This is a genomic window from Pseudomonas sp. FW305-7, from assembly GCF_058786735.1.
The window spans coordinates 230,685-287,649 of sequence record NZ_JBYSZA010000001.1 but is presented as its reverse complement, the minus strand read 5'-3'; the positions used below and the strand labels follow the sequence as shown (position 1 = coordinate 287,649).

At 59.6% G+C, this 56,965-nt stretch carries 47 protein-coding genes and 3 pseudogenes (2 of these 50 only partly in view); 17 read left to right on the top strand and 33 right to left on the bottom strand.

The features are described from left to right. From AC3WMT_RS01290 to AC3WMT_RS01245, 10 genes and pseudogenes are all read right to left on the bottom strand, one after another. On the bottom strand, positions 1-261 hold the 5' end (the start) of the coding sequence (locus AC3WMT_RS01290) for a malto-oligosyltrehalose synthase (RefSeq protein ID WP_103302132.1). 2,508 nt of this gene lie to the left of the window's left edge; the window shows 261 of its 2,769 coding nt (coding positions 1-261); its start codon is at positions 259-261; its stop codon lies beyond the left edge, outside the window. Continuing rightward, positions 258-2,336 (bottom strand): 4-alpha-glucanotransferase, encoded by a 2,079-nt coding sequence (gene malQ / locus AC3WMT_RS01285; RefSeq protein WP_103302131.1) that lies wholly within the window; start codon positions 2,334-2,336, stop codon positions 258-260. Before malQ ends, AC3WMT_RS01290 begins: the two co-directional genes overlap by 4 nt. Further along, on the bottom strand, positions 2,333-4,135 hold the full coding sequence (treZ, locus tag AC3WMT_RS01280; protein WP_103302130.1) for a malto-oligosyltrehalose trehalohydrolase: 1,803 nt from the start codon (positions 4,133-4,135) through the stop codon (positions 2,333-2,335). The genes malQ and treZ overlap by 4 nt, the downstream gene beginning before the upstream one ends. 17 nt (positions 4,136-4,152) lie before the next feature. Continuing rightward, complete coding sequence (gene glgA / locus AC3WMT_RS01275) at positions 4,153-5,739, bottom strand: glycogen synthase GlgA (RefSeq protein ID WP_103302129.1); 1,587 nt, start codon at positions 5,737-5,739, stop codon at positions 4,153-4,155. Between the two features lie 620 nt (positions 5,740-6,359). Next, on the bottom strand, positions 6,360-7,313 hold the full coding sequence (locus AC3WMT_RS01270; protein WP_103302128.1) for a D-2-hydroxyacid dehydrogenase family protein: 954 nt from the start codon (positions 7,311-7,313) through the stop codon (positions 6,360-6,362). A 13-nt stretch (positions 7,314-7,326) separates the two neighbouring features. Continuing rightward, positions 7,327-8,364, bottom strand: coding sequence for an alpha/beta fold hydrolase (locus AC3WMT_RS01265; protein ID WP_103302127.1), 1,038 nt, complete (start codon positions 8,362-8,364; stop codon positions 7,327-7,329). An 87-nt stretch (positions 8,365-8,451) separates the two neighbouring features. Then, complete coding sequence (locus AC3WMT_RS01260; protein ID WP_103302126.1) at positions 8,452-8,886, bottom strand: YqaA family protein; 435 nt, start codon at positions 8,884-8,886, stop codon at positions 8,452-8,454. Continuing rightward, positions 8,886-9,332, bottom strand: coding sequence for a DUF411 domain-containing protein (locus AC3WMT_RS01255; protein WP_103302125.1), 447 nt, complete (start codon positions 9,330-9,332; stop codon positions 8,886-8,888). Before AC3WMT_RS01255 ends, AC3WMT_RS01260 begins: the two co-directional genes overlap by 1 nt. Positions 9,333-9,643: 311 nt before the next feature. Beyond that, positions 9,644-10,171: pseudogene (locus AC3WMT_RS01250) on the bottom strand (methyl-accepting chemotaxis protein); the annotation flags it as partial. Between the two features lie 333 nt (positions 10,172-10,504). Next, positions 10,505-11,635: pseudogene (locus tag AC3WMT_RS01245) on the bottom strand (HAMP domain-containing protein); the annotation flags it as partial. 381 nt (positions 11,636-12,016) lie between these two features. Between AC3WMT_RS01245 and AC3WMT_RS01240 the strand changes: the two are divergent. Further along, positions 12,017-12,544: a hypothetical protein gene (locus AC3WMT_RS01240; RefSeq protein WP_103302123.1), complete on the top strand. Its 528-nt coding sequence runs from the start codon at positions 12,017-12,019 to the stop codon at positions 12,542-12,544. 58 nt (positions 12,545-12,602) lie between these two features. Here AC3WMT_RS01240 and AC3WMT_RS01235 read toward each other — a convergent pair whose 3' ends face one another. The 6 genes from AC3WMT_RS01235 to AC3WMT_RS01210 all read right to left on the bottom strand — a co-directional run bounded on the left by AC3WMT_RS01235 (position 12,603) and on the right by AC3WMT_RS01210 (position 20,057). Further along, a complete protein-coding gene (locus AC3WMT_RS01235; protein WP_103302122.1) occupies positions 12,603-13,547 on the bottom strand; it encodes a GNAT family N-acetyltransferase in 945 nt (314 codons plus the stop codon). Beyond that, positions 13,525-14,835 (bottom strand): phenylacetate--CoA ligase family protein, encoded by a 1,311-nt coding sequence (locus AC3WMT_RS01230; protein ID WP_103302121.1) that lies wholly within the window; start codon positions 14,833-14,835, stop codon positions 13,525-13,527. The genes AC3WMT_RS01235 and AC3WMT_RS01230 overlap by 23 nt, the downstream gene beginning before the upstream one ends. Positions 14,836-14,877: 42 nt before the next feature. After that, positions 14,878-17,280 (bottom strand): acyl-CoA reductase, encoded by a 2,403-nt coding sequence (locus AC3WMT_RS01225; protein WP_103302120.1) that lies wholly within the window; start codon positions 17,278-17,280, stop codon positions 14,878-14,880. Position 17,281: 1 nt separating this feature from the next. Next, a complete protein-coding gene (locus AC3WMT_RS01220) occupies positions 17,282-18,412 on the bottom strand; it encodes a LuxE/PaaK family acyltransferase (RefSeq protein ID WP_103302119.1) in 1,131 nt (376 codons plus the stop codon). A 10-nt stretch (positions 18,413-18,422) separates the two neighbouring features. Further along, positions 18,423-19,670, bottom strand: coding sequence for an MdfA family multidrug efflux MFS transporter (locus AC3WMT_RS01215; RefSeq protein ID WP_103302118.1), 1,248 nt, complete (start codon positions 19,668-19,670; stop codon positions 18,423-18,425). Between the two features lie 246 nt (positions 19,671-19,916). After that, entirely contained in the window at positions 19,917-20,057 is a 141-nt protein-coding gene (locus tag AC3WMT_RS01210; protein ID WP_177431341.1) for a hypothetical protein, read from the bottom strand. A 157-nt stretch (positions 20,058-20,214) separates the two neighbouring features. Here AC3WMT_RS01210 and AC3WMT_RS01205 point away from each other — a divergent pair, with 157 nt between their 5' ends. Beyond that, complete coding sequence (locus AC3WMT_RS01205; protein WP_103302117.1) at positions 20,215-20,403, top strand: hypothetical protein; 189 nt, start codon at positions 20,215-20,217, stop codon at positions 20,401-20,403. 18 nt (positions 20,404-20,421) lie between these two features. Here the strand turns inward: AC3WMT_RS01205 and AC3WMT_RS01200 are convergent, their stop codons facing one another. Continuing rightward, positions 20,422-20,799 carry a fe2+ zn2+ uptake regulation protein gene (locus AC3WMT_RS01200; protein WP_103302116.1) on the bottom strand — a complete coding sequence of 126 codons (378 nt, stop codon included), beginning with the start codon at positions 20,797-20,799 and terminating at the stop codon, positions 20,422-20,424. Positions 20,800-21,103: 304 nt separating this feature from the next. Here AC3WMT_RS01200 and pvdQ point away from each other — a divergent pair, with 304 nt between their 5' ends. Then, positions 21,104-23,449, top strand: coding sequence for a bifunctional acylase PvdQ (pvdQ, locus tag AC3WMT_RS01195; RefSeq protein ID WP_103302115.1), 2,346 nt, complete (start codon positions 21,104-21,106; stop codon positions 23,447-23,449). A 56-nt stretch (positions 23,450-23,505) separates the two neighbouring features. Here the strand turns inward: pvdQ and AC3WMT_RS01190 are convergent, their stop codons facing one another. After that, positions 23,506-24,507 (bottom strand): FecR family protein, encoded by a 1,002-nt coding sequence (locus AC3WMT_RS01190; RefSeq protein WP_103302114.1) that lies wholly within the window; start codon positions 24,505-24,507, stop codon positions 23,506-23,508. A 152-nt stretch (positions 24,508-24,659) separates the two neighbouring features. Between AC3WMT_RS01190 and AC3WMT_RS01185 the strand changes: the two genes are divergently transcribed. Continuing rightward, entirely contained in the window at positions 24,660-24,929 is a 270-nt protein-coding gene (locus AC3WMT_RS01185) for a PepSY domain-containing protein (protein ID WP_103302113.1), read from the top strand. 58 nt (positions 24,930-24,987) lie between these two features. Here the strand turns inward: AC3WMT_RS01185 and AC3WMT_RS01180 are convergent, their stop codons facing one another. Then, positions 24,988-29,862 (bottom strand): dermonecrotic toxin domain-containing protein, encoded by a 4,875-nt coding sequence (locus AC3WMT_RS01180; protein WP_103302456.1) that lies wholly within the window; start codon positions 29,860-29,862, stop codon positions 24,988-24,990. 246 nt (positions 29,863-30,108) lie between these two features. Between AC3WMT_RS01180 and AC3WMT_RS01175 the strand changes: the two genes are divergently transcribed. Continuing rightward, the gene (locus AC3WMT_RS01175; RefSeq protein WP_103302112.1) at positions 30,109-31,149 is read left to right on the top strand and encodes an Ldh family oxidoreductase; all 1,041 of its coding nucleotides are present in this window, start codon (positions 30,109-30,111) and stop codon (positions 31,147-31,149) included. Between the two features lie 168 nt (positions 31,150-31,317). On the opposite strand, the gene AC3WMT_RS01170 is transcribed toward AC3WMT_RS01175, so the two are convergent. Further along, positions 31,318-31,635, bottom strand: a complete 318-nt coding sequence (locus tag AC3WMT_RS01170) for an ElaB/YgaM/YqjD family protein (protein ID WP_016982860.1) — start codon at positions 31,633-31,635, stop codon at positions 31,318-31,320. Between the two features lie 154 nt (positions 31,636-31,789). On the opposite strand from AC3WMT_RS01170, the gene AC3WMT_RS01165 reads away from it, so the two are divergent. Further along, complete coding sequence (locus tag AC3WMT_RS01165) at positions 31,790-32,044, top strand: hypothetical protein (RefSeq protein ID WP_038363082.1); 255 nt, start codon at positions 31,790-31,792, stop codon at positions 32,042-32,044. Positions 32,045-32,051: 7 nt separating this feature from the next. On the opposite strand, the gene AC3WMT_RS01160 is transcribed toward AC3WMT_RS01165, so the two are convergent. Beyond that, positions 32,052-32,966 carry a LysR family transcriptional regulator gene (locus AC3WMT_RS01160; protein ID WP_103302111.1) on the bottom strand — a complete coding sequence of 305 codons (915 nt, stop codon included), beginning with the start codon at positions 32,964-32,966 and terminating at the stop codon, positions 32,052-32,054. Positions 32,967-33,050: 84 nt separating this feature from the next. On the opposite strand from AC3WMT_RS01160, the gene AC3WMT_RS01155 reads away from it, so the two are divergent. Then, positions 33,051-33,974, top strand: a complete 924-nt coding sequence (locus AC3WMT_RS01155) for a carbon-nitrogen hydrolase family protein (RefSeq protein ID WP_103302110.1) — start codon at positions 33,051-33,053, stop codon at positions 33,972-33,974. A gap of 138 nt (positions 33,975-34,112) precedes the next feature. Here the strand turns inward: AC3WMT_RS01155 and AC3WMT_RS01150 are convergent, their stop codons facing one another. From AC3WMT_RS01150 to AC3WMT_RS01140, 3 genes are all read right to left on the bottom strand, one after another. Then, on the bottom strand, positions 34,113-34,658 hold the full coding sequence (locus tag AC3WMT_RS01150) for a GNAT family N-acetyltransferase (protein ID WP_103302109.1): 546 nt from the start codon (positions 34,656-34,658) through the stop codon (positions 34,113-34,115). Between the two features lie 53 nt (positions 34,659-34,711). Then, positions 34,712-35,185, bottom strand: coding sequence for an LEA/WHy family protein (locus AC3WMT_RS01145; RefSeq protein ID WP_103302108.1), 474 nt, complete (start codon positions 35,183-35,185; stop codon positions 34,712-34,714). A gap of 64 nt (positions 35,186-35,249) precedes the next feature. Beyond that, positions 35,250-36,716 (bottom strand): nucleobase:cation symporter-2 family protein, encoded by a 1,467-nt coding sequence (locus AC3WMT_RS01140; protein ID WP_103302107.1) that lies wholly within the window; start codon positions 36,714-36,716, stop codon positions 35,250-35,252. Between the two features lie 51 nt (positions 36,717-36,767). Between AC3WMT_RS01140 and AC3WMT_RS01135 the strand changes: the two genes are divergently transcribed. Continuing rightward, entirely contained in the window at positions 36,768-36,899 is a 132-nt protein-coding gene (locus AC3WMT_RS01135; RefSeq protein WP_492577592.1) for a hypothetical protein, read from the top strand. Positions 36,900-37,020: 121 nt separating this feature from the next. Here the strand turns inward: AC3WMT_RS01135 and AC3WMT_RS01130 are convergent, their stop codons facing one another. After that, on the bottom strand, positions 37,021-37,914 hold the full coding sequence (locus AC3WMT_RS01130; protein ID WP_103302106.1) for a LysR family transcriptional regulator: 894 nt from the start codon (positions 37,912-37,914) through the stop codon (positions 37,021-37,023). 99 nt (positions 37,915-38,013) lie between these two features. Between AC3WMT_RS01130 and AC3WMT_RS01125 the strand changes: the two are divergent. The 5 genes and pseudogenes from AC3WMT_RS01125 to AC3WMT_RS01105 all read left to right on the top strand — a co-directional run bounded on the left by AC3WMT_RS01125 (position 38,014) and on the right by AC3WMT_RS01105 (position 42,620). Further along, a pseudogene (locus tag AC3WMT_RS01125) lies at positions 38,014-39,108 on the top strand (polyamine ABC transporter substrate-binding protein). Between the two features lie 28 nt (positions 39,109-39,136). Next, on the top strand, positions 39,137-40,108 hold the full coding sequence (gene speB / locus AC3WMT_RS01120; RefSeq protein ID WP_103302105.1) for an agmatinase: 972 nt from the start codon (positions 39,137-39,139) through the stop codon (positions 40,106-40,108). Between the two features lie 68 nt (positions 40,109-40,176). After that, positions 40,177-41,295 (top strand): cell division protein ZapE, encoded by a 1,119-nt coding sequence (zapE, locus tag AC3WMT_RS01115; protein WP_103302104.1) that lies wholly within the window; start codon positions 40,177-40,179, stop codon positions 41,293-41,295. 17 nt (positions 41,296-41,312) lie between these two features. Further along, a complete protein-coding gene (locus AC3WMT_RS01110; RefSeq protein WP_103302455.1) occupies positions 41,313-41,894 on the top strand; it encodes a DinB family protein in 582 nt (193 codons plus the stop codon). A gap of 234 nt (positions 41,895-42,128) precedes the next feature. Then, positions 42,129-42,620, top strand: coding sequence for a GNAT family N-acetyltransferase (locus tag AC3WMT_RS01105; RefSeq protein WP_103302103.1), 492 nt, complete (start codon positions 42,129-42,131; stop codon positions 42,618-42,620). A gap of 91 nt (positions 42,621-42,711) precedes the next feature. On the opposite strand, the gene AC3WMT_RS01100 is transcribed toward AC3WMT_RS01105, so the two are convergent. From AC3WMT_RS01100 to AC3WMT_RS01085, 4 genes are all read right to left on the bottom strand, one after another. Beyond that, positions 42,712-42,921, bottom strand: a complete 210-nt coding sequence (locus tag AC3WMT_RS01100) for a hypothetical protein (protein WP_103302102.1) — start codon at positions 42,919-42,921, stop codon at positions 42,712-42,714. Between the two features lie 186 nt (positions 42,922-43,107). After that, positions 43,108-45,336 (bottom strand): TonB-dependent siderophore receptor, encoded by a 2,229-nt coding sequence (locus tag AC3WMT_RS01095; protein WP_103302101.1) that lies wholly within the window; start codon positions 45,334-45,336, stop codon positions 43,108-43,110. 146 nt (positions 45,337-45,482) lie between these two features. Continuing rightward, positions 45,483-47,231, bottom strand: coding sequence for a phosphoethanolamine transferase CptA (locus AC3WMT_RS01090; RefSeq protein WP_103302100.1), 1,749 nt, complete (start codon positions 47,229-47,231; stop codon positions 45,483-45,485). A gap of 213 nt (positions 47,232-47,444) precedes the next feature. Beyond that, positions 47,445-47,627 carry a DUF6026 family protein gene (locus AC3WMT_RS01085; RefSeq protein WP_103302099.1) on the bottom strand — a complete coding sequence of 61 codons (183 nt, stop codon included), beginning with the start codon at positions 47,625-47,627 and terminating at the stop codon, positions 47,445-47,447. A gap of 274 nt (positions 47,628-47,901) precedes the next feature. Here AC3WMT_RS01085 and gnd point away from each other — a divergent pair, with 274 nt between their 5' ends. From gnd to AC3WMT_RS01070, 3 genes are read left to right on the top strand one after another with little or no spacing between them, the layout of a single operon-like run. Beyond that, on the top strand, positions 47,902-48,882 hold the full coding sequence (gnd, locus tag AC3WMT_RS01080) for a phosphogluconate dehydrogenase (NAD(+)-dependent, decarboxylating) (protein ID WP_103302098.1): 981 nt from the start codon (positions 47,902-47,904) through the stop codon (positions 48,880-48,882). Continuing rightward, the gene (gene zwf, locus AC3WMT_RS01075) at positions 48,879-50,402 is read left to right on the top strand and encodes a glucose-6-phosphate dehydrogenase (RefSeq protein ID WP_103302097.1); all 1,524 of its coding nucleotides are present in this window, start codon (positions 48,879-48,881) and stop codon (positions 50,400-50,402) included. The genes gnd and zwf overlap by 4 nt, the downstream gene beginning before the upstream one ends. Then, positions 50,399-51,208: an HAD family hydrolase gene (locus AC3WMT_RS01070; RefSeq protein WP_103302096.1), complete on the top strand. Its 810-nt coding sequence runs from the start codon at positions 50,399-50,401 to the stop codon at positions 51,206-51,208. Before zwf ends, AC3WMT_RS01070 begins: the two co-directional genes overlap by 4 nt. 121 nt (positions 51,209-51,329) lie before the next feature. Here the strand turns inward: AC3WMT_RS01070 and nhaB are convergent, their stop codons facing one another. The 3 genes from nhaB to AC3WMT_RS01055 all read right to left on the bottom strand — a co-directional run bounded on the left by nhaB (position 51,330) and on the right by AC3WMT_RS01055 (position 54,778). Further along, a complete protein-coding gene (gene nhaB, locus AC3WMT_RS01065; RefSeq protein ID WP_103302095.1) occupies positions 51,330-52,832 on the bottom strand; it encodes a sodium/proton antiporter NhaB in 1,503 nt (500 codons plus the stop codon). Positions 52,833-52,938: 106 nt separating this feature from the next. Further along, entirely contained in the window at positions 52,939-54,228 is a 1,290-nt protein-coding gene (locus AC3WMT_RS01060; protein WP_103302094.1) for a hypothetical protein, read from the bottom strand. Between the two features lie 283 nt (positions 54,229-54,511). Next, positions 54,512-54,778 (bottom strand): DUF1652 domain-containing protein, encoded by a 267-nt coding sequence (locus tag AC3WMT_RS01055; RefSeq protein WP_103302093.1) that lies wholly within the window; start codon positions 54,776-54,778, stop codon positions 54,512-54,514. Positions 54,779-55,134: 356 nt separating this feature from the next. On the opposite strand from AC3WMT_RS01055, the gene AC3WMT_RS01050 reads away from it, so the two are divergent. Continuing rightward, on the top strand, positions 55,135-56,460 hold the full coding sequence (locus AC3WMT_RS01050) for a sigma-54 dependent transcriptional regulator (protein WP_103302092.1): 1,326 nt from the start codon (positions 55,135-55,137) through the stop codon (positions 56,458-56,460). A gap of 94 nt (positions 56,461-56,554) precedes the next feature. On the opposite strand, the gene fapF is transcribed toward AC3WMT_RS01050, so the two are convergent. Beyond that, on the bottom strand, positions 56,555-56,965 hold the 3' portion of the coding sequence (fapF, locus tag AC3WMT_RS01045) for a fibril amyloid transporter FapF (protein ID WP_103302091.1). The gene runs 897 nt beyond the window's last position; the window shows 411 of its 1,308 coding nt (coding positions 898-1,308); its start codon lies beyond the right edge, outside the window — the gene reads right to left on this strand; the stop codon is at positions 56,555-56,557.

Below are 56,965 nucleotides of genomic sequence, written 5' to 3'. Positions count from 1 at the left end.
CATGTCGTGGTCGCGCAGGGTGTTGACCAGCCGCCGCAGCGCCGGTTCGCCGCCCAGTTCCGGGTTGACTTGCGTTGGGTCGACCACGTCGTAGCCGTGCATCGAGCCGGCGCGTGCGGCGAGCAACGGCGAGGCATAAATGTGGCTGATGCCGAGCCGGGCGAAATACGGCACCAGCGGCACCGCGTGTTCGAGAGTGAAGCCTTTATGAAATTGCAGGCGCAGGGTGGCGCGCAATGGTTGGATAAGCGATTGATTCATTGGTCACGCTCGGCAGCCTGCAGGCGCGCGCACGCCAGAAGTTCCAGACGTCGCGCGGCATCCGCGCCGTCGAGCAACGCCTCACTGGTGCCCGGCAAACGCCGCGACCAGTTCGGGTGCGTGTCGATGGTCCCCGGCAGATTGGCCTGCTCGTCAATGCCCAGCGCATCTTCAAGCGGCAGCAGCACCAGCGGCGCTCGGGTATGGCCAAGGAAACGCACGCTGGCGTCGACCACTTGATCGGCCTCGTGGGATTCTTCGCGGAAGTTCTGCGGGTCCTGACTCAGCGCACCGCGCAGACCTTCGCGCTCACGCTGGCGGTGGCGTCGCCATTCGATTTCACCGTTGGCATCGACAAAACCCAGGCGTGCATTCCAGTCGATGTCGCGGCCATGCCACCAGCCGTTGAGCGTCGGCAGATCGTGGGTGCTGGTAGTGGCTAGCGCATTGTCGGGCCAGTCGAGAATTGGTTTGAAATGGGTGTTGTCCTGCTCGAACAACAGTACGCGCATGCCGAGCATTGAACGGGCGATGAGCTTTTCCTGGAGACCGTCGGGCACGGTGCCGAGGTCTTCACCGAGCACGATGGCTTGATGACGATGGGATTCGAGGGTCAACAAACGCAGCAGATCATCCACCGGGTAATACAGATACGCACCGTCGGCGGGCGCCGCGCCGTTGGGAATCACCCACAACCGTTGCAGGCCCATCACATGGTCGATGCGCAGGCCACCGGCGTGGGCGAAGTTGGCGCGGAGCATTTCGATGAATGCGCGAAAGCCATTGCGGATCAGGCCTTCCGGGGAAAACGCGGAAATACCCCAGCCCTGACCCGAGCGATTGAGGATGTCCGGCGGTGCGCCAACGGTCAGCGAGGCGAGCAGTTCGTCCTGAAAGCTCCAGGCCTGACTGCCGGCGCCATCGGCACCGACCGCGAGGTCGGCGATCAGGCCGATGCCCATGCCGGCGCTGCGTGCGGTGGTTTGCGCGCGTTCCAGACAACGGTGGATCAGCCACTGGCAAAAGGCGAAGTAACCGATGCGCTCGGCGTACTCCTCGGCAAACGCTCCAAGGGCGGCGCCGCGTGGGTCATGCCAATGCTCGGGCCATTCGCGCCAGTCGAGGCTTTCGCCGCGGGCGGCGCGCATCTCTTGAATGGCCTCGAAGCGGCAATGGTTCTCCAGTGCTTCACCACCGGCGTGACGGAAACTGGCGAAGTCGGGGTGGAGCGGGTGATCGCCGGCGACAAAACCCTCGTACAAGGCTTGCAGAAGTTTCTGCTTGGCTTCGGCGGCGGCTGGCCAGTCGATGAGTTTCAGGCTTTCCAGTTGGGCAAATTGCTCCGCCAGACCGCTGGCCTCGATGGCATCGCGCAAGGCGCGCTCGCCAAGAATCGCGCCCGGCGCGGCATACAGCGGGTTGAGGAACAGACGGCTGGACGGCGAATACGGGCTGTAACGTCCGGTGTCGGCGCTGAACATCGCATGCAACGGGCTGATCGCGAGGGCGTCGGCGCCGCGCTCACCGGCCACGCGAGCCAGTTCTTCCAAGGCCTGGGTGTCGCCAAAACCGCCATCGCCGGGGCGACGCAGACCATACAACTGCACGCTCAGGCCCCAGGCGCGGGGGATCGGATTGTCAACCGCGTCGCCGACGCTGAAGCAGCGCTCCGGTGCTACGGCGAGCGTGAAGTATTGATCGTCAATGTGAACCTGCTGATAGCCGACCGGGATCAGGCCGGGCAGTATCGCCTCGGCGTCGAGTTTCAGGTTCATTCGCGAACCGTCCTCAAGGTGGATCTCACAAGGCGTCTCAGGTTTGAAATAGCGCGCCAGATCGACGCCGATACCGACGTCACTGGTCAGCAGCGGCGGCAAATGGCGATCTTGTTGGACTTGTTGCAGTTCAAGCAGGCTGGCGTCGATTTCCTGGGCAGTGCTGGCGGGGTGGCCCAAGCCGATCAGGACATTGCGCAATACCGCCGGGGCGACTTTTTGCGGGCGGCCGTTGGCGTCGATCCAGTCGACCGCGAGGCCGGCCCGGCTGGCCAGAATTTCCAGTTGCGCATCGCTCATAGGCGCTCTCCATTCAGAGGTTGCAGAGGGGTTGCGGCCGTGAGGCTGACGAGCGCGCAATACGGGGGCAACAGGCCCTCATCCGACATTTCGATCGCAGGTGGCTTTTGAAACAGCCATACCGCGCCGGTCCGTGGAGGGTTGACCACTGCCGTATCGCTGAGGTTCAGGTCGATTCGCAGCTCACTACCATCGCCCAGTCGCCAGCGTGCGCTGACGGCGGCGTGGCCGAGCATGTGCGCGCCCAGCGCCTGCGTGCCGGAAAGATTGGGGATGATGTAGCGATGGCGCAATTGCAGCAGTTCCCGGTACAGCGCAAGGGTTTCCTGTTGCTGCGGCGTGCCGTTGCCGAGCAGTTCGGGGCGCGACGTCTGGAAGGTTCGTTCGTCGTTGGGATCGGGGATTTGCTCGCGTTTGTGTGGATCGGTGAAGGCGCTGAACCCGGCGAATTCATTGCGCCGGCCTTCGCGCACCAACTCGGCCAGTTCGCCGTGATGGCTGGTAAAAAACAGGAACGGCTGTTCGGCGGCAAACTCGTCGCCCATGAACATCAGCGGAATCATCGGCGACAGTAGCAACAACACCGTCGCCGCTTGCAAGGCGCGCGGATCGGCCAGTTGATGCAGACGTTCACCGAAAGCGCGGTTGCCGATCTGGTCGTGGTTCTGCAGAAACAGGACGAACGCGGTCGACGGCAGATGTTCGCTTGGCTCGCCCCGTGGTTCACCGTGACGGGTGATATGGCCTTGAAACACGAAGCCCTGGCTCAGGCAGCGGACCAGCTGTTCGGTGGGTTGCAGCGCATAGTCGGCGTAATAGGCGTCGGTTTCCCCGGTCAGTAATACGTGCAGGGCGTTATGGCCGTCGTCGTTCCACTGCGCGTCGTAGTCTTCTTCCAGCAAGCTCGACTGGTTGAGCTCATTCTCGACGGTCAGCCAGACATGGCGGCCGGGATCATCCTGTTGGCGAATGCGCTGCGCCAGTTTTCGTAGAAAACGCGGGTCCTCAATGGCGTGTACGGCGTCCAGACGCAAGCCGTCGAAGCGATACTCCAGCAACCACATCAATGCGTTTTCGATGAAAAACTCGCGAACTTCACGACGCCGAAAATCGATCCCGGCGCCCCATGGCGTGTGCTTGTCCTCGCGGAAGAAGCCTTTGGCGTAGCGGCTCAGGTAGTTGCCGTCGGGGCCGAAGTGGTTGTAGACCACGTCAAGAATCACCGCCAGACCGTGGCCGTGGGCGGTGTCGATCAAGTGTTTGAGCTGTTCCGGCGTGCCGTAGGACGCTTGCGGTGCGTAGTGCAGGACGCCGTCGTAGCCCCAGTTGCGGTCACCGGGGAATTGTGCGATCGGCATCAGTTCGATGGCGGTAATACCCAACTCTGCGAGCCGCGCCAGATGCTGTTCAACTGCCGCAAAGCCGCCCAGCGCGCCGACATGCAACTCATAGATGACCGCTTCGTTCCAAGGCCGCCCGTGCCAGGCACTGTGTTGCCATTGATAAGCGTCAGGGTCGACCACCACGCTGTAGCGGTCGATGTCGCCATCCTGGGCGCGGGAGGCGGGGTCAGGCACCTCCATTTCACCATCGATGTTGTAGCGGTAACGCGTGCCCGCCGGACAGCGGGCCTTGATCATGAACCAGCCGTCTGCCTGGGGCAGCATCGGCAGCGACTGGCCATCTTGCAGTTCGACGCTTACGGAAAACGCGTCAGGTGCCCACAGTGCAAATTGTGTGTGTTCGGCGTCCAGCTTGATCGCGCCGTGGGGCCAGTTCTCTTGGGTCCGTAACGGCATCGTGGAAAACTCCCTGATTATTTGTGGTGTGCTTTACCCAGCGCCTTGGCGACCAGTTGTTCGTAAAGTTCAGCGTACGGTTCGACGGCTTTGCACCAGTTGAACGGTGCGGCCATTGCGCGGCAACGCATGGCGTTGAGCAGTTCGGGGAAGGCGAACACCTTGAACGCGCGGCTCAGGGCTTCGCGGTAACTCTCGACGGTGGATTCGTCGAAGAGGAAACCGGTCACGCCGTTTTCGATGGTGTCGGCCAGACCGCCGGTATTGCGCGCCACCGGCAACGAGCCGAAGCGCTGGGCGTACATCTGACTCAAGCCGCAGGGTTCGTAACGCGAAGGCATCAGCAGGAAATCGCTGCCGGCAAACATGCGGCGGGCATCGGTTTCGTTGAAGCCGATGCGTACGCCGACCTGGCCGGGGAAGCGCAATGCCAGTTCGCGCATGGCTTGCTCTTCTTCCGGTTCGCCACGGCCGATGATCGCGATCTGGCCGCCGTTCTGCACGATGTACTCGGAGACCGCTTCGGTCAGATCCAGACCTTTCTGGTAGACGAGCCGCGAAACCACGGCAAACAATGGGCCTTCGGAGTCTTTCAAACCGAACAGTTCGCGAACGTGAGCAGCGTTGACTGCTTTGCCTTCCCAGTCGCCGATGTGGAACGGCGCGAACAGGTGTGGATCGGTGGCCGCGTCCCAGCTCTCGTCAATGCCGTTGGGAATGCCGCTGAGCAAGCCTTGCTGGGTCTTGGCGGCAAGAAAACCGTCGAGTCCGCAGCCGAAATCCGGGGTGGTGATTTCCTGTGCGTAGGTGGCGCTGACCGTGGTGATGTGGCTCGAATAGGCCATGCCGGCCTTGAGGAACGACATCTTGCCGTAGAACTCCATGCCTTCCTGTTGCAGCGCGTGGGTCGGAATGCCCAGCTCCGGGCAAGAGCCGAGGCTGGTCACGCCTTGGTAGGCGAGGTTGTGAATGGTGAACAGCGTCGGGGTGCGCTGACCGCGCCAGTGCATATAAGCAGGCGCCAGGCCAGCCGGCCAGTCATGGGCGTGCACCAGATCCGGGCACCAGTGGATTTGCGCGAGGTTGGCGGCGATATCGGCGGCAGCCAGGCCCAGACGGGCGAAACGAATGTGGTTGTCCGGCCAGTCGCGGCCGTTGTTGGCGCCGTAGGGCGAGCCTTCCCGCTCGTACAGTTCGGGGCAGATCAGCACGTAGATCACCAGCCCGTCCGGCATGTCCATGCGCCCGATCTTGCACGGCGGCAGCGCTGCATGGCCGCCCAGTTCGCCGATGATATGAATTGGGTTTTCGCTGTGCATCACTTGCGGATAACCGGGAATCAACACCCGTACGTCATGCAGATGCGCCATGGCACGGGGCAGGGCGGCGGAAACGTCACCGAGGCCGCCGGTCTTCACCAGATCGGCAATTTCCGAGGTGACGAACAACACTTTTTTCTTGTTGGGATTCTGACTCGCTACCGGAGTCAGCGTCTTGGTGCCGGGGATGTTGATCGATCGGCTGCCGGGAACGCTGACGGTGCTCGCTTCGCCTACTGACTGCTGAGCACGTTCTCCCTGAATATCCAATGCCGCACTGATCATATGAATCTCCCGTGTCGTTGATCTGATTCTTGTCTTGAACAAACCCTGTCCATGACCACGTCCTGTGGCCGGGCGCAAACGCGCCGCGCATCGGTAAGCAAACGCTACCCAACACGCGCAAGCAGAATGGGTGAAGAGGCCATTGCAAGGATTGCACCAGTCGCTTTGGCCCTGCCTTTCAGATGACCCGGCGCGATCAGCAAAAGTTTCGATAATTTTTCCAGTTTGCGACCGGCCGGTTTTGCCCCGCGAAAATCAGTCTAGGCCAGATCCTAGAGCGGGCCAGAGCAAATGGGTAAATTGTTCGACAATCGGTTGGGGAGCCAAGGAAATCGCGGTGTGAGGGTGCAAACGCACCGACGAAGTGCAGGTTTTTTGGCAGGCGCGGATCAAAACGGTGACTGATCAGTCACAATTTCGTGCTAGCGGGGAGGGCGGTCGCACTGTTGTGGTGCGAACAGTTTGTTGATTTGTTGCTTCTGAAGGCTCTTCGCGAGCAAGCCCGCTCCCACAGCGGATTTCTGTTGTTACACAAATCTTGTGTTCAACACAGATACCCTGTGGGAGCGGGCATGATCGCGAAGGCGCCGGTGAGTCCACCCACAGCCATCGGGCAGGCGTCAGTTCAGTTGGCGAAGCGGATTGCCGGCCGCCCAGGCTTGAATATCCTCGATCATCTGCGAAAAGAACTGCTCATAGTTCTGCCGACTGACATAGCCCACGTGGGGCGTCGCCAGCACATTGTCCAGTGTGCGAAACGGGTGCAGTGCCGGCAAAGGCTCCTGCTCGAATACATCCAGCGCTGCACCGGCAATGCGCTGTTTTTGTAATGCCTTGATCAGTGCCGCTTCATCGACAATCGGCCCACGGGCAGTGTTGACCAGCAGTGCCGTCGGCTTCATCCAGTCCAGTGCCTGCGCATCGACCAGCCCGCGACTGCGTTCGCTGAGCACCAGATGCACTGACAGCACATCGGCCTGTTCGAACAATTGCTGCTTGCTCACATAGTTCACGCCGACCTGCTGTGCGCGTTCAGCGGTAAGGTTTTCGCTCCAGGCAATCACGCGCATACCGAACACCTGTCCGAACTGCGCTACACGCTGGCCGATGCTGCCCAGCCCGAGGATACCCAAAGTCTTGCCATGCAGATCGCCACCCAGGCCCTGCTGCCAGCGGCCTGCACGCAATGAGTTGGCTTCATTCAGCAGATTGCGCGTGGCGGCCATGATCAGCGCCCAAGTCAGTTCCGGCGCGGCATGTTTGTAGCTGTCGGTGCCACAGACCTTGATGCCCAGTGCCGCCGCAGCCGCCATGTCGAGTGCGGCATTGCGCATGCCTCCGGTGACCAGCAGCTTGAGATTGGGCAAGCGCTTGAGCAGGTCTTCGTCGAACCGTGTGCGTTCGCGCATCACACAGATCACCTGGTATTGGCCGAGGCGCTCGGCCATGGTCGCGTTGTCGGCCGGGTAATCGTGTTCGAACGTCACCTCACCGAGGCTATCGAGTACCGACCAGTCGACCACGTCGCGAGCCACGTCCTGCCAGTCATCGATCACTGCAATCTGCACCGCCATCAGCCTTACCTCATCAACGAACGGGATTGATTTTGTCCAGCCAGCCGAGCAGCGCCTGATGGAACTGCGTCGGTTCTTCCATTTGCGGCGCGTGGCCCATGCCGGGGAATTCCACCAGTGTCGACTGCGGGATCAGCTTCGCCACTTGTTTGCCGAGCACGTCGTAGTGACCGATTTTCGCTTTCACCTCGGGTGGCGCGAGGTCTTTGCCGATGGCGGTGGTGTCCGACGTACCGATCAGCAGCAGTGTCGGCATTTTCAGGTCTTTGAACTCGTAATACACCGGCTGGGTGAAAATCATGTCGTAGATCAGCGCCGAGTTCCATGCCACCTGGGTTTTGCCCGGGCCCTTGCTCAGGCCGGCGAGCATGTCGACCCAGCGGTCGAATTCCGGTTTCCAGCGGCCATCGTAGTAGGTGGTGCGCTCGTATTCACGAATGCCTTGGGCGCTGACTTTCAGCTCGCGCTGGTACCACTGATCCACGGTGCGGTACGGCACGCCGAGGGCTTTCCAGTCTTCCAGACCGATCGGGTTGACCAGTGCCAGTTGATCGACCTGCTCTGGGAACAACAGCGCATAACGCGTGGCGAGCATGCCGCCGGTGGAGTGACCTAAAAGGGTGGCCTTCTGAATGCCCAACGTCTTGAGCAATTGCTGGGTGTTGGTCGCCAGTTGCTGGAAGCTGTACTGATAATTGTCCGGTTTGCTGGAGGTGCAAAAGCCGATCTGATCCGGTGCGATGACCCGGTATCCAGCCTCGCTCAGCGCCTTGATCGAACTGTCCCAGGTGGCGGCGCAAAAGTTTTTGCCGTGCATCAGCACCACCGTGCGGCCGTTGGCCTTGCCGTGGGCGGCGACGTCCATGTAACCCATTTGCAGGGATTTGCCCTGGGACTGGAAAGCGAAATGTTTAAGCGTGTAGGGATATTCGAAGCCTTGCAGCTCCGGGCCGTACGCCGGGCCTTCGGCTGATGCGGCGGCGTGGGCGAACAGGGGGAGGGCAGCGGTAAGGAGCAGGCCCGGCAACCAACGGGAAATCGTGACAGACATAAGGTCAAACTCCGTTTGAAATCGGCCGATGCTGGAATGACCGGATTAGGGCGACGTTAAACACAGGCAACGCCTGGCACTGATCGTTCACCCCAGCCAGCCCAGCGTCAGCATCGCCAACACGGCATAACGCGCGCCTTTGGCGAGGGTGACGATGAAGAGAAAGCGCCCAAGTGGCTCGCGCATGACGCCGGCAATCAGTGTCAGCGGATCACCGATGACTGGCAGCCAACTGAGCAACAGCGACCAATGCCCGTAACGTTCATAGTGTCGGCGCGCCGTGGCCATGTGTCTGGCGCTGACCGGAAACCAGCGCCGATCCTGAAATCGTTCCAGCCCACGGCCCAGCCACCAGTTGACCAGCGAGCCGAGTACATTGCCCACGGTCGCCACCGCCAGCAAACCCCAGAGCCAGTACCGGTCGCTGACAATCAACCCGACCAGCAACGCCTCGGATTGCAGCGGTAACAGAGTCGCTGCGCCAAAAGCGGCAAAGAACAATCCGAGGTACGCGGCGCCCATCAATGGGCCGGGTAGTCCGCCACCACTACGTCAGATCCGTCCTTTTTCAGGCCGATCACTTGATAGGCATCGCTCATGCCGTCCATTTCCATGCCCGGCGAGCCCATCGGCATGCCCGGCGCGGCAACACCGAGCAGATCGTCGCGCTTGCTCAGGGCCAGCACCTGTTCTGCCGGCACGTGGCCTTCGACGAATTTGCCATTGATGATTGCGGTGTGGCACGAAGCCAGGCGTGGTGGCACGCCATGTTGTTGCTTGAAGCTGCTCATGTCGCTTTCGACGTGATCTTCAACCTTGAAACCGTTGGCTTCCAGGTGGCTGATCCATTTTTTGCAGCAGCCGCAGTTGGCGTCGCGATGCACTTCGATAGGGATTAAGTCGGCGGCCTGGGCCAGGGAGGAGATGAACAGGGCGCTCAGGGCGAGCAGACGCAGATGGGTTCGCATAACGGATTCTCGGCTCGGGTGACGATCGGAAAGCACGCATTTTGACCGGTTTTTTCCGCCGGGCATCAACGCAATGTTTCCAGTTGTTGCAACGCGGACACGCAGGATGATCGTAGATCACGGCTGACAGCTTGCTGAGCGCGAGATGACAATGTTGTCAGGTCGGTGGTGGGAACGAAGTAGAACCCTGTGGGAGCGGGCTTGCCCGCGATGGCGCAGAGTCAGTCAATGAATGTCTGACTGACCGGGCCAAATCGCTGGCAAGCCAGCTCCCACAGGGGTTATCTGATTGGCGAAAATCCCTGCACGAATCAGCGGACCTTGAAGCGCCCCATGATCGCACTCACCCGGCCATTGGCTTCCAGCAACTGACGGGTGTTGAGTTCGCTGGCCTGGCCGCTCTGCACCAGTTCATCAACCATGTGGCGGATCTGCACCATGCTGCGATTGATTTCTTCGGTCACCGCACTTTGCTGTTCGGCGGCGGTGGCGATCTGCGTGCTGAGGCTGTTGATGTGGCTGACCGAGCCGGCCATTTCATCCAGCCCGGAGTTGACCCGGGCGGTGGCGTCGGCGGCCGACTGACAGCTGGCCTGGGTGTTTTCCATGGCACTGACCGACGAACTCACGCCTTGCGTCAGACGCGTCAACATCTCGTTGATTTCCGAAGTGCTGGCCTGGGTGCGGGCGGCGAGGGCGCGGACTTCGTCGGCGACCACGGCAAACCCGCGGCCCTGTTCACCGGCACGGGCCGCTTCAATGGCGGCGTTCAGGGCCAGCAGATTGGTCTGGCCGGCAATCGCGCCGATCACGCCGAGAATCTCGGTGATGCGCTGGGCGTCCTGTTGCATGTTTTCAACTTTATGGGTGGCGCTGGCCACCTCGTCGATCAGTGCCACCACGCTGTTGGTTGCCTCGCCGACGACCACCCGCGAACGGTCGGCGTTTTCGTTGGCGCGCTGGGTAAATGCTGCGGTTTCAGCAGCGTTCTGCGCCACGCTTTCGGCGGTCGAACTCATCTCGGTAATGGCGGTGACGGTCTGATCGGTTTCCGAGGCGTGACGCAGGAGAATCTGGCTGGTGTGCGTCGACGTGCGTTGCAGGTTGTCGAGGCTCGACGCCATGGCGCCGGTGGCCTGAGTGACTTCGCCGATCATGTTTTGCAGGTAGGCGATAAAGGTGTTGACCGAGTGACCGATGGCGCCGAGTTCGTCTTCGGCGCGGATGGTGATGCGTCGGGTCAGGTCGGCATCGCCGCTGGACAGTAAATCAATGTTGGCTTTCAGCGCTTTCATTCGCTGCACCAACTGGCGAATCGCATAGATCTGCAGCAATACCAACAGGATCACCAGCGGTATCTGCAACAGGCTCAGGGTGCTGAGCACGTCGTCACGCTGGGCGGTGAGCATTTGGGTCGGCAGGGCGGTGGCGAGGAACCACGGTGTGCCTTCGATCGGGCGCATGAAGAAAGTGCTGTCTTGCCCGTTGTTGTCGAACTCGACGCGCTGCGCCTGATCGCGATTTTGCAGGCCGGCCTTGACCTGGCTGGCGAAGGTTGAGTTGGCGGCCAGTTCGCTGATGTTCTTCAGCACGATCGGGCCGCTGATGCGCGAACTGTTGCTGATGATCTTGCCGTCGGCCTCGACGATGAGCATTTCGGCGTTGAGGTCTTTTTCCTTGCGGGCCACCAGGTCATTGAAAAAGCCCAGGGTCACGTCAATGGTCGAGACGCCCCAGGCGTTGCCGTTTTTCTGGATAGCCATGGCGCAGTTGGTGCGCGGCTCGGCACTGGCGTCATCTTTATAGGCCGCCGCCCAGGCGCACTGACCGCGAGGTGTGGCCATGCCGCCCTTGTACCAGCTCTGGTCGTAATAGTTGGGCGCCGCATCGCTGTTCCAGAACGTGTTTACGGCCAGTTTGCCCGAGGCATCGCGGTGCCAGAAGGTGCTGAACTTGTTGCGTCCGGCTTCACGCTGGCCCGGCAAAGGCCAGATCCCGCCGCCAAATACTTTCAACTCGCCGTATTGATCCACCAGTCCCGGCAATACCGTGTCGATGGCTGCACTGTCGAGCAACGGAATAGTCTGGGTGATGCTGCGTTGCTGGGCCTGAACCTTGTTCAGTTCGCCCTGAATCTGCTCGGCGACTTCAGCGATGCGGTTGAGCACCACCTGTTCTTCGGTATGCCGCAGTTTGGGCGCAACCAGTTGGCTGATGCCCGCGACGGTCAGTACCGACAGCAGCAGAATGAACAGAACCAGAAACAGCGTGTAGCGAGCCTGAATAGTGCGGAATGCGGGCATGGAGACCGGTCCTTGAGCTGCAATTCTTATTAGGGGCGGGGGATAAAACAGTGCGGGTATCCCTAACGTATCGTCGCCGCTGCGAGAAGCTTTAGGTACAGCCGTCCTAAAAAGCCCTGTGGCGATGACCGGTCAGTATCGAGTCTGATACACGCAACCTCAGGAACCTGTCCGTTAGAGCAAAAGATCTATTGAAAGCTTTTCAAGCGAGGGCGTGCAGGCCAGCATTTATGGGCGTTTGCTGGTTTGTATCGAGAATGTACAAGAATTGTAAAAAGGCGCACTAAAAGGGTTGGTGCTATCAGTTAGCCGGTAGATACTCCCCGGCATTCGAATGGTTCAACAAGGACATTTCATGTTTATTGCACAGGGAGTTTTCTCATGACGATCGGCATAGTCGGCGGTTGGGAGAGCAAGGCTGGCGTGATGGTGCGTAACACTGGCGCGAAGAAACAGGTGGCTCAAAGCGTCAAGGTGCAGCAAATGCTCACCATGGTGGGGAATGATCCCAACGCTATCAATACCGCCGAAATGGACAAGCAAGGCCTGCGCAAGAACATCAAGGGCTTCGATCCTGCGAACGTTTCGGTCAAACAGATGGGCAACCTTGCCGCCATGCTGCGTAGCCGCGGGCTGATTTCCGAGATCACATCTTTTACGCTGATGAACGCCGGCGACAAGTTTGACCGTTTCGGCGTGACCAAAGACATTGATGTCAAATTCAACGCACTGGAATATTTCGCGACTCAGCTTGATGCGATCCAGAACAATGGCCTCAATGGCAACGCTTACGGCAAAGCGCTGATCCCTGAGTACAAAAAAGCCATCTACGTCCTGCAGAATCTCAAGACGTATGGTGAAGGCAACGCGCCGAAGCCGATCGACCAAGGCGTTAAAGCCAAGGCTTGAGACGTTAATGTGGCCCGCCCGACATCGAGCGGGCCTTGGTCGAAAACCGGCACCGCGTTCAAACCTGCGGTGGCGGGCTCTCGCTCAAGTGAGCGGCGAGTTCCTGTTGGGCCTGATCATGCAGGTGCTGCATGTGCGGACAGGGCAATGTCAGCTGCCGTGACCGGAACCCCCGGTGAAACAGCGCCAGCCATCCCCCCCCTTTACCTTCCATGGGCGCCAGCCCGGTAAAGAAAAAGCCAATCGCGTTCAGCCGGGTCAGGTCCCAGGCAAAGTGCCGCGACAGTCGCAGTTGAAGCGAAATCAGCCATTGCCGAGGCAGTTCGCGTAATTGTTTGAGCAGCCCGGGCCGCAGTTTTTTCAGGCGCATGTCATAACGATTAGCGTGCTTTTCCAGCTGAACGGCCGCGCCGTGCCATCGAAATGTTTGCTTCTTCGTACCGAACACCCGACCTAACTGCTGCATGAAATCCCGGTAACCGGCAGGCCAGTTTTGCCGGGGCAAGGGGCGTCGGTAGCCGTCGATGGCATAACATCCCAGGACAATTGATTCCGGCACCGGGCTATCGAACGGTGAAGGGACGTAGTCCGGCAATAATCCGGTGTTATGAAAGCCGAGGTTGATTGCCATCCGCTGCGTGTACGGATGGTGGGTGACCTGTTTGATCACGACGTTCTGACAGCCCAATGCCTGTGCGTGGGTCAATAAATGCTGGCCCAGACGTGTGGCGATATTTTGTCCCCGGGTATCCGGGTGAACCACACACAGGGCCAGTTCGGCCGTGCTGGCGTTTGGCTCGCGGAACAGCGTGGCGTGCCCGCAAATTTCCTCACCGACCACTGCAACCAGCGAGTGCCAGCGCTTGTCGGCGTGGTTCTGACTGATCATGTGCGGCAGATACACATGGGGCTGCACATAAAGGTCGCCGTACACCTTGCGAAACAATTGGCTGACGGCCGTTGCATCGGTGTCACGGTAGTTACGCAGAATCAGCGGTGGCATAGGGCACCTCCTTGTGCCTGTGTTCATAGCAGCGCAGATCTACCACGCGCATGCATTTGCCCGAGCGGGCGTGGCGTGACAGATCCCCATGGGGGCAGCACTCGATTCGCAGATTCAGCAGATGGTCTGCCCGCAGTTGCGCAATCAGCGGGTACTGTTCAACCAATCCCGCCTCCAGATCCCGGTTGACGTCGGCCACGGCGGGGGATTGCGCGGTCGCCACCCATTTCAGGCTCAGCACATCCGTGTGCCCGACCTGTTCGATCAGCAGTTGCCAGTCGTCACTGTTGGCGGTGTGCTGGATCAGCGCACCGATTTCCTGCGGCATCAGCGACAAAATCCCCAGCCGAACCCGTTGGCTGTCAGCGCTGCGGCCCTTGAGCGCGAACTTGCGCCGGGCGCTGCCTGCGGGCTCTCGCCAGCAGGCGCGGTCGCCGACCGGGTAGCGAATCAGCGGCATCAACCGACGGTGCAGGCTGGTGATCACCAGCAAACCGGTGTGATCACAGGCATCGATCACGGCACCGGAATGTTCGTCGATGATTTCCACCAAGGTGTGCTCGGCATGCATTCGATGCTCGCCTTCGGCGCAGTCGCGCTGACTGCTACCGATGAAACCGGCATCGACACTGGCATAGCCGACAGAGGCAACGCGCGCGTTGGGAAATGCCAGTTCTAGTTGTTGGCGTTGCGACGCGAACAGACTTTCCCCGCCGTAAAGCAGGGTGTCGACCTCAGGCAGCGTCTGTTCCTGACGATTGAGCCACGCCGCGAAGGTCAGCAGATGTGCCGGCACGCCCGCCAGTACATTGATCTCATGCTGCACGATGGATTGCGCCAGAACGGCGGAGTCGACATTGCCGGTAAAGGGGAACTCGGTAATCTCTACGGCAACATGGGCCAGTGCGTCGTGGACGAACAGGAAGCTGGCATACAGGTCACCGGCAAAGAATAGATTGGCGACGCGATCACCGGGCTGGAATTGTGAACTCAGACTTTTGCCGAATTCACTGACCAATAAACGCCATTCATTTTGCGTATAAACAGAGAGCTTCCCGGCGCTGGTTGAACCGCCGGTTTTAAATATCAGAGCCTGTGCCACAGCGCCGGTGAGTACCGGCCATTTATTTAGCGTCTGACTGTTTTGCCAATATTCAGCAGGTTCAATCAGCGGCAGTTCGGTCAATGTTGATGTTTGTTTCGAGACGCCTGAAAAGTGTGCGCGGTAATAGGGCGAATGTTGACGAGCGTAGTTGATCAACTCGTTCAGTTGTTCGGAAGTTTTCATAATGTTCACCATTCTTGTTGTGGTCTGATCGAACTCACGGCATCAACTACGTGAATCAATCAGGATCGGCGTCTTGCCGCTGTGTCTGTTGCGGGTGAAGTGCTCGACGGCACAGACGTCAACGTCCAGATGCAATAGTCCGGTTTCGATCAGCGTCGCCAGAGTCGGGTAGCGGGACAACCGCAATCGTGCGTCTGCCGCGTCAATCCCGATTCGCAGGCACATGCGTTCCAGTCCATCGGGGGCATGGCCGAGCAGCAACTGGAACGGCACCCGCAGGTGTTCTTCCAGTTCGCTCAACGAGATGAAGTCAGAGCCGATGCGAATCAGCTTGCCGTGCCGTTGCAACAGTTCGAAGCGCGGCGACGTGAGTCCGCAGGCGCAGGGGCCGGAAATCCAGCGTCCCGTGTCGCCCACCTCGTAACGCCGAACGTTTTGCGCCTCGCGTGCGATCGACGTGAACAGCAAGCGGCCGACTTGATTGCCCGTGACGGGTTCATCGACGTCGAGGCCGACAATTTCCAGGTGCTGGGTGTCACTCAGCAAATGGAAGACGCCATCGTCGGTGGCTTGGCAAGCGTGGCCAAGCGGGCCGGCGTCGACACTGCCGTAAATCGCCGAGCGGATGCTCGGCACGCCACAGCTGTGCAGCAGCTCGCGACTTTGTGTACTGAGGTGTTCGCCGCCGAGAAAAACCTTGTCGATCCCGCCATAGGCCTGCAACCGTTGTCGTTCGTTGAGGAACAGGCGATGCACGGTGCTCGGCATGCCAATCAACACGGTCACGCGCTGACTGACGATCATTTCGGCGATTTCGCGGTAATCGTCATCGGCCGGAGCGCCCATCGGCAGGTGCGGGATGTCCAGCAACTCAAGCACTTTGGCAAAACTGAGGAAGCCGCCGTACAAGCCGCCGCAGAAGAACAGGTTCATCACTCGATCCCGAGCCGGGTCGAGGCCGGCGGCGAACAGTCCGTCGGCGGTAGCACGCATTTGCCGATGGAAATCGGCATAGCTGTAAGCCGATAACGCCGGAGTACCGCTGCTGCCTCCGGAACGGAAATATAGCCGCGCAGCGGCGTTGAGTGGTTGGGTGACGAAAGTAGCCTTGTCCATGATCGGCTGCCCGGATTGCGTCGCGGGCAATGACGCGCGATCAAGCGTGGCATGGTTCGGCAGGACATCGGCGGGCAGGCTGACGGACACGCGTCGGCTCAGCCGTTGCAAGGCGTAGACGCCGTCATGTGGCTCACCGTCATAGCCGTCATGAATGCTGCTGACCGGGGCGATTCGCGTGACGCCCGCACCGATCAGCGTGCGTGCCAGCTCGCCGGTCTGCGCTGCGCCACACAGCAGCGCGCAACTTTGCAGGACGTTGCGCCACGGCAACAGCGTCTCGGTGATCAGGGCGCGGGGCACGGGATGCAGCAGTACGCTGCGAAACAGCGGCGAAGGCGTCAGTTGACGGTTGTGTGTCCAGATGATTCGCCAGCCCGGTGCGCTCCAGACATGTCCGGTTTGTTCAGCGAAACTCTGCGCCAGCCGCGCCATTTGTGTGTGCGTGGTGATTTGCGCGGCTTCTTGCGACGTAGGCAACAACGCCGGCCATTGTCCGGCGCGGCGTTCGAAGGCGGCCGTCAGCCGTTCGCCGATGTCCCGCAGAACCTGCGGATCGTCGCTGTCGACCAGTAACCATTGCGGACTGGAGCAGGCTTGCTGATCCAGCCGGCAGACTTCATCCGCCACGGCATCCAGCCCTTGTGGGGTGGCGGCGTCAGGCGTCAGATAAACGAAACTGATGCGGTGGCCCCAATCGATCCAGCGGCAGCCGGTCGGGATCTGTTGGCGAATGGCTTGCAGGGCCGCTTCACCGCCCCAGGCTGCGACCCCGTTGGCCCGTTTGCACAGGCGCGCGATCTTCGCAGTGCTGACCGGCAGTACGGCAACGTAACCGGCGAGTTGACCGCTCGGGTCGCATTGCAGCAAAGCGCCAAGCAGGCTCGCGGTCAGACCCTGATCGCTACTGCTGGGCCGCAACCAGTTGACGTTGCCGGCCAGCAGACTTTCCAGCACCGCGCAAAATGCCAGCAAGGGCGCGTTGCCCGGCGTGATATGCACCACCAGGCCAAGCGGGCTCCAGCATTCGAATCGGGCCTGACGATAATCGAATCGTCGCAATGAGCCGGGTTGCGTGCCGAGTTCGCGCTGCATCTTGCACCGCAACGCCTGCGGTTCGCAGAAGTCGATCAACGCCTGCCGTTGCTCGATAGTGAGTGGCAGCGTTATGTCAGCGCTGCGCAGGTTTAGAGCAAAGTGCGCGGCGGCTTCAATGACCGTGTGGCTGTCCAGCGGCGTACTCAACTGTTGCGCCAGCTGCGCCTCAAGGTTTTCGAGTGCATTGTCGAAGTTGCAGACGTCGTGTTGCTGTCCGTTGATCAAGTACATGTCATCGACCTCCAAGCAGTTCGGAAGCTGCCATCGCACAGCTTCTGCCCGGCGTGGTGCCCGCGCGGCCATGCAGTTCAAACCAGTCGCTGGCCAATCCACAACCGCAGCTTGCGCCAGGGTGCAGCGTCGCCAGATCACTCATCACCACCGCATGCCCGGGACTCGACGAGATATATGGCGAGACAAAACCGAGCAGGCCTTGCTGGCCATAAGGCTGCAGGGAAAAGTCCGCCGGATTGCGCACCAGCACCTTTGAATAAACCGGGACATGGAAGTGATGGTGGTCACATTCGATGTAAGGCACCGCGTGCTCGACAGCGCCGTAGCCATCGCGACAACGGACCTTTTCAATGCCCAGTTGCCGGTGGATGCGCGCGTATAGCTGCTGTCGGGGAATTTCTTGTGCGGCCTGGGTTTTCCAGCCACCACCAAAAAAAGCCAGCGAGCCGGCGGGCAACTGAAGATCCGCAGCGCCGGTGGCCTGCATCCGTTGCAGGGTCTGCCAGAGAAATGCCGGGAAGCCGAGGATGCGCACGGGCAGCCCTTCTTCGGCGAATGCCTGCAAGGCCTGGATCACGCCGAACACATCGAATTGGTGACCGCCACCGGTATTGCGCAGGGCATACACCACGCGGTTGGCGGGGGCAAAACCACAGAGAAACTGGTCAGTGAATGAGGTGCCCAGGGTGATCCGGCCTTGCGGCTCGTAACTCAGCAGCAAGTAGTTGCAGGGCGTGTCCGGGGTGTCCCAGCCGTAATGCCGGAATATCTGCGCAACCATGAACTGCGCCGCTGCCAGACTGCGCGCGTCATAGCGCATGCGGCTTTGCTGACCGCTGGTGCCGGAAGAGGTCAGTTCCAGCGCGTCTTCGCCGGTCGTGCTGAGCAGCAGTCGCTGCTTGAAAAAATTGGCGAAGATTGGCGGCAGGCGTGACCAGTCATCGAGGCTGTCCAGATCGTCTACCGTGAGGCCGTTGGCGTTCAGCCAGCCTTCATAACCGGGTGTGTGCCGGCAGTGAAACCGGCTGATTTCGGCCATGGCCTGGTCAAACAGACCACAGGGCACGGAATCCGGGCAATAAGGCCTTGGCAACGCGCAGAGCGCGTCGCTCGCGGGTAAGTGAGTCATCAATATTCCTTTATTGAAGTGAGGTGGAATTGTTGTTCCCGTCCTGCAGAATTCCGTGCAGAAAGGGCAGGCACATCAGGCCGCCGAAGGCGGACAAGAGCGCGAAAAGTTCAAGGTGTGTGCCGCCGCTGAGGGTGGCAATGAGTGTTCCACCGACGCCCATCACCGCAATCGAAATCATGCCGATCATGGCCGAGACCAGGCCTTTACTGTCATCGGTGCAAAACAGGGCTACTCGATACAGTGCGGCATTGCTCATGCCCAGCCCGACGGCGTAAAGCGCCAGGCTGGCGACCACGGGTTCCAGGCCGGTCCTCAGTAGCGCGCAGCCAATCAGCCCCACCAGGCCCAGGCAAAATGGCCACTGCCCCAGTTGAATCAATTGGGGCAACGAATGCGTGACCAGCAAGCGGTCGAGGATCAGATTGCCGGCGATGACGGCCGAGAAAATCGGGATCTGCCACAGCCCGTACTCCAGCGGCGTCAGGCCCAGCAACTGGATCAGCAATAGCGGTGCCAGGCCGATCCAGGCAATCAGCGGCAGGCTCATCAGCCCCAATGCGAGACACGCCCAGAGGAACCGCCGATTGCCAAACAATGCCAGGTAGCGCTGCCACGTCTGCCGCAGGGAAAAACGCACTTGCGCCTGTTGCAGGCCATCATGGCGCACAACGCCCACGGTCTCCGGCATGCAAGCGTAGAGTCCCAGCCACACCGCCGCTGCAGCGAGACCGAGAGCCAGAAACAACTCGCGCCAGGTCAGCCATTCCAGCAGCAGGCTGCCGAGCAATGGACCGAGCAATGGCGATAACAGAGCGACGTTGCCCAGCAGGGCCATCAGTCGCACGGCATCGGCCTCGCGGAACACTTCCTGCAGGGCCGGATAACTGACGGCAACGACGAACCCCAGGCCTGCGCCTTGAATCAGTCGCAGCAGATTGAACAGTTCAATGCTGTGAGTGACGAATGTGGCAGCACAAGCCACACCGAACACTGCGCAACCGATCAATAACATCGGTCGTCGGCCCCAATGATCGGACAGCGGCCCCATCAACCATTGCAGGCAGACGCCCCCCAGCAAATAAAGATTGAACGCATTGGGGACATGGCGGATATCGGCTTGTAAATCAGTAGTGACATTCAACATCGCCGGCATGATCAAGTCGCTGGCCATATAAGTCAGCAGCTCGAAAGCGGTCAGGGCCAAACAGAATCCGATCAGTTTACGAGGGCCGATAGTTATAAGTGTTCTCTGCATAAAACATCCTTGTCAGTTAGTTTTCAGGAAGCTTGCAGAGACTAGGGGGTGTGGTGTGGGTGACCTAGTTGTTTGCTACGACATTAAATTTCAAATGCTTGCATCGTGTTTATTGGATCCAGGATGCGTCGTGGGCAAGTTGCGGTAAAAACAATGCCCGCTGTAGGCGGGCATTGTTGGAAGTGGGGTGGGCTGTGAATGTCCCTGCGCATTTATCGGTCAGCGAGCAGGGCGAACAATCCTGTTCTAACGATGTTGATAATAACCAGGACCGCCCTGGTAATAGCGATGGTGATCGTCGTGCCAGCCGCCGTGGGGGAAGATGATGCAACCGCTCAGGGTCAGCAGGGCGAGAAGGGGAATCAGCCAGGTGATTCGACGCAGCATTTCAAAAGTCCTCATGGTGATGCCGTCATGAAGCCAAAACTCTTCATCGGCTGTAACATGAGACCCCGTTTGCGTCGGTGCATCCCCGAAAAACGGTAAGTGCATGGCATGCGAACGGATACAAACCGGATACATTTCAAAGATTCAGGAAGCCGCAATGACCCAGAAGCAACGCTTGATTTATTCGATTCTGATCGCCGTGTCCGTACTGGCGATCATGCTCGGCCTGTCCTGGCTGCAAAACGCCGGAAAAATCGATGAAAAGACGTTCCAGTACATCGCCATCGGTGTGGCGGTGGTTGTGGTGGTGATCAACGGCGTGATGCGCCGCAAGGTCAAGCCCTGACGGCGATCGCTGTACGCTTCAGTCGTTGTTGAGCACGGCAGCAGCCTGTGGATGCAGGCTGTAGCTCTTGTCCGCATTGAAGGTGATCACGCCTTCGGCGCACAGACGCTTGAGGACTTCGCGCACACTGAGGAAGGACAGCGGAATATCCAGGTCGAGCAATTGGCTGTGGACGCCACGCACGCCCAGACGGCGCTCGCTTTGTGCTGCTACCAGCAGCGCGTCGATGACTTTCAGGCGAATCAGGCTGGTGCGCAGACCGAAACTTTTCAGCAACAGCCGGATGCGTTCGTTACCGTGACGCTCGACGCGTTGCCCGAAATCGCTCGCGTGGGGGCTCATGGAAACTCCTTGTGGGGCCTGGCTACCGTCCGTTGGTAGTTGCGAGTTGTACATGCGATTACTCCTTTTCAGAGCCTGATCGGGAAAGGTTTTTTTGCGTTCTCTAAACAAGACGTATCAGCTCGACAAATCATGAAAGAAAAAATGTAGAAAATTTGTCGGAAATTCGTCCTCACCTTGTAATGCCGGGCAAAAAACGCCCTGCGCCGCACTAAATATTTTTTCTTCGGGTTCGTTTTCAGGACAGGCTCATTGCGCGTGGACGCGTGGGTGTTTCCAGAGCGGATCCATTGCCCGTCATATCGTCTTCGTGTGGCAGCGCCAGATCCGCTCTTCGGCATTTCGATCAGGAGCGAGCGTGATTATTTCCAGGCAATTAACCGGGCTGACCCTTGCCGGTCTTTTTTTCGGGCTGAGCCCGTCGGCTCATGCATTGACCTCGGCCGTTGATGCCAGCGCCGAGATTCGTCGTACCGGTTTTGGTGTGCCGCATATCCGCGCCGAAGATGAGCGCGGCCTGGGTTTCGGCATCGGTTATGCGTACGCACAGGACAACCTGTGCCTGTTGGCCAACGAGATCGTGACGGTCAACGGCCAGCGCTCACGCTACTTCGGTCCGGATCAATTGACCGTTGAAGAACGCGAAAACCGCGTCAGCGACGTCTTCTTCAATTGGCTCAATACGCCTGAAGCGGTCAATGCGTTCTGGCAAGCCCAGCCGGCACAGGTGCGGGATCTGGTCGAAGGTTACGCCGCTGGCTACAACCGTTATCTCGCCGAGCGTCGTCCGCAGGGGTTGCCGCAGCAATGTCAGGGCGAGTGGGTACGCGACATTGCGCCGGAAGATCTGGTCAAACTGACCCGCCGTCTGCTGGTCGAGGGCGGTGTCGGCCAATTCGCCGAAGCACTGGCGGGTGCGACACCTCCGCAGGCAACGGCTCGCGTCGAACACGATAAGCACGCCTACCAGATGGCCGATGCCCGTCAGCAGCGTTTTGCCCTGGATCGTGGCAGCAATGCGGTGGCGGTAGGCAGCGAACGCTCGTTCAACGGGCGCGGCATGCTCTTGGCCAACCCGCACTTTCCGTGGGTCGGCGGCATGCGCTTCTATCAAATGCACCTGACCATCCCGGGCAAACTCGACGTGATGGGCGCGGCCTTGCCGGGCCTGCCGATGATCAACATCGGCTTCAACCAGCATCTGGCCTGGGCGCACACGGTCGACTCATCGAAGCACTTCACCCTGTATCGCCTGCAACTCGATCCGAAAGACCCGACGCATTATCTGCTCGACGGTCAATCCGTGCCCATGAACAAGCAGACCGTTACCGTGCAGGTCAAACAGGCTGACGGGCAAATGGTGCCGGTGGCCCGCGACGTTTACAGCTCTAAGTTCGGCCCGATCGTGCAATGGCCGGGCAAGCTCGACTGGGACAATCAGTTCGCCTACAGCCTGCGCGATGCCAACCTCGACAACGATCGCGTCCTCACGCAGTGGTATGCGATGAATCAGGCCCCCACGCTTCAGGCGCTGCAGGATTCGGTGCACAAGATCCAGGGCATTCCATGGGTCAACACGCTCGCCGTCGATGACAAGGGGCAGACGCTGTACATGAACCTGTCGGTGGTGCCGAACGTCAGCCGCGAAAAACTTGTCCGGTGCAGTGACCCGCGCATCGGCACACAGATGATCGTGCTGGACGGCTCCAACAGCGCCTGCGCCTGGGACATTGATCCGCAAGCGGCGCAGAAGGGCATCTATGCGTCCAGCCAATTGCCGCAACTGTTGCGCAAGGACTTCGTCCAACACTCCAACGATTCCGCGTGGCTGGCCAACCCGGCGCAACCGCTGACCGGTTTCTCGCCAGTGATCAGTCAGGACAGTCAACCGTTGGGCCTGCGTTCGCGCTTTGCCCTCGATCGTCTGGCGGGCCTGAGTAAAAAAGGTCCGCTGGCGGTGAAAGATTTGCAGCAGATGGTGATGGATGATCAGGTGTATCTGGCGACTCAGGTCGTACCGGATCTGTTGAAGTTCTGCGCCGCCGATCTGGGGGCTGATGCGCAAGCACTGAAACCGGTATGCGCGAGCCTCAAGGCGTGGGACGGTCGGGCCAATCTGGATTCGGGCGCAGGCCTGGTGCACTTCCAGAACATCATGCAGGCCATGCAGGGCTCCGCCGATGTCTGGCGCGTTGCCTTCGATGCAAAAGATCCGCAACACACGCCGCGTGGTCTGGCGATCGAGCAGCCAGAGGTGGCCAAGGCATTGCGCGCGGCGATGCTGGCATCGGCTGAACTGGCCGGCAAGATGGGGCTTACCCCGAAAACTCGTTGGGGCGATATCCAGGTGGTCAGCAGCGGCGGGCAGCAGACGCCGATTCATGGCGGGCCGGGCACGCTGGGGATCTACAACGCCATCCAGAGCGTGCCACGCGAAGACGGAAAACTTGAAGTGGTCAGCGGCACCAGCTACCTGCAAGTGGTGACGTTCGATGAAAAGGGCCCGCACGCGCAGGGACTGTTGGCATTCTCGCTGTCCAGCGATCCGGCATCGAAATATTCGCGGGATCAGACCGAGGCCTTCTCGAAGAAGCAGTGGAGTGTGATGCCATTCACCGAGCAGCAGATTCAGGCGGATCCGCACTATCAGGTGCAGACCATTCGCGGGGCGTTGGACAAGGCGGGGAAGGTAGCCGCGCAGTAAAACCGAGCATCAGTTGAGCAAACGTTGAAGGCCGCATCCCGCAAGGGGCGCGGCCTTCAGTTTTTTGGCGGCTGTTGCGGCATCGGGTTGATTACCGGGTTGCCTTCCTTGTTGCGCGTCAGGTAGACGGGCAACACCTTGGGCAGGGAGTTGGCCAGATTGTGCAGTTCTTTGACGTTGTAAATGCCGCCCACGCGAATCGAGCCAGTGCTGCTGTCGGCGAGCATCAACGGCTTGTCCAGGTAACGATTGATCAGTGGCAGGGCGTCATTGAGTGCCAGGTTGTCCAGCACCAGTTTGCCGCTGCGCCAGGTCAGCGAAGTGTCGCCGGGATAGGTCTGGCTGATCTGCGGCATGTAATCGCCGTGTTTATAGCGTGCCTGCATGGCCGGCCCCAGGCGCAACCCGTCGCCCGGTAATGCACTGTTGCTGGTCACCAGCACTGAACCTTCGATCAGGTTCACTCGCACTTGATCTTCATACATCCAGACGTTGAAGCGCGTGCCGGTCACGCGGATTTTGCCTTCACCGGCGCGCACGACAAACGGGTGCGAGGTGTCATGACTGACGGTGAAGAACGCCTCGCCTTTTTTCAGCGTGACCCGCCGCTCGTCCTTGTAGTTGCTGAAGGTCAGATCAGTATTGAGGTTCAGCTCAAGCTGACTGCCATCACTCAGGGTGACCTGACGGACGTTGTCGGTGGCGCTGAAATGCTGATAGCTGTCGGGCAGCCAGCCGAGGTTCCAGCCGGTGAAAGCCGCCAGTGGCAACGCCAGTGCGCAGACACTGGCGGCTACCGTGTATTGACGCCAGGAGCGAGGGGCTTGCCGGATCGGCGTGGCCAGCGCTGGCTCGGGGCGCGGCAAATGCTCGGCCACGTCCCAGATTTCCAGCATGGCTTCGTACTCGAACGCATGCAGAGGATGGGCTTCGTGCCAATGTTCGAATGCGCGACGCTCGTCGTCCGTGCAGTCGGCGGCGTGCAGACGCATGCACCAGTGCGCGGCGGCATCGGTGATCGCGTCGTATTCGGCTTCCGAGAGGGTGTCTTGGGTCATTGACTCGTCCTGATTTCGCACATTCTAACCTTGACGGGAAGTTACCGAGAACAACCGTCATGGCATTTACCCATCAAAGTGGAACTTATTTTTCCCACAGGCGCCCAAAAAGCAGGACGCCAATGACCACTATCCATAAATGGAGTGAAAAAATGATCAAAAAGACTTTCGCCGCCCTGATTGCCACTGCCACTTTGCTCAGCGCGGGTGCCGCGTTGGCTGACAAGCCAGGCGCAGGCTGGATCACTATCGAAAAAGCCATCGAAACCGCTAAAACCAAGGCCGGTTATGTAGAAATCTACAAAATCGAAGCCGACAACGACGGTTACTGGGAAGGCGAAGGACGCAAGGCCGATGGCATCGTCTACGAATTCCGCATCGACGGCGCATCGGGCAATGTGCTGCGTGATCAGAAAGACTGATCCGGTTTGACCCGAAAAAGGCGCAGGTTACGACCTGCGCCTTTTTCATGTCCGGTTTTCAGCGCACGGGCACCGGATCAAGCCGTCGGCCCATCTCGCAAATCAGCCGTGCGATCGAGTCGGCGTTGCGCAGGATGACATCGGCACGTACATCCGATGACGTTCGATCATAAAATTTGTTGCGTGCCTCATCGATGGTCGAACTCTGGGTCAACTTGAGAATATTCTGGGTCAATACTTCCCCTCCGCGAATCTTGTCCAGACTGACAAACGCGCCCTTTTTGGCGCTCCAATGTGCAAACAGCTCGTCGCGGGGGGTAAGCAATGACAGCGCCTTGCTCTGGAAAGACTCCAGGTCATCGCGCATCTCCTGTCCGTAGTGGGTCAGGGGATCAATCAAATCGAAAAACGGTCGGCGCGCTTCCAGTGAGGCGATGTCCTCGGCCTTGGAAAATTGATGGGCGAATTCGTGGATCAGGGTCGCAGCTTGCGCGTGTCCGTTGACATCGAAGGACTCGGACAAGAAACCTTCGTACAAGTCCAACTGTTGATTGAAGAAGTGCTCGGTGAAATGCACATTTTTTTGCTTGTCGTTGATCAACACGAACGCAATGAGCGATGACTTGAAAACATTTGAGCCGACAATGAAGCGATCGGTGTTCATCAGGTCTTCGTCAGGATCGACCAGGGCATTGCAGATAGGCACGATGGCGTTGTTGATTTTGCCCAACAGCACCTTATCAATCTGTGAGCCCCCGAAAAAACTCTTCAGAAAGCCATTCAGACGACTACCAGATACGTTGTTTTTCAGTTGAACCAGATTGTGCAGGCTGTTGAACGCATAGAACCGCGCCATATCGACTGCATGCTGAATGGCGTGGGCTTTATCGGGATGATGGCGACGGATATTCTCCATGCCCTTGGCTTCGATGTTCAGCACAGTCCGCCGACTTTGCTCGACGACGAAGCGATTGTGCAGTCTGGAAATGGCTTTGCCGTAATGGACCGTGTGTGGATCCGGCGCCAGTAACAGCCGCTTATCCTGTTCTTTTAGCGACGGCCCCTGGATTTGATCAGTGACGATGCGCCAGACAATTCCAGGTTTTTCGACGCGATAAACCTTGCCGGCAATAACGTTGTAAATCCGCTTGCTGAGCGACTGCTCGTAGGTGCCATTCTTTGCATTGCGCTTGAGACCCTCAAGTGCCACGTTTACCGCTTCAAATACTTGCAGCACCGTGCGCAATGGCGACGTGAGCCTGATGGTTGACCAGCGTGGAACAGGCAGCGTGAGTGGTTTTGTCAGGTCGACCGCTTTGGTTGTCACTTCAGTGATGGTCGCCAAAGTGGTTGGCGTCTGACGGCTGACCCTTGCCGTCGCAACCGCCACCTCGGGTGCCTGCGCCGAGGCTTCCGATCCCTCAAGTGCTATCCGGCCAAGACTGATCATCTGCATCCCTCCGTCGATAAAAGCTTTCAAGGCTATCGCCCAATGGTGATCCTGCAGCGCTTCGGCCGAGACCTTGAAGTCCTTGTAGGCCTGCCAGAGAAACGTCAGATAGGACAATTTACCCGGCAGCAGACCGGAGAGCAGTTTGATCCCATGGCTGAACAGGTTTTTCGCGTTTTCCCAATCACCCTGCGCCGTGCTTTGACCCTGGCAGCCCAAAAATTGCGTCAACAGTTGTAGGTTGTCCTTGAACAACCGGTGCAACAGATTGCCGGTGATGGCGGCGCCTGACAGGGTCATTTCACTGGTTTCGCCGACACTCGACTTCAGCAATGCGAGAAAGACCGCCTGATGCTCGGCCGGCAACCGGCGAATCAGCAAATCCTGCAGAGGCCCCGGCGTATTCAGTGCCGCGATCAGTTGCGTCTGGCCTTCGAATTCGTGAAACACCTGGTCGGCATAGGGTGTGTAAAGCACCGACGGGCCTTTGTGCCCCGTGCCCGGGCCGATCACATACAACCCCAACGCTTCCACCGCGTCGGCGCCAGCTGTTTTGATCAGCGACAACGGCGAGACCAGAGCATGGGCGCCCTCGACCGTCGCGCGGGCGATGCCGTCAGGCATGTCCAGCACCTGGCAGATCTGGTCGAACGCCGTGCCGGACAATCGCTGTTGCAGTTTCATGGCGTGGGCATGCTGCAACAATTGCCAGGGGATCTGCCGATAAAAACGTTGTTTGCGTTCCTGCACCTCAGCCGAGTCCCCCGTCAGGGCCTCGGTCACCTGCGCGGCAAAAGTCGAGGGTATTTCCAGCGACAGCAACAGTTGATTGACCGCCGCCTGGTCAAACCCTTTCGGCAATTTCTGCGTGGTTTTTGACGCGACCTTGAAGCCAGTGCCTTGAGCGATATTTACATGGTTCAGGGCAAATTCGCCCAGGGTGAGGGCAGGGCCGGCGAGGGTCAGGTTCGGGGTGATCTCGATGTCTTTCGGCGCGAGCTTGCTATCGGCAAACCGGCTGTCGAGCAGTGACTGCAATGTCTTGTCCACGTAATCCTGCAGAGTCGGGACACCGCTGAGGTAATCCTTGTTGTCGACGACGCTGTTGTGCCACTGCTCCAGCAATTCCAGGTGCAGTTGTTGCTCAGCGACCGGTGCCATGCCCAGCCATGCCGGTAGCGTCTGTTGCTGATTGATGGCTTTCGCAAGGTGAATGGCGCGAGGCAGGTTGGTGTCGATCAGCGTCCTCTTCAGCTTGTCGAGGGCGGCGGGCAGCCCGGTTTCATCTTTCATGTGCTCACGCACTTGATCACAGCGGGCAAGAAAGTGCTCGATGCCCGATTGCGCCCGGTTGTGCAGCACATCGTCCTCGATCAAGCGCAAGGCGCCCAGGGTGTAGCGCTGATGGGGCTGGCGCTTTTGCGGGGCAAGGTTTTCCAGCAGGGTCAGGCTGTCAACCGGGTCCTTGAGCCGTCGCGCCAGCGCTTGGCGTGCAATGCCGATGCCTGCGAACACTTCCAGCCCGAGGGCGGGCGTCCACAGCACCGCGCGCCCGGAGTGCGCATCGTCGAGCCCGCCGCGTTCGGTCAGCAACACACAGTGGGCCAAGGGCAATAGTGCCTGGATGCCCTCACGTTCAACGCTCAGTGACCAGGCATCCGGCCGAAAGCCGTTGAGCGAACGTCGCTCGCGGCGGCTCGGTTGATCGGAATGGAACACGGTATCGACAATGGCCCGTTCGGCAGCCTTCAACGACCCGCTGAGTTCGCGCAATTGGGCTTCACCGCGTACCCCGACATACAGTGAATGCCCCAATCGTGACTGCATGCTCTCAAGGTAGCTGCGCTGTGCCGCCGCTGTAGCAATGGGCTGGCCGCGAAACGACCCGGTGAGCAACGCTTCGATGCCCGTGCAGGAGCGCGCCAGGTTATCGGCCTTCTCTGCGAGGACAGCGGACGGTTGTTGCACTCCCACCAGTACCGGTCGCGTGGTCCAGCGCTCGCCGGCATCAAGTTCCAGCAAGCGTTCCTGGATCATGGCGCGTATGTCGAGGGCCTTGTCGAACAGCGCATGGATATCCACGGCACCATCACTGAGGCGGAACACCTGCAAGGCGTATTCGATGTTCTGCCGCTGTTTGGTGATGATGGCTTCGAACAGCACCTCGAAAATCTCGCCGCCGATCGACACACCCGTCACGTGGGGCTTGTCGAAGCCTACAAAGCGTTTTCGTTCTTCGAGGCTCAGCAGGCCATACAACTCGTCTTCATGGCCGGCCGCGAGGAATTTGCTCTGCACGGTGTCTTTCAGGTCCTGGTAATCCTTGAGCACTTGCAGACCCAGGGTTGGCGTGTAGAGACAGGCCTCGCTGAAACTGATCATCAACGAGCCGGCCAGTTCGACGTAGTTGGGCTCGTATTCCCACAGCCGTACGTTTTCGATGGTCGCGCGGCGAGTCGGCAAAGCGGCGGGGCGAATCATCTGGTGCAGGGTGGCGAATTGGGCGGCATCGATGATGCCGGTTTCGCGTTTGATCATCAGCTCGGTACGCGCCTGTTCGAGCAGGGCCTTGGCGAAAAATACGCGGCGAGTCGAGCCGTCTGCGCTGGCGCCATCCCAATAGCTTTCCATCGCGTGAAACAGCAGTACCAGCAACTTGCCCGACGCGGCTTTGAGGGCGTTGTCCCACAGCGCCTGATCACCGGGGATCGGGGTGTGGCGCGGGTTGGAAAACTCATGCAGTTGCCCGGCAGGCCAGTTCTGCTGGCGGTAACGCATCAGCACCGCTTCACTCAGGCTGGTCGAGTCGTGCCAGTGCCGGGCGGATGTCTCCTTGGCGCTCGGGTCTGCCAGCGTATAGAAACTGGTGCGGGTCTGCCCTTGATGCAGGTTCGGAAAATGTTCCTTCAGCAACTCGTCGAGGCTGGTCTCCAGCAGGGCCGTGAGCGATGGCAGTTGTTTCAACTCGCTCAGCATGGCCTCGGCATTCAACTGTCGAGACGCCAGAATGGCCGCCTTCTGATCATCAAACACATTGCCCTCGATGGTCTCGTAGGTCAACGCAATGCTGGTTTGCTCAACAAGTTGTTGGCGTTGAAGCGAACCGAGAAACGCCAGCAACTCATCTTCCTCGGCAGCTTTTTTCACCCGCTCTTCAAGTGCCGTTTGCAGCGACGCCAGGCTGTCGTATTTCTTGATGCCGTCGTATGGCGTGTAGAGGATCGCGCCGTTGTCATCGGGAGTGGCGCTGAGGATGAAACTTCCCGCCAGGGTGACGGGTGATTGCGTGCCCGCCGTGATACGAATGCGTTGGGCGAGCATGGGCGGCTTCTGCTCGTTGCGCAGTGTGTGCGAGGCCAGCTTCACATGGGCCAGCCAGTCAAAATCGTTTTGATTCAGCAGATGAGTCTTGGCCAGCGCTTTCCACAAACCGGGCGAGTTCAAGGTTTCGGGAAACAGGAGGGGAGAAACGGAGGTGGTCATCATCGAGGCTCTTTTCGGGGCGCATGGATCAGCGCCAGCAGACGGAGCCGCCAGACTAGGACCGCACGCTGCTACGCAGGCGGTAGATAGTTAGGTCACGGTGCACAGGTAAAACTGTCAGGCTGACGGGTTATCCATGACACGCTCGGTATTGAGGGTTGACACGCGGCCGCCCGGGCATGGTTAATCGGTCGGCAAGTTGTTCGTACGCTGTTGTTCCCTCCAATAATTATTCTGGAGCTTCAGATGTCTGCGCCACACGATCAAGTCTCAACCGCCGAATCCTCCGTGTTATCGCTTGAAGCGCTGACACAACTGCTCGAAACGATTTTTCTGCGCCACGGGACCTCTTCTGAAGTCGCCCGGGTGCTGGCCGCCAACTGCGCCAACGCCGAGCGCGACGGTGCCCACAGCCATGGCGTGTTCCGCATTCCCGGTTACGTCTCGACCCTGAACAGCGGCTGGGTCAATGGACATGCCGTGCCTCAGGTCGAAGACATCGCGCCCGGATTTGTCCGCGTCGATGCCGGTAACGGTTTCGCCCAACCGGCATTGGCCGCCGCCAGACCATTGCTGGTAGAGAAGGCGCGGCATGCCGGCATCGCGGTGTTGGCGATCCGCAATTCCCATCACTTTGCGGCGCTGTGGCCGGATGTCGAACCCTTCGCCGACGAAGGTCTGGTGGCGCTCAGCGTGGTCAACAGCATGACCTGCGTGGTGCCGCACGGCGCCGACCGGCCGTTGTTCGGCACCAATCCGATAGCCTTTGCCGCACCCCGGGCCGGCGCTGCACCGATCGTCTTCGATCTGGCCACCAGCGCAATCGCCCATGGCGACGTACAAATCGCTGCACGCAAAGGTGAGAAGTTACCGGCAGGCATGGGCGTCGACAGCCTCGGTCAGCCCACCCAGGACCCGAAGGCGATTCTCGAAGGTGGAGCGTTGTTGCCGTTTGGCGGGCACAAGGGCTCGGCGCTGTCGATGATGGTGGAATTGTTGGCGGCGGCGCTGACTGGCGGCAACTTCTCCTTCGAGTTCGACTGGTCGAATCATCCCGGGGCGAAAACCCCATGGACCGGGCAGTTGCTGATCGTTATAGACCCGAGCAAGGCTGCCGGGCAGAGTTTTGCCGAGCGCAGTGAAGAGCTGGTGCGGCAGATGCACGGGGTCGGGCTCAAGCGTTTGCCGGGCGATCGTCGGCATTTGCAGCGGGCGAAGTCGTTGGCTGAGGGAATCGTGCTGGATCAGCAGGCGCTGGCGCAGTTACGGGAACTGGCTGCTGATTGAGTTGACTGGTAATACATATGTAGCGAGGGGATTTATCCCCGATGGCCTGCACAGCAGGCCCGGCTTTTAATTTAAAAGCGGGGGCCACTTCGTGCCCCATCGGGGATAAATCCCCTCACTACAATGAGTTCAAACTCAGGTACGAGTTTCTGCTCAAAATTATTTTGCTTAACGACGGCCGAGCAACAAGCCAACCACCAGACCGAAACCGGCGGAAATCGCCACGGTCTGCCATGGATGGCCGCCAATGTAGCTTTCGGTCGCATCGACGGCAGGTTTGGTGCGGTCGCGTACGCTGGAAACCGAATCCAGCGCCTGCTGCAGTTTCAGGGCGATTTGCCCGCGCAGGGTCTCCGCTTCTTCACCGACCAGTGAGGCGCTGCTCTTGAGCAGTTTGTCGGACTCTTCGATCAGAGCCTGAAGTTCGCTGAAGGCTTGATCCTTGATTTGGTCTTCGGCGGCTTGCACGGCGGATTTCCGGGCCATTGGGTGACTCCTTGCAGTTGAATGGACAGTGATCAATGGAGTGTGGCGCTTTGTAAAAAGTTGCACTGAATTTAGCCCGTGAACAAAAACCTGCGCGGGAGATTTCCGTCGAGCGTGTAAGATGTCGCCATTTTACGCAGCAGGATAATTACCCATGAGTTTCAATCTGGCCGACAAATCCCTCGCAGAGCGCGCCGCGCTGGAAGATGAGAAATCCCGTCTGTTCGAACTCTGGCAGAACAATCTGGGCAAAGCCAAAGGCGAAGCCGCGCGTTTGTTCGGCGAGCGCGCCAAGCGCAAGGGCAAGTGGGCCGAGTGGGTCCGCGCGGAACTGGACGGCATGTCGCCACCTGAGTTCGCCAACATGGTGCGCAGTGAAGTCAATCGGCTGATGGCGGCGAACAAGTAACGCCGCCTCAGTCGAGGGCGAAGCACGCAACAATCGCCTCGCGGACCTTCACCACCACCGGGTCGATCTGCGTGCTGGTGCGCCAGCCCAGTTCGATCGGGTAACGCGGCAAGGCCAGCGGGCAGGGCAACAACGCCAGACCGGTAAGCGCGGCGATACTTTCGGCGGCATGTGCCGGGATCGTCGCCACGGCCTGACTGCCCTTGAGCAGATGAGGCAGTGCAGCAAAATGCGTGGTCGACGCGCATACCCGGCGACTCATCCCCACGGCTGCCAGCCCCTCATCGGTAATCCCGATAAAACCGCCGGACGACACCAGAATGTGCTCGCGGTCGACGAACTCGTGCAGAGTGATCTGCTGCTGGCCGGGCGCAAGGCTCGCCGGGTCGACCAGACAGGCGTAACCCCCTTCACCCAAGACCTGACGGCTGAGCAGGCGTTCGGCAAAGCCACCGGCGGTTATCGCCAGATCAATACTGCGTTCCATCAGGGCGCGGGCGACGATCTGGCTATGCGTCTGGCGGAAAATCAGCCGCAGTTTCGGCGCGCTCCGGGCGATTTCCTCGATCAAGCGACGGCCATAGGCGATTTCAAAGTCGTCCGACAAGCCAACGGTCACCGAACGCCCGTCGTATTGATTGGTCGCCGGGTCGACCATCGCCAGGCTTTGTCGGCATTTGTTCAGGGCCTCGCTGACCACCGGTTTGAGCTGATTGGCCCTGAGCGTCGGCGCGAGTCCCCGGCCGGTGCGCACAAACAGTTGATCGCCATACACCTCACGCAAGCGCCGCAACGCCGCGCTGACCGCCGATTGCGTCACGCCCAGGCGCAACGCTGCACGGCTGGCACTGGATTCCTCATGCAGCGCTTCGAAGACTTTCAGCAGGTTGAGGTCGACATTGGCGATATTCATCTGGCTCATATCATTCAGCAGTGATCGGGGCTTTATTCATGATCCCGTGGCGCCGGAGAATCAGCAACACTTGAATCGGATGGAGTGACCGCGATGCCAAAGTCAATTGTTGCTGCCCTGCAAATCGGCTCTTTGCCCGGTGGCAAGGGCCAAACCCTGGAGCAGATTCTGGGCTGGGAGGCGGCGATCATCAAGTCCGGCGCGGCGCTGGTGGTGATGCCGGAAGCGTTGCTCGGTGGTTATCCGAAAGGCGAGGGCTTCGGCACGCAGCTGGGTTATCGGTTGCCGGAAGGTCGCGAGGCGTATGCGCGTTATTTCGCCAATGCGATTGATGTACCCGGGGCGGAAACCGAAGCCTTGGCCGGTCTGTCGGCGCGTACCGGCGCCAATCTGGTGATCGGCGTGATCGAGCGCGCCGGCAGCACCTTGTATTGCACGGTGCTGTATTTCGATCCGCAGACCGGACTGGTAGCCAAGCACCGCAAACTGATGCCCACGGGCACCGAACGGCTGATCTGGGGCAAGGGCGATGGCTCGACATTGCCTGTGCTCGACACGCAGGTCGGCAAACTCGGCGCGGTGGTGTGCTGGGAAAACATGATGCCGCTGCTGCGCACGGCGATGTACGCCAAGGGCATTGAAGTCTGGTGCGCGCCGACCGTGGATGAGCGTGAAATGTGGCAGGTGAGCATGCGCCACATCGCCCATGAGGGCCGTTGCTTTGTGGTCAGTGCCTGTCAGGTGCAGGCGTCGCCGAATCAACTGGGCGTGGAGATTGCCAACTGGCCGGCGGATCGTCCGTTGATTGCCGGTGGCAGTGTGATCGTCGGGCCGATGGGCGACGTACTCGCAGGGCCGTTGCGTGGGGAGGCGGGGTTGCTGACGGCCGAAATCGATACCGCAGACCTGGTTCGCGCCCGGTATGACTACGACGTGGTCGGCCATTACGCCCGGCCCGATATCTTCGAGCTGAGCGTCGACGAACGCGCCAAACCGGGGGTGCGCTTCAACACATGACGTTCGGGCTTGACACATAACATGTGGGAGCTGGCTTGCCAGCGATGGCGGCAGGTCAAACAACAGTGATGTTGGCAGATAAGCCCCCATCGCTGGCAAGCCAGCTCCCACAGGGTTCAGAGATCCAGGGTTCAGGGATCACTTCTGTTGCAGCCATTCCTCGCGGGTGATTTCCCAGAGATCCCGAGCAAAGCGCCCTCCGACAAAATTGTCTTCGTCGCTGCGAATCAGGCGCATGCCGGCGCGTTCGGAGAGGCGGCGCGAGCCGATATTCGGCGCCGCTTTCGGCACTCGCATCACCGGGCGAGCAAGGGTTCCAAACCAGTGGTCAGTCACCGCCACGCAGGCTTCGCTCATCAAACCCTGACCTTGCCAGGCCGGTGCCAGCCAGAGTCCACGGTTGTTGTCTGCTTGATCCATCAGGCTGATATTGCCGATCAACTGTTGCGGCGCGGTCTTCGGGCGAATCGACCAATGCCATTCCTTGCCGGCGGCCATCGCCGGTAGCGCGATGTCACGCAGGTAGGTGAGGGCGCCATCCTCCGGGTACGGCCACGGCACGGCGGCGTTCAGGTAGCGCACCACTTCCCAGTGGGCAAACTGCTGTTGTACAGCGTGGGCATCCGCCAGCTCCAGCGGACGCAGGATCAGCCGTTCGGTGTACAACGTCGGTGTGTCTTCCATAAACCTGCGGCCTCCATGTGTGTCTGTGTTGAACGACGCAGACTACCGCATCTTTACCAGGTCGCGGCGCTGGCTTTGGGCAGGCTCAGTTTGCCGCTGTCGGTAAAGCGCATGGTGCCGAACAGCCCGCCGGCGAGTTTGCCACGCAGCACGTAAGGCAGGTTGTCGAGGGTTTGTGACTGGCTCAGACCGAGGGTCTGGCGCAGCACCGAGAATGCGGAAACGCTGACCGGCACACTGACCACGGTTTCAGAAAAGCGCGCGATCGTACCGCGCTGGTCGCTGACGCCAGAGGCCAGCGGGTGGCCGTTGACTTCAAGATCCAGAGCAATGCCGTTGTAATCGATGGCGGTTTCGTTGGGGTTTTGCACGCGTAACTTGATGGCGAAACGCACTTCCAGATCCTGGCTGGTCAGCGGCTCGATGCCGACCACGTTGATATTGACCGGATCACGATTGGGAAACAGCGCGCAGGCACTGAGCGACAACAGCAGTAGCGACAGGATGACGGCGTGCAAACGGCGCATAAAAATCTCTCAATAAAAAAGGGCTGAACCGTTGCCGGCTCAGCCCTTTTTATTGGCGAAGCTTTTAGCGGTTCAACTGTGCGACAGCCGCAGCCGAGGCAGGTTCACCCTTGGCCGGGACGTCCGGGTTTTCCATGACCTGAAGAATAGAGGCTTCCGGATCGAAGTCGTCTTCTTCCAGCTCGATGAATTCCTCCGGCAGGAAGATGTTCAGCACGATAGCGCACAAGGCACCGACGGTGATCGGCGATTCAAAGATGTTGCGCAAAGCCTGCGGCAGTTCGCGCAGCACTTCCGGAACAGCGGCGATGCCCAGGCCCATCCCCAGGGAAATCGCCACGATGAGCATGTTGCGTCGATGCAGGCCGGCCTCGGCGAGAATCTTGATCCCGGCCACGGCGACGGTGCCGAACATCACCAGTTCCGCACCGCCGAGCACCGGTTTCGGCATCAGTTGCAGAACAGCGCCAATCATCGGGAACAGCCCCAACACCACCAGCAGGCCGGCGATAAAGAACGCCACGTAACGGCTGGCCACGCCGGTGAGCTGAATCACCCCGTTGTTCTGTGCGAAGGTCACCATCGGCATGCTGTTGAACACAGCGGCCATGGCCGAGTTGAGGCCGTCGGCGAGCAGGCCGGACTTGATCCGGCGGATGTACAGCGGGCCTTTCACCGGTTGCCGGGAGATCATCGAGTTGGCGGTCAGGTCGCCGGCGGCTTCCAGCGGCGACACGAGGAAAATTACCGCCACAGGCACGAACGCCACCCAGTCGAAGTTGAAACCATATTTGAACGGCACCGGCACGCTGACCAGCGGTACCTCGGGCATCGTCGCGAAATCCACGGTACCCATCAGCCACGCCACCACGTAGCCGAGGGTCAGGCCGATGACGATGGCACCCAGACGCAGAAACGGTACGTCGACGCGGTTCAGCACAACGATGGTGCCGATCACCAGCGCCGCGAGGAAGATGTGGCTGGCGGCGCCCAGGTCAGGCGCGCCGAAACCGCCGGCAATGTCGGTCATTGCCACTTTGATCAGCGACAAGCCCATCAGGGTGATGATCGTGCCCGTCACCACCGGGGTGATCAGCATGCGCAGTTTGCCGATGAACTGGCTCAGGACCACCTCGATGAACGCCGCGAAGAAGCACACGCCAAAGATCGTCGAGAGGATTTCATCGGTGCCGCCGCCGCGCGCCTTGACCATGAAACCGGCGCTGAGAATCACGCTGATAAAGGAAAAACTCGTCCCTTGCAGGCACAGCAGCCCCGAACCGACCGGGCCGAAGCGCTTGGCCTGCACGAAGGTGCCGAGGCCGGAGACGAACAGCGCCATGCTGATCAGATACGGAATTTCGCTTTGCAGGCCGAGGGCACCGCCCATGATCAGGGTCGGGGTGATGATGCCGACGAAACTGGCGAGCACATGCTGCAGTGCGGCAAATACGGTCGCGGTGAGGTGCGGGCGGTCGTTGAGGCCGTAGATCAGATCGTTGTTGCGCGGGACTTTTTCAGAGACGGTCATGGTGTTTTGCGCGCCGTGAGGCGAGGCCGGGTCAAAAAATGGAGGCGCAGAATGCCGGAAGAGGGCGGCGAGGGCAACGCATTAAAACTGCCTGAAAGGTCAGGTTTTATTGGGGCAAGCGGGTTTGAACATAGCCATCAGACCAACAGAGAACTTTGTGGCGAGGGGATTTATCTGTGGTGAGGGGATTTATCCCCGATGGACTGCGCAGCAGGCCCATTCTTTCAGGGCACAGAGCTGGGGGCGCTGCGCACCCCATCGGGGATAAATCCCCTCGCCACAGGGGGGTGTTCTCAAAGGTTGTTCAAGCAAACGCCGCGAGCAAATCCTCTTCAAAGGCCTTCTGCGCGTCCCCCGGCACCTGCGCGCGATGGCGGGCCAGATGAAATGCCACCTCGAAACTCAATTCGCCCTCACGCACCGGCCGCAACAAGCCTTTGGCCTGCCAGCCACGCGCATAGTGATCCGGCAGATAACCGACATGCTTGCCCGACAAGATAAACGCCAGCGTTCCCTCGACCTGCTCCGAGCGCGCCGAACAGTGCTTGCCCTGAAACGGCTCATCCGAACGCAAAAAACGATACGGGTGATCGACCCGGTCACAAGCCTCTATTGCCGCATCGCTGGGCGCTTCATCCGTGAACAATGGATGCCCGGGCGCGCAGTACAAATGCTGGGTTTCACTGAACAACTGGCGGTAGTCGAAGGCACTCTGTACCTGCGAGAAGTAGCCGATCGCCAGATCCAGCCGCTGTTGCAGCAGCAAGCGCTCCATCTCGCCTGGCATCGCGCTGATCAACTCGATACGCACCGATTGATCGCGCTCACGAAAACGGCGGATCGCCTCAGCAACCCGTTGCAGCACCGATTGATCGACGGCCTCGGAAATGCCCAACCGCACTTCACCGATCAATCGCCCGGCGACGCCGTTGGATTGATGGCGGAAGGTTTCAATCGACTCAAACAGACTGCGCACGGCGATCAGTAACTGCTCACCTTTGGGGGTGACACTGAAACCACCCTTGCCACGGCTGCACAGCCGATAGCCGAGACGGGTTTCCAGTTTGGCCATCTGCTGGCTGATGCTCGATTGGCTCAGGCCCAGTTCACCTTGCGCGGCACTGAAGCCCCCGCACTCGACCACCCGCACGAACAGGCGCAACAGCTGCAGATCGACGTCGTGAAGCTGTCCGAGCATCACATTACTCCGCGATAAAGTCAGGTTAACAAACTTGGAATTTTGCCAATGTATCCGAGCGCGCATCCTGTCACCACTTCCTCCGGTCAGGTGTTCGTCATGGCTCCCATGTTCAGGCTGTGTTTCCCCGTGCTGTTGTTGTCCGTGGCCATCAATGCCCAGGCCGAGGACAAAACAACCCTCAATCTTTACAGCTGGGCCGATTACGTGCCGCCGCAGACCCTGCAGCGTTTCGAACAGCAAACCGGGATCCACGTGCGCTACGACACGTTCGATACCTCCGAAGTGCTGGAAACCAAATTGCTCACTGGCGGCAGTGGGTACGACGTTGTGGTGCCGTCCTCCAGCGTGCTGGCCCGTGGGCTGGCAGCCGGGGCGCTGAAAGAAATTCCCCACGACTGGCTCAAGGGCTACGCCAATCTCGATGCCGATCTGCTGGAGAAACTTGCCACCGTCGACCCGGGTAATCGCTACGGCGTTCCCTACACCTGGGGCACGCTCGGCTTGGGCATGAACGTCGAAGCGGTCAAGCAACGTCTGCCGAACGTGCCGCTGAACAGTCTCGACTTGCTGTTCAAACCCGAATAAGCCAGCAAGCTCAAGGACTGCGGCATCGCGATTCTCGATTCGCCACAGGAAGTGATCGGCCTGGCGCTGCACTACCTCGGCAAAGATCCCTACAGCACCGACAAGCAGGATCTGGCCGCCGCCGAAGCGTTGTTGCAAAAGCTTCAGCCGTCGGTGCTGTACGTCGCCACCGGCCGGCAGATCAACGATCTGGCCAGCGGTAACGTGTGCCTGGCCCTGACCTACAACGGTGACGCGAGCATGGCCGCCGATCAGGCGCGCAAGGCCAACAAGCCGTATGAAGTCGCTTATCGCATTCCCAAGGAAGGCACGTTGATCTGGCAGGACAACCTGGCGATCCCCAAGGACGCGCCGCACCCCGAAGCGGCGCGGGCGTTTATCGAGTTCATGTTGCGTCCCGACTCGGTGGCGGAACTGACCAACACGCTGTTTTTCGCCACCGCCAACCAGGCCGCGACGCCGCTGGTGGATGAAGCGGTGCGCAACGATCCCGATATCTATCCGCCGAGCGCAGTGCGCGAACGCCTGTACGCCGACCGCAGCATGAGTCTCAAGGACATGCGTCAGCGCACGCGTCTGTGGACCACGTTCCGTAGCCATCAATAACTCAACAATGACAACCAGGAGCACACTGATGGATCAGCCCATGCTCAACGACCAGGCTTTGACCCGTGACAGCCTGTACGGCACTGCCGCCGAAAGCACCTACGCCGGCATCACCAGTTTCATGCGCCGCCGCTACAGCCGCGACCTGCGCGGTGTCGACGTAGCGGTCAGCGGCGTGCCGTTCGACACCGCCACCAGCAACCGTCCGGGCGCCCGTTTCGGGCCACGGGGGATACGCGCTGCGTCCACCGGGATTGCCTGGGAGCGCCATTGGCCATGGGCGTTTGACCCGTTCGATCAGCTGGCGGTGATCGATTACGGTGACTGTGATTTCGATTACGGCTCGCCACACAGCATCCCGGAAAGCATCGAGGCCCACGCCGAGCATATTCTCAATGCCGGCAGCGCCATGCTGACCTTCGGTGGCGACCACTTCATCAGTTATCCGCTGCTCAAGGCGCATGCCCGCAAGCACGGCACGCTGTCGCTGATCCACTTCGATGCGCACAGCGACACCTGGCCGGACGAGGAGGGCAAGCGTGTCGATCACGGCACCATGTTCTGGCATGCGGCGCGCGAAGGTCTGGTCGATCCGGCGCGTTCGGTGCAGATCGGCTTGCGTACCACCAATGACGATCATCAGGGGTTTCAGGTGCTCGACGCCCGACAAGTGCATCGGCGTGGCTGCGAGGCAATCGTCGAAGCGATTCGCGCACGCGTCGGCGATAACCCGGTGTACCTGACGTTCGACATCGATTGCCTCGATCCGGCGTTCGCTCCCGGCACCGGCACCCCGGTGTGCGGCGGTTTGAGCACGGTGCAGGCGCTGGAGATACTGGGTGGTTTGCGCGGGATCAATCTGGTGGGCATGGACGTGGTGGAAGTGGCGCCGGCTTACGATCATGCAGAAGTCACTTCGTTAGCCGCCGCTACATTGGCTATGGAAATGCTCTGTCTCTATGCCGCCCGACATAAAGTCGATCTCAACAGCACCGAATAAACCCGCTCCCACAGGAGATCTGGGCGGGGTTTTGTGTTGGCCGGGGGGCATCGTGCATACTGCCGCGCATGACTTTCGACTCTCCGCTAAGCGCCTGGCAGCACGCCATCGAACACAAGGGTTTCATCCAGGATGAAGCTCAGGAACATGCTGTCTGGGCGTTGCAAAAATGCCACGAAGCCTTGCACGCCGGTGCCCGTTCGGTCACCGGCGTTTATCTGTGGGGCCCGGTGGGGCGCGGCAAGACCTGGCTGATGGATCAGTTTTATCAGAGCCTGCGAGTGCCGGCGCGTCGTCAGCATTTCCATCATTTCATGGGCTGGGTGCATCAGCGTTCGTTCCAGTTGACCGGGATCGCCGATCCACTGCGGGCACTGGCCAAAGAGCTGGCAGCCGAAGTGCGGGTGTTGTGCTTCGACGAGTTGTTCGTCAACGACATCGGCGACGCGATCATTCTTGGGCGGCTGTTTCAGGTGATGTTCGACGAAGGAGTGGTGATCGTTTGCACGTCCAATCTGCCACCGGATGACCTGTATGCCGATGGCTTCAATCGCGACCGTTTTGTTCCGGCGATCGCTGCGATCAAGGCACATATGCAGGTGGTCGCGGTAAATGGCGCCGAGGATCATCGGCTGCATCCGGGCACTATCGAACAGCGCTACTTTATTGCTGCGCTGGGAGCCGCCAGTGCATTGGCAGAGGTTTTTCGAGTGCTGACCTCAGGGCAGTCGAGCCGCGCGGAACCGGTGCCGGTCGGGCATCGTGTGCTCAATGTGGTGCAGGCCAGTGAAAGCGTTATCTGGTGTCGCTACGCTGACCTCTGCGAGCAGCCATTCGCCGCCATGGATTTCATCGCGCTGTGCGACCGCTACCGGGCTATCCTGTTGAGCGAAGTGCCGAACCTCAGCGCACAGAAACGCGAAGGGCGCATCGCGCGCGGCACCGAAGACGGTGCGCAGCGGGTGGTGGCGGGTGACCGCGAGTTGCCGCAATTGTCGGTTCACGACGATGGCGTGCGGCGTTTCATCGCGTTGGTCGACGAGTGCTACGACCGCAAGGTGCCGTTGTACATCGAGGCACAAGTGTCAATGGATGCGCTGTACACCGAGGGTTATCTGGAATTCCCGTTCCGCCGCACCCTCAGCCGCTTGCAGGAGATGCAGCTGCAGCGCTTTGCCGAAGCTTGAGTGAAGAGGGCGCCGACATGAGCCAACCGTTATCACATCATCTGTTGACCATGGCTTACCAGAATGCGTGGGCCAATCACCGCTTGGCCAAGGCCTGGACGCAACTCGATGACCATGATTTGGCAGCGCCGCGAGTGAGTTTTTTCCCGAGCATCCGCCTGACCCTCAATCACATCCTGACCTGCGACTGGTTCTACGTGGACGCGCTTGAACGCGAGCTGCGCGGGGCCGAGCCGCACCCCGACTGCTATGTGTTTTTCAGCGTGGAGGAGCCGTTTACCGACGGCCCGCAACTGCGCGAAGAGCAGGCCCATGTCGATCGACGGCTAATCGCCTATTGCGAGCAACTGCGCGATGCCGATCTGGCCCGGATCGTGACCATTGCCCGCGATACACCGCAGCATGACAGCCGCCTGCGCATGCTTTCGCACCTGTTCGAACACCAGATCCATCATCGTGGGCAAGTGCATGCGATGCTCAGCGACACCTCGGTAAAACCGCCGCAACTGGACGAATTTTTCTGCGTCGGTGAAGCGGCATTACGCGCAGAAGACTTCGCCGAACTGGGCTGGACCGAAGAGTTGATCTGGGGTCACTGAGAAACCCCTGCCTGAAATCTGCCTGTGGTGAGGGGATTTATCCCAGATGGCGTGCGCAGCAGGCCCTCTTTTGATTTAAAAAAAGGGCTGCTTCGCCCCCCATCGGGGCGGTGCGACGTTTCGCTAAATCCCCTCACTACAGGGTTGTTTGCTGTACCACGCTCGCGCTAAGGTCGGGACAGCCTTTCAGCAAGCACTTTGCGCGCCGGGGCTTTTGTGTGTTTGGGGATGGAAATGGATTCCACAGAAATTCTTGTGCTTCAAGCCAGCTACAGCAATCCAACGCACGCCGAAGCCATCGGTATCGTGCTCAATCATTACGCCGAAGACCCTATGGGCGGTGGCCATTCTCTCGACCCTGATCTGCTGCGTCGCCTGCCCGAAGAACTGGCTCGCCGGCCGCATGCGTTCAGCGTGCTGGCCTTTGTCGGTGGTGAACCGGCGGGTCTGGTTAACTGCTTTGAAGGGTTTTCCACATTTGCCTGCAAACCGTTGGTCAACGTCCATGACGTGATGGTGGTGAACGAGTTTCGCGGCCTCGGTCTGAGTCAGAAAATGCTGCAGAAAGTCGAGGAAATCGCCCGCCAGCGCGGCTGCTGCAAGATCACCCTCGAAGTGTTGGAAGGCAACACTGTGGCCCAGAATTCCTATAGCAAATTCGGCTTCGCGCCCGGTATGTTCAATCCGGATCACGGACGCATGCTGTTCTGGATCAAAAACCTTTAGCCATAAAAAAAGGCGCCCGAAAAGGGCGCCCAACTGTCTTCTCCCAGGCCAGAGCGGAGCCATGGGAGGTCCATCGGTTGCTCGGTCAATCTCAGTCGCGATAGGACTCGGTCACTTGCGCCGTCTGATCGGCGGGAACGCGAATTTCTTTCGCGTTGGCGTCGCTCTTCTGCTCGCTCTGGGCCTGGTGGACAGGGAAGTTGTCGTAGTAATAACGCATGCGCTCAGCGCCACCTTCGGCGAAGACGCTGGCAGAACCGAGGGCAAACACCCCGGCAAGGATTACGGTAGTGATTTTCATGGTGCCTCCTACTGAACAAGTGGGAGCCGTTCGTCCATGAAGCAGATCTCGGAAGCGAGTCTGGGTGGCCTGAATTAACACCGGGTTAACGCCCGCTCAGTGTGGTTTTTGCAGCATGTTGCCGGGCGCTGTCTGACAGACGCGGCGCACATCAGGCCAAGGTGCACCGCGCCAGAGGTGAAGGGGTCAAAGCTTCCAGTCGAGACTCAGCGTCACTGTGCGCGGATCGCCCCAGTACACGCCGTTATAGAAGCCGACGTTGTCGTAATACTTCTTGTCAAACAGGTTGTTGACGTTCAGCGACGCCGACAGGTGCCGATCAAGTTCGTACCGCGACATCAGATTGACCACTGTGTAGGCGCTCTGGTTGATTCGTGCCTCTTCAGTGTCGAGGCCGACCGGCCGGCTTGAGGTGCCATATACATCGCTTTGCCAGTTCACCGCACCGCCCACGGTCAGGGCCTGCCATTCGCCCGGCAAACGGTACGCCGTGGAGACGCGTAACAGGTTCATCGGCTGATTGGTGTTGGTGCGCTCGCTCTCGCCGTTCACCGAGTGGGTATAGGTGTAACCGGCGGTCATGTTCCAGCCCTGGAGGACTTCCCCGGACACTTCGGCCTCAAAACCGTTGACCTTGTTGCCCTTGCCGCCGGATTTATAGAACTGTTCGCGGGTAACCGGATCCGCCGGTACCGAGTTATCGAGTTCGGCGACGTTGTCCTGTTTGCTCCAGAACACCGCCGTTGAAAGGTTCAGGCGCTCCTCCAGCAAACTGCCCTTGATGCCCACTTCATAGTTTTTGCCAACCACCGGGTCGATGTACTTGCGATTCTTGTCGCGGTTGCCCTGGGGTTTGAAGATGTCGGTGTAGCTCACGTACGCGGTGTATTCCGGGGTCAGGTCATATAACAGGCCAGCGTAAGGCGTCCATACGTCGTTCTGTTTCTGACTGGTGTAATCGACTTTGCTCAGTTGCCGATTGGCGTCGTAACGGTTGCTGGTGCTGGAGGCTTCCCAACTGCCGTATCGGCTGCCCAGCACCGCGTGCAACTCATCAGTCAGGCTCAGGCGCGTGGCGATGTATCCGGCCTTTTGTCGGGTATTGTCCTTCGAGCTGGTGAGGTCGGTGACGGTGTCGGTGAATTTTGCGATGTCACCCATGTATTTCCAGTCGCGGATGGTTGCGTAATCCTTGGGGCGCGCACCGGCAATGGTGTAAGGGGAGTTTGAACGGCGCTCCGCCTCACCGTAGCCGAACATCATTTCGTGCTCACGCCCCAGCAGCGAGTAAGGTCCGGAGACGTTGAAGTCATACGCCTGCATTTTCTGCGTGCCGATCATGTGCGAGGTGTAGGCGTTCATGCCGCTGCGGTCGGCCTTGGGGAAACCGCCTCCGCCGTAATAGACCTTGCCGTCACTGTTGCTGTCGCGATGGGTGTACGCCGCTTTCAGGTGCCAGCCGCCGGCCAGTTGCTGATTGAGGGTGGCGAATGCGGTTTTGTCTTGCAGCGGCCAGGAGCTCCAGGACGTCGCCATGTTGGTCGAACGCCCCAGACCGGCCTTGCCGCCATCGGCATTCCAGTAGGGTACGGTGCCCCAGGATGAGCCTTGCACGTGCTTGTTCTGATAGTCGTAACCGACCGCCAGCACCGTGGAGTCGGTCAAGTCGGCTTCCAGCACGCCGTAACCGACTTCGCGTTGCAGCGCGTATTTGTCTTTGATCGACTGGTTGTCGCGATAGGCCAACACCGTCCGCCCGCGCAAGCGCCCGTCGAAAGCCAACGGCCCGCCGACGTCGACGTAGCTGTAGTAATTGTCGTAGCTGCCGCCACTGACTCCGGCCAGCGCCTGCCATTGCGCGGTCGGACGTTTGCGCACCATGTTGATGGTCGCCGAAGGATCGCCCGCACCCGTCGTCAGCCCGGTGGCGCCGCGTACCACCTCGATGCGGTCGTAAATGATCGTATCGGCATCGGTCTTCATGCGATCGAAGGTGTTGAGCATCCCGTCGATCTGGAAGTTTTCGATCGAATAACCGCGCGCCGAATAGTCGACCCGGTCGGAATCCATGTGCTGCACGACCACGCCCGTGGTCTGGCGCATGGCCTCGGACAATGTACCGAGCTTGAAATCATCCATTTGCTGACGCGTCACCACGGACACCGATTGCGGAGTTTCCTTGATCGACAGGTTCATCCGCGTCGCGGTGCTCATGGCGCCGGTGGTATAGGCGCTGGTATTTTCAGTGGTGGTGCCCAAACCTTGTGCGGTGACGCTGGTCGATGCCAGCTCCAGCGCCGTGGCGGCGGGTTCCGGCGGCTTTTCCGTTTCGGATTCAGCCAGCAGATCGGGGCTCAGGGCGGCTCCACAGAGGCCGAGCGTGAGGGTCATGGAACGGGTGATGGGCGCGAACATCGCAGCCGACTCCTTGTCTTCGAGGGAAAAAATCCGTTTGCTCAAAGACGAAGCGCCAGCCTGAGATTTAGTATCAAACGCGAAACATTATTGTTTGGAGATGTGGCGGGCAAGAAAAAGGGGCCGGTTTCGGCCCCTTCACAGTGTTACTTTTGCGCGACGTCTGCGGGTGCGGTGTCGGGCTTTTTCGGCTTCATCAGACTGAAGTCGATCAGCGCACGCTGCTCGGTCTGGTACGGATCACCGATCAGCAACGGGCGTTGCTTGAAGCTGTCGCTGACCACGCTCTTGCTGCGATCCAGCTCATCGAAACTCAAACCGGCCATGTCCGCCCAGGTGTGTATCAGGTGCGAGCTGCTGTACGGACGGTCAAGGTCGCCGGCGAAGTTCCAGTCATGGTTAGCCTTCCATTTCGGCGACGCCCAAGCCATGAACGGGATGGTGTACATCGGCGCCGTCGGCTTGTTTTCGTTACGCCCCAAGGTGCTGTGACCGGCAGAGTCGAACACGTCTTCACCGTGGTCCGAGAGATACAGCAGGAACCCGTTCGGATCGGACTTGGCGTAATCCTTGATCAGGCTCGACACCACGAAGTCGTTGTACAGCACCGCGTTGTCGTAGCTGTTGTAGGTTGGCACCTGATCGTCACGTACGCCGGCCGGGACGCCATTGCGATCCTGGAACTTGTCGAAGGTCGGCGGATAGCGGTACTGGTAGCTCATGTGCGTGCCGAGCAGATGAACAACGATCAATTTGCGCGGTGCAGCATCGGCCAGGGCTTTGTTGAACGGTTCGATCACGTCACCGTCGTATTGGGCGGCGTTCTGATTGCGGTTGTTGTTCAGGTAGACCTGCTCGTCAGCCTGCTCGGAGAACGTCGTGAGCATGGTGTTGCGCTTGGTCATGGTCTGCTGGTTGGTGATCCAGAAGGTCTTGTAGCCTGCCTGTTTCATCATGCTGACCAGCGACGGCGTCGACAGGTACAGGTCGGGATTTTCTTCGTCAGCGAAGGTCAGCACCTGCTGCAACGCCTCGATGGTGTACGGGCGAGGGGTGACGACGTTGTCGAAGACAGCCAGTTGATCCTTGAGTTTGTCCAGCTCAGGCGTGGTGTTGCGTTGATAACCGTAGAGGCTCATGCGCTGGCGGTTGGTCGATTCGCCGATCACCAGCACCAGCGTGGACGGCTGATCGGCGCCCGCTGTCTTGAGGTTATGCAGCGGCGGGATCTTGCTCGCGCTGTGCAGCATGCCTTGCATGTCGGCCAGCGTATCGAGATAACGGTGGTAGGCCACGGCCATTTGCCACGGCACGGCCGGCTCGATGCGGGTCTCGAATTTCTCGAAGCCTTGAGCGAAGGTGCCCATACGCAGGGTCTGTTTGACCAGCGGATAACCGACCACGGCAATCACGATGGCGGCGGCGGCGACCATGGCGCGGCCGCGCGGCATGTACACGGGGCGTAGGCGCGTCCACAGGAAGTAGGCGAATGCGGTATGCGCGAGGAACGCCGGCACCATCCACCAGGCAAAGTACTGGGTCATGTACTCGCCGGCTTCGGACACGTTCGACTCGAACATGATGAAGATGACGCTCTGGGAGAATTCCTGCTGATAAATGAAGAAGTAACCCAGACTGGCCATCGAGCAAGCCCACAGCACGATGCCGATCACGGCGGCCAGCAGTTTGGTGCGCTTGGGGAACAGCAGCATCGGCGCCAGCCAGAGTGCGCTCATGAAGAACGCCTGGCGGAACCCGCTGAAACCGGAGGTGCCGGTGATCTGAATCAGCAGTTGGGTAATGCCGGAAAAGTACCAGAAGAACACAAAAAGCCAGAGTAGACCGGCCCAGTCGAAACCTGCCGCAGTCGTTGTGCTGCGTTTGAACAATGCCATTCGGCGCTCCAGCTGTCTCGTTACAACCACCGCCGGAACATCCATGAAGCCGACGAACAAAGGCCGCACGCGCAGGTACGGCCAGAATGGAGGCGGAGTATTACGAAGCGAATGTGAAATTTTTGTTAATTACCGCGCCAGTAGACGTGGCAACGGTCAGAAGTACAGCGTGTCGGGAACCGCGAGTGCCGTTCCCGAATCAGGCGGGGGAGATCAGGCGTGCGGGTGGCGCTGAACAACCGGCAGCGGCTTGGGCTGAGCACCCAGTGTCATCGCGCGCAGTTGCGCCAACTCCTGCTTCAGTTGGTCGCGCTCGTCTTTCAACTGGCGCAATTCATCGCGACGGATTGTCACGTACAGGGTTTGTGGCGGCATTGCTGTGTGTACTGTGCCCATTGCTCACCTCGCAAATGGTGTGTCTCAACTGTAAATCGCCCCCGATTTCGGGTGACTGACTTACTATCGGCGCCAATTTTGATTTCTTTTGCCAGTGAATGGAACTTTTTTATTTTTCATGGTCGGTGTGTCTTCGGCACGATTCAGGGCGTTATCTGTCTGAATCGGGCACAATGCCCGGAAACTTCACCCCGACGCTCTGGACTAACCTCCATTAGTCGCGTTGGGCGATAACCTTTGACACACATTTATTTGTAGTAAGGAGCATCAGCACATGCAACTCGGGATTATTGGACTGGGCCGCATGGGCGGTAATATTGCGCGGCGCTTGATGCTCAACGGTCACACCACCGTTGTTTACGACCGCAATACCGCTTTCATCGACAACCTGGTCGCCGAGGGATCCACCGGCGTTGCCGACTTGCCGGCACTGGTTGCAGGCCTGGCCAAGCCGCGTGCCGTGTGGGTCATGCTGCCGGCCGGCGCGCCGACCGAAGACACCATCAACACCCTGAGCACTCTGCTGGAAGCCGGTGACACCATCATCGACGGCGGCAACACCAACTATAAGGATGACATCCGCCGCGCCAAAACCCTGGCCGAGAAAGGCCTGCACTACATCGACGTCGGTACCTCTGGCGGCGTCTGGGGCCTGGAACGCGGCTACTGCATGATGATCGGCGGCGATGCCGAGACCGTTAAGCGTCTTGATCCGCTGTTCGCCGCACTGGCGCCAGGCATGGGCGACATCCCGCGCACCAAGGATCGCAAGTCCGATGACCCGCGCGCAGAGCACGGCTACATTCACGCCGGTCCTGCCGGCGCCGGTCACTTCGTCAAGATGATCCACAACGGCATCGAGTACGGCATGATGGCCGCGTTCGCCGAAGGCTTCGACATCCTCAAGACCAAGTCCAGCGAGCGCCTGCCGGAAGATCAGCGTTTTGATCTGAACGTGGCCGACATTGCTGAAGTCTGGCGTCGTGGCAGCGTGGTGTCGTCGTGGTTGCTCGACCTGACGGCTGACGCGCTGGCCAGCGACCCGAAACTTGACGGTTTCTCCGGTTCGGTTGCCGACAGCGGTGAAGGTCAATGGACCATCGAAGCCGCCATGGAGCAAGCGGTGCCGGTACCGGTGCTGTCCAACTCGCTGTTCTCGCGCTACCGCTCACGTGGCCAAGGCACCTTTGGCGACAAGATTCTTTCGGCCCAGCGCTTCGGCTTCGGCGGCCATGTGGAGACACCGAAGAAATGACCCATACGATCCGCAGAAAATCCAAGGCAGAACCCGCACCACCGACCACGCTGTTTCTGTTCGGTGCCCACGGCGACCTGGTCAAGCGCTTGCTGATGCCGGCGCTGTACAACCTCAGTCGCGACGGCCTGCTTGATGAGAACCTGCGGATCGTTGGCGTTGACCACAACGCCATTACCGATGAAGCCTTCGCGCAAAAGCTCGAGGACTTCATCCGTACCGAAGTGGCGGCGAAGGTCGGCAAGGGCGATCAGATGCTTGATCCGGCCTTGTGGGCCAAGCTCGCCAAAGGTATCAGCTACGTCCAGGGCGACTTCCTGGACGACAGCACTTATTCAGCGCTGGCGGCGAAAATCGCCGACAGCGGCACCGGCAATGCGGTGTTCTACCTGGCCACCGCGCCGCGTTTCTTCAGTGAAGTGGTGCGCCGACTCGGCAGCGCCGGTTTGCTAGAAGAAACCCCCGAAGCGTTCAGAAGGGTGGTGATCGAGAAGCCGTTCGGCTCCGATCTGCAGACCGCCGAAGCACTGAACGCCTGCCTGCTCAAGGTGATGTCCGAGAAACAGATCTATCGGATCGACCATTACCTGGGCAAGGAGACCGTGCAGAACATTCTGGTCAGCCGGTTCTCCAACAGCCTGTTCGAGGCGTTCTGGAACAACCATTACATCGACCACGTACAGATCACCGCCGCCGAAACCGTCGGCGTCGAAACCCGTGGCAGTTTTTACGAGCACACCGGTGCGTTGCGCGACATGGTGCCCAATCACCTGTTCCAGTTGCTGGCCATGGTTGCCATGGAACCGCCGGCGGCGTTCGGCGCCGATGCGGTACGTGGCGAGAAAGCCAAAGTGGTCGGCGCGATCCGTCCATGGACGGTTGAAGAAGCTCGGGCCAACTCGGTGCGTGGCCAGTACAGCGCCGGTGAAGTCGGCGGCAAGGCACTGGCCGGTTATCGCCAGGAGGCCAACGTCTCGCCCGACAGCACCACGGAAACCTATGTGGCGCTGAAGGTGATGATCGACAACTGGCGTTGGGTCGGCGTGCCGTTCTACCTGCGTACCGGCAAGCGCATGAGTGTGCGCGACACCGAGATCGTCATCTGCTTCAAACCGGCGCCTTATGCGCAATTTCGCGACACCGAAGTCGACGAGCTACAACCGACCTATCTGCGTATCCAGATCCAGCCCAATGAAGGCATGTGGTTCGACCTGCTGGCCAAGCGCCCGGGGCCGGCGCTGAACATGGCCAACATCGAATTGGGGTTTGCCTACAAAGACTTCTTCGAAATGCAGCCATCGACCGGTTACGAAACCCTGATCTACGACTGCCTGACCGGCGATCAGACGCTGTTCCAGCGTGCCGACAACATCGAGAACGGCTGGCGTGCGGTGCAACCGTTTCTCGATGCCTGGCAGCAGGACGCGAGCGTGCAAACCTATGCCGCCGGTGAAGATGGCCCGCAGGCCGCCGAAGATCTGCTGACTCGCGATGGCCGCGTCTGGCATGGCCTCGGATGAGCAAGCCGATCCGTTTTCTGCTGAGCGACATGGACGGCACGCTGTTGCTGCCCGATCACACGCTGAGCCAGCGTACTATCGACGCCGTGCGGTCGTTACGTGAGGCGGGCGTGCTGTTCAGTCTCGCCACCGGGCGTCCGCCGAAAGCCATGTTGCAGCAGATCGAAGCCTTGGGCGTCGATCTGCCGACGGCGGCGTTCAACGGCGGCACAATCGTCAATCCGGACGGTAGTTTGCTCGTCGCGCATTACCTGCCGGCGACAACGGCGCTGATTGCTCTCGCGACGTTTGCCGATCAACCGGATGTCGAAATCTGGGTGTTCAGCGGCGGCGACTGGCTGCTCAAGGATCCGCACGGGCCGATGGTGCCGCGCGAGCAGCATGGCCTCGGCTATCCGCCGGTGGTGGTCGAGAGTTTCGAGCCGTATCTTGAGCGCATCGACAAGATCGTCGCGACCAGCAACAACACCGAGCTGTTGATCGAACTGGAGGCGCGTTTACTGTCCAAGGTCAACGGCATGGCGCAAGTCTCGCGCTCGCAACCGGTGTACCTCGACGTCACGGCGCTGGAGGCCAACAAAGGCACCGCACTGGGGACCATTGCCGCGCACCTGGGCATCCCGCTGGAGCAGACGGCCGCGATTGGCGATGGCGGCAACGACCCGGCGATGTTCCATTGCGCGGGACTGTCGATTGCCATGGGACAGGCGGAGGAGGCGGTGAAGCGTCAGGCCGACGTGATCACCGCGCCGAACACCGAAGACGGCGTGGCTCAGGCGATCGAAAAGTACATCCTTCCTCACTGAATTCACCCCAAAACAAATGTAGGAGTGAGCCTGCTCGCGATAGCAATGTTTCAGTCACCATTTTCTGGGCTGACACACCGCTATCGCGAGCAGGCTCACTCCTACACTTTATCCGGTGTAACTACAGCCAGTAGCTGACCGCGTACCAGCCCAGCAGGCCCATGACGAAGGTGTACGGTAATGCCATCCACACCATGCGCCCGTACGACAGGCGCACCAGCGGCGCAATTGCCGACGTCAGCAGAAACAGAAACGCTGCCTGGCCATTTGGCGTCGCCACGCTTGGCAGGTTAGTACCAGTGTTGATCGCGATTGCCAGCGTCTCGAAGTGCTCGCGGCTCATGTGCCCGGCAAGGAACGCCTGTTTCACTTCGGTGATGTAAATCGTCGCAACGAAGACGTTGTCGCTGATCGCCGAGAGCAGACCGTTGGCAATAAACAGCATGCCCGGTTGTTGATCGATCGGCAGCGCCAGCACCCACTCGATCAGCGGCACAAACAGCTGTTGATCGTGAATCACCGCGACCACGGCAAAGAACACCACCAGCAGCGCGGTAAACGGCATGGCATCCTTGAATGCGCTGCCCAGACGATGCTCGTCGGTGATGCCGGTAAACGCGGTGATCAGCACAATCACCATCAAGCCGATCAGGCCGACCTCGGCGACGTGAAACGCCAGGCAGCCGATCAGGATCAGTGCCGCAGTGCCTTGCACCAGCAGCGCCGCACGTTGGCGCGGGGTGCGGTCGGCGTTGTCTTCGGCGGCGTAATTGGCCAACACGGCGCGAACGTTGTCCGGCAGCAGCGTGCCATAGCCGAACCAGCGCAGTTTCTCCAGCAGTACGCAGGTGACCAGGCCGGCCGCCAGCACTGGCAGCGAAACCGGTGCGACTTTCTGAAAGAACTCCGCGAAGTGCCAGCCCATTTCATGGCCGATCAGCAGATTCTGCGGCTCACCTACCAGCGTACACACGCCACCGAGCGCCGTACCGACCGCGCCGTGCATCAACAGGCTGCGCAGGAATGCGCGAAACTGATTCAGATCATCGTGATGAAGTGTCGGCAGGTGTTGGTCGTCGCTGAACCCGCTGTCCTGACGAGGATCGTTACCCGACGCCACCCGATGGTAGACCGAGTAAAAGCCGACCGCCGCGCTGATGATCACCGCAGTAACCGTCAACGCATCGAGAAATGCCGACAGAAACGCCGATAGAAAGCAGAACATCAGGGCCAGTGCCGCTTTCGAGCGCACGCCCAATAACAACCGCGAGAACAGAAACAGCAGCAGATCCTTCATAAAGTAAATCCCGGCCACCATAAACATCAGCAGCAGGATCACCGGGAAGTTGTGCACCAGTTCATCGTAGAGCGCCTGCGGTGTGGTCATCTTCAACAGCAGAGCTTCGATCAATAGCAAACCGCCGGGCATCAACGGATAGCACTTGAGCGCCATGGCCAAGGTGAAGATGAACTCGATCACCAGCAACCAGCCAGCCGCGACCGGCCCCACCGTGAACAGTACGACAGCGTTAAGGATCAGAAATCCGACGATGGTCGCCTTGTACCAGCGTGGCGAGTGCCCGAGAAAATTTTGCGCGAACGCCTGGGCCATTGAACCGGACATCGGTTGCTCCTTGTTTTTAAGAAGCGCGCAAGTTGCCGGATGTGTCAGCCAAGTTCAAGTTGTTCCTGACTTGAACACGATTCCATGTAGGTGCTGCCGAAGGCTGTTATTGATTGAGATACCGCGCGACCATCGCCCGGTAGTTGCCATCCAGCGAATAGCCACCGACCAGAATGGCGTCATCCGATTGCACGGCCAGTGAATTCGCCGTGTCGAGGCTGCGTCCCAGGCGCGTACGCAACCAGCCGCGGCCCTGACCGAAACTCTGGTCAAGGCGCCCGTCTGCGCAGTAACGCGCGACGATGAAGTCGGCCTCGACCCCGCCAAGGGTGGCGCCCACTGCGATGATGCGGCCGTCTGCCATGCACTGGGCGGCGCTCCACTGACAGCCGCTGGGGCCGATTTCCAGCAAATGGGGCTGGCCGTTATTGCTGCGCAGGTTCGGCCGGCCATTGAGGTGCAGGCTGAATGCCATGCATCGGATCGGGTCGCGGCTGCTGCCGAAGCAGTGCAGGGTGTCCGCCGATTCAAGGATCTGACTGACCAGAGCGCTTTTGCCGTGGGCCTTGAATGCCATGAAACCGTCTACCGCAAAACGTTCGTCCAGCCGGCCATCGGGCAGGTAACGCGCCAACAGGCCTTCCTGAGGAAAATCGATCGAGCCGCCCACCAAAATTCGCCCATCCTTCTGCAGCATCAGCCGGCTGAGCCAGGTGTTGAGCAGCAGATGGCGGATCATCACGAAACCGCGCCCGTTGAACGTGTCATCCAGGCTGCCGTCGGGCTTGAGGCGAATGAGCATGCCGGCGTGGTCGGCCAGTTCGAAGTGATGGTTGGCGATCAGTAGAATATGTCCGTCATCCTGCACCGCAAAATCGCAGGCCTCTGCGCCCGGCACTCCGGGCGGTAGCCAGCTGTCGCGGGTGCCCATGGACAAGTCGCCCGGTAGGCGCACCACTTGGTAACCGTTGTCACCGAAAGATTGATCCGGTTGGCCCTGCGCGTCGAACAGGGCAAGCGCGGGCAGGGTGCGGTGACTGTTTTCATAATGCAGGCCCGCCAGCAGGATCCGTCCATCGGGCAGCGCCTGCACTTTGCCGGCCATGGCTTCGAAGCCCGGGGCAAATGTATCGATCACGCTGCCTTGCTCACCAAAGGACAGATCGGCCGAGCCATCCGCCAGCAGGCGCGCCAAACCGAAACGGCTGCCCTCGGTGATGCCGACTTTGGCGGCAACCAGAATTCGCCCCTGCGCGTCGACTGCGACATCCTGGGTCAGGCTAGACAGGCTGCCGGCGAAATACACCTGAGCCACGCCGGTGCTGGCAAACGATTTGTCGAGTTGACCGGCATTATTCAATAACGTCGGGAGCGCAACGGCGTTCAGGGTGGACATGCACGCATCTCCTTGCAAGTTGACCATGACCGGGGAACCGGTGGCTAACTGCATGAGCGGAACATTCAAAACCTGAACTAGAAGAAGTACAACTGTAAGAACTAACAGGTGGAGGGTCGCACTGTGCCAGAACAGTGTCTTTTTGAACCAATAGCAAGCCTGCCAAGCAGTTACGCGAGAACGCGCTGCCAGAAGTTGTACAAAAGTATCAGGGGATAATCAGAAAGAGTAACTAGCAAGAGGAGGGCGGATGACGTCGACGTCATCCGCAGCGCCCGGCTGGTCAGTGTGACATCGACCAGGATTGCAGCGCATAACCTTCTTTGCTCAGTTCAGCGCGGGCCTGTTGCAACAGTTGCTCCAGCTGCGCCGGATCGGAGTAGGTGCTGCATGGAATCTGTTTGCGGCCAATGTGCGAATTAGTGCGATCGATGACGGTCAGGTTCAGTTCGCCATTGCCGTCTTGTGGGGCCCAGGCCACGCATTGGAAAGGTTGGAATGCGCGGTTGGCAATCAAAAGAGCTTCGTTGATACGGAGCGGGGCGGTCATGGGGTCTTCTCTCTTTAGTGCCCAATCAAGTGATGTGCCGTCGGTTGGGCTTACCGTTCGGCTGGTTACTTGTACTGATGCACGCAACCCGGGGGCAGGTCACACTCGAAACAAAGAAATTTCAAACTTCTTTCACTCACTCGGTTTGTCGAGCGCTTTTGAAAGGTTGTTGAAAGGTCTTTTACAGTGATTAAGTCGATAGCTAACTAATCAACCAGATTCTTATAACGAATTTGCTTGTACACCTATAAGCAATCGATACAAGGCGCTGTCAAAATCTTGCTAACGTTACAGTCGGGTCTGCCAAATGACTGTTTTTACAATCATTTCTAATAATTTGGCGCCAAGGAACAGTCATGAGCGAAGCGCCAGCGTTAAGACGTTTATTGGTAGTCGACCCCTGCGACGACTGTCACCGCTTATTGCCCGGTTTGCGAGCGGTAGGGTGGGATGTCGACAGTTGTACTCTGGAAAACGCCGCCGACCGCAGTTGTGATGTCGGCTTGCTGCGTTTGCAGCCTTTTCACCTCGAACGCCCTGAGGCCGTCAAAGAACTGATCAGCCGCAGCGGCACCGAATGGATCGCTGTGCTCAATCAGGAAGTCCTGCGTTTGCAGAACGTCGGTGACTTCGTCTGCGAGTGGTTTTTCGATTTCCATACCTTGCCGTTCGACGTGTCGCGAGTGCAGGTCACCCTCGGCCGGGCGTTCGGCATGGCGCGTCTGCGCGGGCAGGGCACGATCCACGTGGATCAACCCGAACACGAACTGCTGGGCGACAGCAAGCCGATTCGTGAACTGCGCAAATTGCTCAGTAAACTGGCGCCCACCGAATCGCCGGTGTTGATTCGCGGTGAAAGCGGCACCGGTAAAGAACTGGTTGCGCGTACGCTGCACCGTCAGTCCCAGCGCCACAGCAAACCTTTTGTCGCGATCAACTGCGGGGCAATTCCCGAACACTTGATCCAGTCCGAGCTGTTTGGTCATGAAAAAGGCGCGTTTACCGGCGCTCATCAGCGCAAGGTCGGGCGGATTGAAGCGGCCAACGGCGGCACGTTGTTTCTCGATGAAATCGGTGATCTACCGCTGGAATTGCAAGCCAATCTGCTGCGCTTCCTGCAGGAAAAACACATTGAGCGCGTGGGCGGCAGTCAGCCGATCCCGGTTGATGTGCGGGTATTGGCGGCGACTCACGTCGATCTTGAGGCCGCCATCGAGAAAAAACGTTTTCGTGAAGACCTGTATTACCGGCTCAACGTGCTGCAAGTCGTGACGGCACCGTTGCGAGAACGGCACGGCGATCTGTCGATGCTGGCCAACCACTTCTCGCATTTCTACAGTCATGAAACCGGGCGTCGTCCGCGCAGTTTCAGTGAGGATGCGCTGATTGCGATGGGCAAACACGATTGGCCAGGGAACGTGCGCGAACTGGCCAACCGGGTGCGTCGCGGCCTGGTCCTGGCTGAAGGTCGGCAGATCGAAGCGCGTGATCTGGGCCTGATCAGTCAGCAGTCGATCGCCACGCCCATGGGGACGCTGGAGGACTACAAGACCCGTGCTGAACGTCAGGCGTTGTGCGATGTGTTGAACCGGCACAGCGATAATCTCAGCGTGGCCGCCAAGGTACTCGGGGTTTCACGGCCGACGTTTTATCGGCTGTTGCACAAGCATCAGATTCGGTAGAAGCCATAGAGCAAAAGATTGCAGCCTGCGCCAACGCCTACATTTGAATCCTGTAGGCGCTGGCGCAGGCTGCGATCTTTTGCTTGTGCGTGGTTTAGAAGTAGTACGGGAATTTCAGGCTGAAGGAAAAGTCTGGGGCATCATCCGTAAGGCCGATGGACAGGTTAGGCACAATGGTCAGGTTGTCGGTGGCCGCAATCGTCATGCCGACGTTGAAGTAACCGGCGTTGGCGTCGCTGGACACCACCGATTGCCAATCTCCGCCATCCTGTTTCAGCTTGCTCTTGCGTTGCACCAGGTCAGACATCGAGAACGACATACTCATCTTTTCGTTCAGCGCAAAGGCAATACCGGCACCGATCTGGAAGCTGTCGCCGATCTTCACCTTGCCCGGGTTTTTCTGGTTGACGGTGGAGCTGATGTCGTCGAACGACTCTTCCAGGTTGTGGGTGTAGGACAGGCTACCGAACAGCACCGCCGGGTCGAACGTCTTGACCAGCGAGAT

What these genes read in the sequence shown, in the direction of transcription:
- AC3WMT_RS01185 (WP_103302113.1), top strand. Translation starts at nt 24,660, where the DNA reads ATGATCAAAAAGACTTTCGCCGCCCTGATTGCCACTGCCACTTTGCTC.
- AC3WMT_RS01220 (WP_103302119.1), bottom strand. Translation starts at nt 18,412, where the DNA reads ATGACTCACTTACCCGCGAGCGACGCGCTCTGCGCGTTGCCAAGGCCT.
- treZ (WP_103302130.1), bottom strand. Translation starts at nt 4,135, where the DNA reads ATGCCGTTACGGACCCAAGAGAACTGGCCCCACGGCGCGATCAAGCTG.
- AC3WMT_RS01070 (WP_103302096.1), top strand. Translation starts at nt 50,399, where the DNA reads ATGAGCAAGCCGATCCGTTTTCTGCTGAGCGACATGGACGGCACGCTG.
- AC3WMT_RS01145 (WP_103302108.1), bottom strand. Translation starts at nt 35,185, where the DNA reads ATGCGCCGTTTGCACGCCGTCATCCTGTCGCTACTGCTGTTGTCGCTC.
- AC3WMT_RS01240 (WP_103302123.1), top strand. Translation starts at nt 12,017, where the DNA reads ATGACGATCGGCATAGTCGGCGGTTGGGAGAGCAAGGCTGGCGTGATG.
- AC3WMT_RS01175 (WP_103302112.1), top strand. Translation starts at nt 30,109, where the DNA reads ATGTCTGCGCCACACGATCAAGTCTCAACCGCCGAATCCTCCGTGTTA.
- AC3WMT_RS01165 (WP_038363082.1), top strand. Translation starts at nt 31,790, where the DNA reads ATGAGTTTCAATCTGGCCGACAAATCCCTCGCAGAGCGCGCCGCGCTG.
- AC3WMT_RS01050 (WP_103302092.1), top strand. Translation starts at nt 55,135, where the DNA reads ATGAGCGAAGCGCCAGCGTTAAGACGTTTATTGGTAGTCGACCCCTGC.
- AC3WMT_RS01255 (WP_103302125.1), bottom strand. Translation starts at nt 9,332, where the DNA reads ATGCGAACCCATCTGCGTCTGCTCGCCCTGAGCGCCCTGTTCATCTCC.
- AC3WMT_RS01090 (WP_103302100.1), bottom strand. Translation starts at nt 47,231, where the DNA reads ATGGCATTGTTCAAACGCAGCACAACGACTGCGGCAGGTTTCGACTGG.
- AC3WMT_RS01215 (WP_103302118.1), bottom strand. Translation starts at nt 19,670, where the DNA reads ATGCAGAGAACACTTATAACTATCGGCCCTCGTAAACTGATCGGATTC.
- AC3WMT_RS01155 (WP_103302110.1), top strand. Translation starts at nt 33,051, where the DNA reads ATGCCAAAGTCAATTGTTGCTGCCCTGCAAATCGGCTCTTTGCCCGGT.
- AC3WMT_RS01270 (WP_103302128.1), bottom strand. Translation starts at nt 7,313, where the DNA reads ATGGCGGTGCAGATTGCAGTGATCGATGACTGGCAGGACGTGGCTCGC.
- AC3WMT_RS01180 (WP_103302456.1), bottom strand. Translation starts at nt 29,862, where the DNA reads ATGACCACCTCCGTTTCTCCCCTCCTGTTTCCCGAAACCTTGAACTCG.
- AC3WMT_RS01105 (WP_103302103.1), top strand. Translation starts at nt 42,129, where the DNA reads ATGGATTCCACAGAAATTCTTGTGCTTCAAGCCAGCTACAGCAATCCA.
- AC3WMT_RS01210 (WP_177431341.1), bottom strand. Translation starts at nt 20,057, where the DNA reads ATGCTGCGTCGAATCACCTGGCTGATTCCCCTTCTCGCCCTGCTGACC.
- AC3WMT_RS01130 (WP_103302106.1), bottom strand. Translation starts at nt 37,914, where the DNA reads ATGCTCGGACAGCTTCACGACGTCGATCTGCAGCTGTTGCGCCTGTTC.
- AC3WMT_RS01055 (WP_103302093.1), bottom strand. Translation starts at nt 54,778, where the DNA reads ATGACCGCCCCGCTCCGTATCAACGAAGCTCTTTTGATTGCCAACCGC.
- AC3WMT_RS01135 (WP_492577592.1), top strand. Translation starts at nt 36,768, where the DNA reads ATGCCGGAAGAGGGCGGCGAGGGCAACGCATTAAAACTGCCTGAAAGG.
- zapE (WP_103302104.1), top strand. Translation starts at nt 40,177, where the DNA reads ATGACTTTCGACTCTCCGCTAAGCGCCTGGCAGCACGCCATCGAACAC.
- AC3WMT_RS01265 (WP_103302127.1), bottom strand. Translation starts at nt 8,364, where the DNA reads ATGTCTGTCACGATTTCCCGTTGGTTGCCGGGCCTGCTCCTTACCGCT.
- speB (WP_103302105.1), top strand. Translation starts at nt 39,137, where the DNA reads ATGGATCAGCCCATGCTCAACGACCAGGCTTTGACCCGTGACAGCCTG.
- AC3WMT_RS01085 (WP_103302099.1), bottom strand. Translation starts at nt 47,627, where the DNA reads ATGGGCACAGTACACACAGCAATGCCGCCACAAACCCTGTACGTGACA.
- AC3WMT_RS01170 (WP_016982860.1), bottom strand. Translation starts at nt 31,635, where the DNA reads ATGGCCCGGAAATCCGCCGTGCAAGCCGCCGAAGACCAAATCAAGGAT.
- malQ (WP_103302131.1), bottom strand. Translation starts at nt 2,336, where the DNA reads ATGAGCGATGCGCAACTGGAAATTCTGGCCAGCCGGGCCGGCCTCGCG.
- AC3WMT_RS01235 (WP_103302122.1), bottom strand. Translation starts at nt 13,547, where the DNA reads ATGCCACCGCTGATTCTGCGTAACTACCGTGACACCGATGCAACGGCC.
- AC3WMT_RS01205 (WP_103302117.1), top strand. Translation starts at nt 20,215, where the DNA reads ATGACCCAGAAGCAACGCTTGATTTATTCGATTCTGATCGCCGTGTCC.
- nhaB (WP_103302095.1), bottom strand. Translation starts at nt 52,832, where the DNA reads ATGTCCGGTTCAATGGCCCAGGCGTTCGCGCAAAATTTTCTCGGGCAC.
- AC3WMT_RS01200 (WP_103302116.1), bottom strand. Translation starts at nt 20,799, where the DNA reads ATGTACAACTCGCAACTACCAACGGACGGTAGCCAGGCCCCACAAGGA.
- AC3WMT_RS01230 (WP_103302121.1), bottom strand. Translation starts at nt 14,835, where the DNA reads ATGAAAACTTCCGAACAACTGAACGAGTTGATCAACTACGCTCGTCAA.
- AC3WMT_RS01225 (WP_103302120.1), bottom strand. Translation starts at nt 17,280, where the DNA reads ATGTACTTGATCAACGGACAGCAACACGACGTCTGCAACTTCGACAAT.
- AC3WMT_RS01140 (WP_103302107.1), bottom strand. Translation starts at nt 36,716, where the DNA reads ATGACCGTCTCTGAAAAAGTCCCGCGCAACAACGATCTGATCTACGGC.
- AC3WMT_RS01060 (WP_103302094.1), bottom strand. Translation starts at nt 54,228, where the DNA reads ATGTCCACCCTGAACGCCGTTGCGCTCCCGACGTTATTGAATAATGCC.
- gnd (WP_103302098.1), top strand. Translation starts at nt 47,902, where the DNA reads ATGCAACTCGGGATTATTGGACTGGGCCGCATGGGCGGTAATATTGCG.
- AC3WMT_RS01150 (WP_103302109.1), bottom strand. Translation starts at nt 34,658, where the DNA reads ATGGAAGACACACCGACGTTGTACACCGAACGGCTGATCCTGCGTCCG.
- AC3WMT_RS01100 (WP_103302102.1), bottom strand. Translation starts at nt 42,921, where the DNA reads ATGAAAATCACTACCGTAATCCTTGCCGGGGTGTTTGCCCTCGGTTCT.
- AC3WMT_RS01190 (WP_103302114.1), bottom strand. Translation starts at nt 24,507, where the DNA reads ATGACCCAAGACACCCTCTCGGAAGCCGAATACGACGCGATCACCGAT.
- AC3WMT_RS01095 (WP_103302101.1), bottom strand. Translation starts at nt 45,336, where the DNA reads ATGTTCGCGCCCATCACCCGTTCCATGACCCTCACGCTCGGCCTCTGT.
- glgA (WP_103302129.1), bottom strand. Translation starts at nt 5,739, where the DNA reads ATGATCAGTGCGGCATTGGATATTCAGGGAGAACGTGCTCAGCAGTCA.
- zwf (WP_103302097.1), top strand. Translation starts at nt 48,879, where the DNA reads ATGACCCATACGATCCGCAGAAAATCCAAGGCAGAACCCGCACCACCG.
- AC3WMT_RS01110 (WP_103302455.1), top strand. Translation starts at nt 41,313, where the DNA reads ATGAGCCAACCGTTATCACATCATCTGTTGACCATGGCTTACCAGAAT.
- AC3WMT_RS01260 (WP_103302126.1), bottom strand. Translation starts at nt 8,886, where the DNA reads ATGGGCGCCGCGTACCTCGGATTGTTCTTTGCCGCTTTTGGCGCAGCG.
- AC3WMT_RS01160 (WP_103302111.1), bottom strand. Translation starts at nt 32,966, where the DNA reads ATGAGCCAGATGAATATCGCCAATGTCGACCTCAACCTGCTGAAAGTC.